The organism is Halomonas sp. PR-M31 (assembly GCF_001039575.1).
In the GTDB taxonomy this organism is placed as follows: domain Bacteria; phylum Pseudomonadota; class Gammaproteobacteria; order Pseudomonadales; family Halomonadaceae; genus Modicisalibacter.
In genome coordinates this window covers 1-43,330 of sequence record NZ_JIBT01000050.1, presented here as the reverse complement: position 1 = coordinate 43,330, position 43,330 = coordinate 1, and the positions used below count along the sequence as shown (strand labels likewise).

Here is a 43,330-nt window from a genome sequence, read left to right as displayed (position 1 = left end):
CCGGAAGAACTGCGTTCGACGCTGGAGGAGGCCGCAGGCATTTCCAAATACAAGGAGCGCCGCCGCGAAACCGAAAACCGCATGCGCCGCACCCAGGAAAATCTCGAACGCCTCGATGACATTCGCGAAGAGCTCGACAAGCAGCTCGAGCGATTGAAACGTCAGGCGGAGGCGGCACGCCGTTATCAAACCCTGAAAAACGAAGAGCACCGGCTCAAGGGCGAGCTTGCGGTGCTGCGTGGCCGTGCGTTGCGGGCCCAGCAAGGTGAGCAGGAAAGCCGTGTGCGGGAGCTTGAAACCCAGGTCGAGCGTGAAATCCTGGGTAGCCGGCAGTGCGAGCGCCAGCTCGAGGAATCGCGGCTAGAACATGATCGGCTAGCCGAGCAGCTTGACGCCCATCAGGCGCGCTTCTACGAGACCGGGGCCGCCATCGCACGTCTTGAGCAGCATCTGGAGCATGCCAGAAGCCAGGAGCAGCGCCTTGCTCGGGAATTAGAAACCGCGCGGCGCGAGCTAAGCGAACTCGATCATCTCGGAAGCGAAGACGATACCCGGCTTGCCAGCCTCGATGAGCGTCTTGAAACCCTTGAACCCGAGCAGGAAGAAACCGCGGATACCCTGGCGGAACTCGATGCGGCGCTGGAAGAAGCGGAGCAGGCGTTTGAGCAGGCCCGGGAACGCTGGGAAGCCTTCAGCGAACAGGATCGCGAGACGAGCCGCGAAGCCGAGCGCGCCCAGGATGGGGTGCGTCATCTGGAGCGTCAGCTGCAAACGCTGACGGAGGAGGCTAAGCGTCGTCGGCAACAGCGTAACGAGCTGCCGGAGCAAGGTGAGCTGCGCGAGCATCGAGAAGAGCTTGGCGAGCAGCTTGCGGAGATTGATCTGCAGCTCGAGGAACTGGAAACCCAGCGTGAGACGTTGCAGGTCGAACGCACCCGGACCCGCGACACGCTTGGCGGGATCGAAGTCGCCCGGGAAGAGACTCGGCAGCAGCGCAGCCAGTTGCAGGGCGAGCTGGCCTCTTTAGAGGCGCTGCTGGCGGCGGGTTTGAACGATGGCGGTCAGACCCTCGATGCGTTGCTGGAACGATATGGCCTGGCATCGGCGCCGCGGCTAGCGGAACGCATGCGCGTCGACCCTGAGTGGGAGCAAGTGGTGTCCTGGGTGCTGGCCCCCTGGCTCAATGCGCGCCTGGTGCCAGAGCTGCAGCGTCAACCACTCGCGGATTCACTCGGGACCGGCGAGCTGGCACTGCTCACGGAGTCATCTCAACCTGCCCCGGATCATAGCCTTGCCGCCCGGGTCGAGGGTGCCGGCGCGCCGGTCAACTGCTGGTCAGCATCTACTGTGCCAAGGATCATGCGGATGCCTGGCAGCGTCTCGAGACGCTGACATCAAACGAGAGTGTGATGACGGCGGATGGCCTCTGGCTGGGACACGGCTGGGCTCGCCGGCACGGTTCTGGCGACAACGCCGATAGCATCATGACCCAACAGCGGCGTCGTGACGAAGTCAGAACCGCTCTAGAGACCGTTGTGAGCAGGCTTGACGAGCAGGAGAAACGGCTGGCGGATGCCCAGGCCCGGGAGGCCGATATTGAAGCCTCTCTCGAACAGTGCCGGGGCGGCGAGCGGGAACAGCAGCAGCGTCGTCAGCAGTTGGCGCTACAGGAAGCCAACCTTGCCTCGCAACTGGCCCAGGTAGATGCTCGTCGCCGGGATCTCGACGGCGAGCTTCAGGATATCGACAAGCGCCACGAAGCCTGCGCTTTGGAGCTGGAACAGGCGCGGGAACGTTGGCAGCAGGCAATGACGGCCTTGGAGCAGAGTAGCCAAGGGCGTGAAGGACTCGAGCGGGCGCGCCGCGACACTCAGGAAAGCCTCACCAGCCTGCGCAGTCGCCAACGCCCCTTGCAGGAGCGGGCACAGCAACTGGCGCTGGAGTATCAGCGCCTGACCACGGAACGCAGCGGCCTTGATCAGCAGCGACTGCGCAGCAGCGAGACACGCGCTCGTCTCGAAGAGAAGTGTGCCGAACTCGAAGAGCAGCGAGAAGTGCTGCGCGAGCCCGAAGAGGAAAGCCGGGAGCAGCTGGACGAGCTCTTGCATCGGCGTTCGAAAGAAGAGCAGGCGCTTAGTGCCTGCCGTGACGAGGCACAGCAGCTGGCCGAGCGCCTGCGTGAAACGGAAATTGCCCGTCAGCAGCACGAACGTAACCTTGAGGGCATTCGCAACCGGCTCGAAGAGGCCCGCATGCAGGTTCAGGCGCTCAGACTCAAGGCTGACGGCCAGGACGAAGCGTTGGGTGAGCTAGGTCTCGACGGCCAGGAGCTCGAGGCGTCTCTTGATTTCAATGCCACCGAGTCTGCCTGGCAAACGCGTCTTGAAAATACCGCCGACAAGCTACGGCGCCTGGGCGCCATCAATCTTGCAGCAATTGAGGAATATGATCAGCAGGCGGAGCGGCGAAACTATCTGGAAAGTCAGCATGCGGAACTTAGTGAAGCTCTCGAGACGCTGGATCGGGCAATTCGCAAGATCGACCAGGAAACGCGGACACGTTTCAAGCAGACATTCGATCAAGTCAACCAAGGGTTCTCGCATCTTTTCCCCAAGGTCTTTGGAGGTGGTAGTGCATGGTTGACGCTGACCGGGGAGGATTTGCTAGAGACCGGTGTTGCCATAATGGCGCGTCCTCCCGGAAAGAAAAACAGCACCATTCATCTACTTTCCGGTGGTGAAAAGGCACTGACTGCCCTGGCGCTGGTTTTTGCAATATTTCAGCTCAATCCTGCCCCGTTCTGTATGCTCGACGAGGTGGATGCGCCACTGGACGATGCCAATGTCGGACGTTACGCGGCACTGGTGAAGGACATGTCAGACTCTGTACAATTCATTTATATCACCCACAACAAGATCGCCATGGAAGCGGCGGATCGATTGATGGGGGTAACCATGCAAGAGCCAGGTGTTTCGCGGCTTGTGTCCGTGGGAGTGGAGGCGGCGGTTGCACTCGCGGAAGCATAAGCTCAGGCATGGAAAACTTGCACAAAAAGTCTAAAAGAGTTAACAACGCTCTTATTGGTGGGGTTGGGGACAAATGAAGGGCGATTGCAGCGGGCTAAAGTAAAACTTGACATTTAAAAAAACTAGCCCATTTTTTCGGCAATCGCGTTATGCTATCGAACACACACGTCATAGGCATGGCGCCTTAGCAAACAGGCAAGACGATCCATGGAATTAAGAGAGTGGTTGATCATCCTGGGGTTGGTTTTAGTGACCATCATCGTTGTCGATGGTGTACGTCGCTTGCAACGTCAACGCAAAGTCCCCCGGCTCGATCACGCGCAGCGAGATGAACAACAAGGTGATAGCAGCGCCGACAGCGCAACTGTTGCCAATCCTGATCCCGAGGCTGCCGCACGGGAAGCCGAAGTCAACTGGGAATTGCCCAATGGGGGCGCCCGAGTGGTCAAGCCCGCGGCTCAGCCGACGGTCGCGCCCAAGCCCAAACTGCAGCGTCAGGAACACCCAGGGCCATCGAAGGTCTTTTCCCGCATGGCTCAAGAACAGGATTCACCCTCTGCTACTGAATCGCCAGCGTCTGTCAAAACCTCCTCGATAAAAAACGAATCTTATCCACAGTCGACGCCATCATCCAGGACAGGGCGCACGGACGTATCGGATTCTGCTCCTACTATTAGTAGTAGTGCTGGTAGAAACAGCGCCGGGTTTGAGCCCAGTGTCGAAAATGCAGCGCATCCGCTTTCGAAGGATCACGATGACGCTCAGCGGCAGCCGCAGACAACATCGAACTCTAGCGCGTACGAAACGTTTTCGCCTGTCAGAGAAGAAGCTGAACAGCATAGCGCCAGTCGTGGCGGCATGGCCGCTGCACTGCGTAGTGGCGGTCAGCGTGTTTCTCAGTCGATGCAGAGAATGTCGTCCGCATTCCAGCGTCAGGACGAATCCTCGTCGTCTCATCGCGAACCGTCCCTAGGCAACGCCGAGGATTTTTCGACGGAGGCTCCTGAGCATTTTGCCAAGGAGCGTCAGGACTCGGCTCCATCCACGCAAGATACTGACCACCATGGCACTACGAGCGAGCCCGCCGCCGATGAGCTTGCACCGACTCAGGCGGTTGAGGCACCCCCCGAGACAGCGGCCCCGTTTTCCTCCCAAGAAGAGGAACCCGCAGCTTCTCACCCGGTCGTAGAGAAGGCGCGTCGTCACCACGTTAGCGCCGAGCGGGCACGGGAGACCCTGGCTCACGCGGAGGAGATCATCGTCATCAGTGTGATGGCACGTACCGATGAAGGATTTGCAGGGCCGAATCTGCTCAAACTGATGCTCGCCTGTGGCCTGCGCTATAGCGAAATGGGCATCTTCCTGCGCTACGAAACGGAAGAAGCGGAAAGTGAATTGCAGTTCGCCATGGTGGATGTGGTCAAGCCAGGCATCTTCGATCTGGAAAACATGGATGACTTCGCCACACCCGGCGTGACCTTCCTGATGCCGCTGCCTGGGGCTACGGATACCAGCGCCGCCTTTGAAGCAATGGTGGAAACCGCCATGGTGCTGGTGCGCAATCTGGGCGGTGAGCTCAAAGACGAAAATCGTAGTGTCATGACCGCGCAAACTGTGGAATTCGCTCGTCAACGGGTGCAGGAGTTTGGACGGCGGCATCGATTGAGTCGTTATCAGGCCAACTGATTTTCTTGTCTGACTTTTTGAATGTCACTTCGACGGGGCCGAAAGGCCCCGTCTTGTTTTGCGAAGGTTATACATTTTGCGAGGCTATACGCCCCGCCGTACAATGCACTTTTATCGCTCTGAGACCGGCAAAACCTGCATGAGCCAGAAATCCCCTGTAGCGCCCGAGTTTTTTAAAGAAATTGCGCAGCTGCGTACCGAACTCGACGATGCCAACTATCGCTATTACGTACTCGACGATCCTGTATTAACCGATATCGATTATGACCAACGCCTGCGTCGTCTGCAGGAACTCGAATCCCAGCACCCCGACCTGGTTACGCCAGACTCACCCACTCAGCGAGTGGGTGCCGCCCTCGCGGAGGGATTTCCAGAGGTTCAGCATGCGGTACCGATGCTTTCTCTGGACAATGCCTTCGATGATGAAGAAATCATGGCTTTCGTCAAACGGGTCAACGAACGTCTTGAACGAGACAGCGACGATCTAATCTTCTGCTGTGAGCCCAAGCTCGATGGCTTGGCGGTGTCCTTGGTTTACGAAAACGGCGCGCTGATAAGCGGCGCGACCCGGGGTGATGGTCGTACCGGCGAAGGCATTACCTCGAATCTGCGAACCCTGCGTTCGATTCCGCTCAAGCTGCGCGGCGACTCGATTCCTCAGCTGCTCGAGGTGCGCGGCGAGGTTTATATGAGCCATTCCGGCTTCGAGGCACTCAACGAGCGTGCCAGAGACGAGGGCAGCAAGGTATTTGCCAACCCACGCAATGCCGCCGCCGGCAGTCTGCGTCAGCTCGATCCTCAGATCACCGCAAAACGCCCCCTGGAATTCTGTGCCTACCAAGTAGCCCGTATCGATGAAGATGAAGCGCCGACATCCCACTCGGCGCTCATGGCGCGTTTGCGCAAGCTCGGGTTTCGTACCAACCCGGAGCTTGATCGAGTCCAGGGCAGCGCGGCCCTGCTCGAGTATTGTCAGCATCTGGGCAAGAAGCGCGCAAAGCTTGATTACGACATCGATGGCGCCGTGATCAAGGTGGATGAGCTGCGTCTGCAGCGAGAGTTGGGCTTCGTTGCCCGAGCGCCCCGCTGGGCCATTGCCTACAAGTTCCCGGCGGAAGAGCAGACCACCTGGCTCAAGGCGGTGGAATTCCAGGTCGGACGTACCGGGGCGATCACCCCGGTGGCACGGCTCGATCCGGTTACCGTTGCCGGTGCCCTGGTCTCCAACGCTACGCTTCACAATCAGGATGAGATAGCGCGGTTAGAAGTAAGAATCGGCGATCGGGTGGTGATTCGTCGGGCCGGGGACGTGATCCCTCAGGTAATGCGCGTAATAGAGGATGAACGCCCAGAAAACGCCCAGGCAATCGAGTTTCCCAGCCAGTGTCCCGTGTGTGACTCGACCCTCGAGCGTATCGAAGGCGAGGCGGTAGTGCGATGTCCGGCGGGGCTTTTTTGCGCCGCTCAGCGCAAGGAGGCTCTCAAGCATTTCGCCAGTCGTCGCGCCTTGGATATTGACGGTCTAGGCACCAAGATCATCGATCAGCTCATCGAGCGGGAGTGGGTCAAGACCCCAGCGGATCTATTTCATCTAAAGGCGGATGATCTTTCTACACTGCCACGTCTGGCGGAGAAGTCCGCGCAGAATCTGATCGACGCGCTGGAAAAATCGAAGTCCACTACACTGCCGCGGTTTATCTATGCCCTGGGTATTCGTGAGGTAGGCGAGGCCACGGCGGGCAATCTGGCCCGGCATTTCGGCTCTCTGGAGGCGCTGATGCAGGCCGAACTCGCTGATCTCGAAGCCGTCGAGGACATCGGTCCCATAGTGGCCGCTCATGTACATGCCTTTTTTGAAGAACCTCATAATCGCGAAACCCTGGCGCAACTGATCGAGGCCGGCGTCAAGTGGGAAGAAGCAAAGGTGAGCGCGCGGCCTCAGCCCTTGGTAGGGCAAACCTGGGTGCTCACCGGTAGCCTGGAGAGCATGACCCGGGATGAGGGTAAGGCGCGACTTCAGGCCCTGGGGGCCAAGGTGTCCGGCAGTGTGTCGAAGAAGACCGCCGGGGTGGTCGCCGGTCCTGGGGCCGGCAGCAAGCTGACCAGGGCACAAGAGCTGAACGTTGAGGTGCTGGATGAAGCGGCTTTTCTGGCCCAGCTTGCGGGCTGGGAAAACGGAGAAAGCGGAAAAGACGAACAGCCCAGTGATGAGGAAACAGCATGAGCCGTTTTTTGGAAGTGCCCTATCGCATGCTGCCCGGGGAGACCCTTGACGCCCTGCTGGAGACCTTCGTCACTCGACAGGGCTATGACACCACCGATACCGGTGAGGGTATGTCCGGATGGGTGGCAGAACTCAAGCGCCAGCTTGAGCGCAGCGAACTGCTCGTCGTGCATGATTTGCAGACCGAGACCACCGAGATCATGACCCTGGCCCAATGGCGGGCGTTTGGGCGGGATTTGGCGGATGATGAGGAAGAGGGCTAGGAGCTGCTAGCTTCCGACCCTAATTGTCGCGGGTTTTTTCATACGCCGTCGTAGATGATCTCGATCCAGCGATCTGCGGTAAATGTGCCGTCACCCCATTGCTCTTCCAGATCTGCCAAGGGCTGCTCGGCGACGGCTTCGTCGGCACTCAGGCCTTGTGACTTGAGTTTTCCAAGTCGCTGCTGAGCCGTGGACAGCATATCCCGATAGGTTTGCACGTCCTGATTGCTCGCCAAGGGACCATGGCCTGGAATGATACGCGTATCCTCGTCCGCCAGTGCCAGCACGCGATCCGTCGCGGCAATCATGCCTTTTAGCGTTCCGCCATGGGCCGTATCGATGAACGGGAAAAAGCCGTTGAACATCGTATCGCCGGTGTGGATGACGTTGGTATCGCGAAAATACACGATGCTGTCGCTGTCCGTGTGGGCATCGGGCACGTGTTCGATGTCGATGTCCTCGCCGTTGAGATGAAAGCTGATGTCGCGGCTGAAGGTGATGACCGGCAGCGCGGCACCGCTCTGGGGCGCCATGGTCATGTCGAAGGCTTCAATTTCACTGCCTTGGGCAAGACGTTGGCGTACCTTCTCATGGGCGACAATGGTACTGCCGGCTTTTCCCAGGTTCTCGTTGCCCCCGGTGTGGTCGCCGTGAAAATGGGTATTGATCAGAAAGGTGGGGGCACTGCCGCCGAGCGAGTCGATCTCTGCCAGTATCGCATCGGTCAAGGGTGCGAACTTGTCATAGATCATGAAGGTGCCGTCCTCGCCGATCAGTACGCCGATATTGCCCCCTTCACCGGTCAGCATGTGGATGGGGCCACGGACCTCGACGCTCTCGATCTGCTGTGCCCCAACGGTTGAAGTGAACGCAAGGGTTATCCCTGCAGCGAGAAATGGAAGTAAGCGCATGATGATGTCCTTACCTTGTTGGGGAGAGCAGGGATTATTTCTAATTGGATAGTGTCCTGCTGGTTCAGCGTATCACTACACGCATGTCCCTTTCGTATGTTTTCTAACCTCCGCGCATGATATCGGCGATCAACCGCCGCCCCGGATGCAGATGATCGACGAGCTCTTGCTCCAATGGCATGGGCTCGTCGCAGATGCGCGATGCCAGTACCTCGGCGCATAGCGGCGCGCTGGCAAGCCCTCGGGAGCCGTGAGCGGCGCTGATCCACAGCCCAGGATGATGCTGGCCGGCAATGGCCGGGGCACGCCGGGCATTCTTCTGCAAGGGGGCATAATCCTTGCGCCAGGCCGGGGCATCCGGTACCGGGCCCGCATAGGGCGATTTGTCCGGGCTGGCAGCGCGCAGACTGGCGCGACCGGAGAGCCGGCCGGGATCAAACTCGACGCCTTCGGCGCGAAGCGCCTCGGTATAAGCAGGCAGCATGTGTTCGAACTCCCTCACATTGGCGCCGTGATCCGACTCCCGCAGCTCCCTGTCCTTGTCTCCCGGAGTGAAGGTGGCACCGAAAGACTGCACCCCCTTCAGCATTGGCAGGACATACCCGCCGGCACAGACAACTCGCTTGAGTGACGCGATAGAGGCATCAGGTGGTAAGTGCAGTTCGCTCACCTGGCCGCGTATCGGCTTGAGCGGCAGCCATTCAAGGGGCGAGAAATCCGGCGCCTGCCAAGCATTGGCCACGACGATTTGATCTGCGGCCAGGCTACTCCCATCCGCTAGTTCAAGGCTCCAGCCAGTGTCATGGCGTTCAAGCGTTGCGATACTGGCTTGACGAAAGACAATGCCCGGGCATTCGGCCAGACGCTGACACAGGCTTGCCAGACGTACCCAGCCGGCAGCAGGATAATCGAGCCCGCCCCAGGTCAGGCTTACACCGGCCCGCTGACTGGCTTGCTCCGCGCTGATGCCCTCGACGACACTTTGGGGTAGCGCATGATTACGCAGGAAGGTTGCCTGGCGCCGCGCTTCCTTGTCGCTCATGGCCAGTTGCAGCACGCCACAGTCGTCCCATAGCTGACGCTCGGGATCCAGACGCTTGAGCAGTCGCCGGGTATAAAGAAGCCCCGCCAGATAGAAGCGGCTCTGTAGATTGGTCTCCGCAGCCAGTTTGACGTAGAGCGCTCCTTGTCGATTGCCCGATGCCCCGGCGCCGGGCGCTTGTCGATCGATCAAGGTGACTTGCACACCGCGTCGTGCCAGCGCTTCGGCGGTGCTGGCGCCGGCAAGCCCTGCGCCGATGATCGCTACGTGCCGAGCTGGCTGATGAGATGGCGGGGTAAACCAGGGCGCCCGCTGACGGGAAATATCCGGTGGCGGGGTGGCGATATGGCCGCGCAGCATTTCGCGTTTGCGCCCAAAGCCCGGGGCTTTCGTCCACTCGAATCCAGCCGTCTTGAGCCCGCGCTTGACGATGCCCGCGCAGGTAAAAGTGGCTAGCGTCGCGCTCGGGTGGCTATGCGTAGCCATGGCCTCGAACAACGCCGGTTGCCACATGTCTGGATTCTTGGACGGTGCAAAGCCGTCGAGAAACCAGGCGTCGACGCGTCCATCCAGGTGGGTCAAGTACTCGGCGCTGTCGCCAAGATGCAAATCGAGAATAACTCGTTCAGAGAGTATCAAACGATGCACCCCTCGCACCGGCTCTGGCCATTGGTTGACCAAAGCACGCGCTCGCTCGACGAACTCCGGCCAGGCGGCCAGCGCACGCCTTAGATCCTCCTGGGCGAGCGGATGCTTTTCCGTGGAAACAAGATGCAGCCGTGCGCCTGGCGGTGCATACGTATCGAAACAGGCCCAGGCGCACAGCATGTTCAATCCGGTGCCGAAGCCGGTTTCGCCAATCACGAAGGGGCGGGTCTCCTGCCAGCTGGCAAAGCGCTCAGGAAGCTGATTGCCTAGGATGAACACATGCTCGGTTTCCGCCCGGCCGTCCTGGCGTGAGAAATAAACATCGCCGAAGGCAAGGGAATAGGGCGCATCAGGCATACCGCCGACGCCGGACCAGTCCAGGCGGGCGCTTTCAAGTCCGGTCAGCAAGGCCGCGGGTCCAGAAAGCGGGTCAGAGCGATCGTCCAGAACGGCATCTCCGATAACGAGTGTGGTCAATAATTGAGCAGAATCGCCGAGCTCCCATCCCTTATAGCGTTGCGCCAAAAGCCCGCTGGCTTTCAACAGACTTACTCACAGCAACTGTGAGTAAGCACTGCCGATTTATGCACAGGGGGGAACGTCCAGGTTACTCACAGGGGATTATAGTGCGGCCGCCTTGACGCGATATGTCAAGAGACGCGTATGTTCGGCGATGATGCCCTCTTCATCCGTGGGAATGGCAAAAACCGGCAGATCGCTATCATCGGTGCTGATGCGCACCGCACCGGCCTCGTTGGCCACTGGATCAAGACGCATGCCCAGCCAGGCAAGCTTCTTGACGACTTTCTCCCGGATCAGCGGTGAATGCTCTCCGATGCCCGCAGTGAAGACAAGCCCTTCCAGACCGCCCATCTGCGCGATGAGAGAGCCTGCATTGGAGACGATGCTATGCACGAACAGATCGATGGCCTCCTGGGCATGAGGATCGTCGCTTGCCACCAGATCGCGCATATCGTCACTGATTCCCGAGACCCCTAGCAAGCCGGACTCACGGCGCAGCATCAGTTCGACTTCCTGAGCGTTCATGCCTTGATGGCGCAGCAGGTGCAAGATGAGGCCAGGGTCGATACTGCCGCTACGCTTGCCCATCATCAGGCCGTCCAGCACGGTGAAGCCCATGGTAGTCGCGACGCTATGGCCCTTCTCGATGGCGCACAGGCTGGCTCCGTGCCCAAGATGGGCAACGATGAAGCGTCCGTTGGCCTTTGGCCCTGCATGGCGTGGCAAGACGCTGGCAATATATTCATAGGAGAGACCGTGAAAGCCATAGCGCACTATGCCTTGCTCCGCAAAACGCCGAGGCAGGGCGAAGGTCTGAGCAACCTTGGGCTGACTGCGATGGAAGGCGGTATCGAAGCAGGCGACCTGGGGGATTTGGGGCCAGGTGTCTCTGATCGCATGAATACCGCTCAGGTTATGGGGCTGATGCCCCGGCGCCAGCTCACTCAGGCTGTGCAGGGTTTCCAGCGCATTGTCATCGATAAGAATCGGCGCATCGAAGTAGCGCCCGCCGTGCACCACCCGGTGGCCTGCTGCGACGATGTTCAGCGACGGCATCTCGTGACGTAGACGCTTCAACATCCAGCGGATCAAGGGGCCATGGGTCTGGGGCATGTCCTCATCGTCCAGGGTGACGGTTTCGCCCGCGGCGCTACCCAGTCTAGCCTCATAGAGCGGCGCGCCACCGATACCGCCGATACTGCCTTTCCAGAGCAGGGTGGCGGGAGCGTCGAAGGAGTAAGCGGCAGCCTTGACAGAAGACGATCCGGCATTGAGAACGAGCATGACATCGGTCATTGAAAGATCCTTGAACAAAGGACACAAAATGGCGCGGCGAACAATGCTGAATGGAGAACGAAGGCCGGCACCGCAGTCGGTTAGCGAGTAGAAAGGCGCCGTTTGGAACGGCGCTTTCTTAGCAGGTTAAACGATGAGGAGTATTATACAAAAGTCGAATAGAGAACCCAAACCAAGCCATATCGAACGTTAGACCGAAAACAACATTAAAGGCACTCGATCAACCGCGCCGTATCCCGAGCGATGACCCCTTCTTCATCCGTGGCAATGACATGAACCGACAGCGCACTGTCCGGTGTGCTGATACAGGACGCGCTTTGGGCATTGGCCTGCTCATCGATCTTTACCCCCATCCAAGCAAGACCTTCCACGATCCGTGCACGAATCAGGGGTGAGTGCTGTCCGATTCCGGCAGTGAAAACCAGCCCATCCAACCCTTTTAGCTGTGCAATGAGCGCTCCCATCTGAGAAAGGGCCCGATAGACGAACAGCTCAACCGCTTCCTTTGCCCGTGCTTCGTCGTTGTCCACCAGGTCGCGCATGTCGTCACTGATACCGGAGATGCCAAGAAGCCCCGACTCCTGGCTGAGCAAGGTGGCAACCTGGGGCAGGCTCATGTCGCGATCCCGCAGCAGGTAAAGCACCACGCCGGGATCGATATCGCCGCAGCGCTTGCCCATCACCAGGCCGTCCAGCGCGGTAAAGCCCATGCTGGTCGCGATGCTCTTGCGGTTGCGCATGGCGCAAAGGCTCGCGCCGTGGCCCAGATGAGCCACGATGATGCGGCCTTCAGCGCGCTCATTAAGGTATTCCGGCAGCACACTGGCAATGTATTCGTAGGAAAGGCCGTGAAAGCCATAGCGCAGCACTCCTTCCTCCGCCAGTCGATGGGGCAGGGCGAAGAGCTGGGCAATACGCGGCTGAGTGCGGTGAAAGGCAGTATCGAAGCAGGCCACCTGGGGTATGTCGGGCCAGACGTCGGTGACGGCTTGAATGCCCGCCAGGTTGTGCGGCTGATGGCTGGGTGCCAGATTACTGAGGGCGTGTAGTTCTTCCAGCACTTTCGAGTTCACTCGCACCGGCGTATCAAAATTACGACCGCCGTGAACCACCCGGTGGCCTGCCGCGATCACATTAAGGGTCGGTGCTTCTTGCTGAAAACGTGTGAGCATCCACTTGATCAGCGGTCTGTGTTTGTGCACAACATCGGAGGGTACGGCTATTTCTTCGATGGTTTTCCCACCGGCGCGTGATCTATATCTCGGTGCCCGGCCGATACCGTCGATTTCTCCTCGCCAGAGTGGATCCTCATGATCGTTCAGCGCATAGACGGCCAGTTTGATTGACGATGAACCGGTATTGATGACAAGCAGAGCATCGCTCATGAAGTGGATCTCCTGATGTGATGAACCTGTAGCTGGGCAAACGACGTCAAGACCAACGCTGGAAAAGCGGCGCCGGCATGGCTAACTCCTGACGCAGTCAAGGCGGCAATTCGTCCATCACGCCATGACATTATGACCACCGTCGATGAAGACGACGTTACCGGTAATCGAGCGGGCCCGATTGGAAACCAGAAAGGCGGCCATATCGCCAACCTCTTCGATGGTTACCAGTCGTCTCAACGGGGCTTGTTCTCGCGCTTCATCGATCAGGGTGTCGAAATGGGCGATACCGGACGCAGCGCGGGTTTCTATCGGTCCGGGTGACAGGGCGTTGACTCGTATCCCGGAAGTGCCAAGCTCTGCCGCCATATACCGGGTAGTCGCTTCAAGCGCTGCCTTGACCGGACCCATGATGTTGTAGTGATCGATGACCTTGTCGGCGCCGTAGTAGCTCACAGTGAGCAGACAGCCACCTTGCTTCATGAGAGGTTCGGCGTGGCGAGCCATGCGCAAAAATGAGTGTACGGAGATATCCATGGCCTGGGCAAAACCCGCCCGGGAGCAATCCATGACGCGTCCATGCAAATCCTCGGCGGGACAATAGGCAATGGAGTGCAGCACGAAGTCGAGCTGTCCCCACTCCTGACGGATGCGTTCGAACAGCGCGTCGAATGCATGATCATCTTCCACGTCCAACGCTTCGAAGAGGGTGGCATTGACTGAATCCGCCACCGGTTGCACGAAGGGCTTGGCGCTGTCGTTCAGGTAGGTGATTGCCAGCTCTGCCCCTGCTTCGAAAAAGGCTCGGGCACAGCCGGCGGCAATGGACTTGTCGTTGGCAACGCCCAGAATCAAGCCCTTTTTTCCATTCAGCAGTTTCATTGAAACCTCATCACTTGCCTGTGCATGAGTTGATATGATGCACACATGTTCATATGAATGCCTTGCATCAACTCAAGGTATAGCGAGATTGTGACGTTTCAGGGCGTCGTTACTGGGCGGTGCTTCAGGGCAGTACCTTCTTGAAGGGTTTTACCGTCACCTTGGCATAGACGCCGGCGTCCACGTAAGGATCTGCCCCCGCCCAGGCCTGGCGGCGTCCAAATCATCGAATTCGGCAATTATCAGGCTACCGCTGAAGCCCGCACTCCCCGGATCCTCGCTGTCGACGGCGGGATGAGGGCCCGCGATCACCAGGCGACCCTCGTTGCGCAACGTTTCCAGGCGTGCCAGATGATCCGAACGAGCGCCTTGGCGTTTTTCCAGGCTGTCGTTTACATCTTCACTAATGATGGCGTAGAGCATGGCAAGCATCCTTGTATGGGTTGAGCGTCAAGACGAGTCGCCGCGATGGCGCTCGACAGGAAATGGATTCGACGTGGGGATCATGGCTTGGGCTGAGCCAACATGTGACGACTCAGGTAGATCCCTTGAGCCAGTACGAATAAAAGGGTCAGACCCAGCATGCCAAAGAGCTTGAAATTAACCCAGGTAGCTTCGCTGAACGTCTTGAAAACGTAGACGTTGAGCACTGCCATGGCCAGGAAAAAGCTTGCCCAGGCCAGATTCAAACGGGTCCAGATCCTGTCAGGTAGCTGGATAGCCTTACCCATCATGCGTTGGGCCAGGGTCTTGCCGCCAAACAGAGGCGAAATAAGAAAGGCCAGAGCGAACAAGGCGTTGACCACGGTAGGCTTCCACTGAATGAAGGCGGCGTCGCGGAAGGCAACCGTCGCGCCCCCCAGCAGAATCAAGAGCCCGAGGGTGATCAGGTGCATCTTCTCGAGCTTTTTATAACGCCACCAGATGAATGCCATCTGGGCGAGGGTCGCGGGAATCAGCACCAGGGTTGCCAGCACGATATCGCCGCTCAGATGATAAACCGCGAAGAAGATCGCGATGGGAAGAAAGTCCAGCAGTAGCTTCATTGCAAAATCCCGTGATAAAGAGGCGCCATTGACCCGAATTGCCGGGACGCGCACCATGACGAACCTATTCTGACAAAGACGCCGAATGGCGTCATGCCCATGATTTCCCTTCCCGATACCTTTGATGCGATTTCCGGTCTCGACCTTCACATGCACTCCACCGCGTCGGACGGTGCCCTCACTCCCGGTGCGCTGGTGGCCCTTTGCCATTCCCGGGGCGTCACTCACATGGCGCTGACGGATCATGACACCCTGGCGGGCATCGATGAGGCAAGCGCGGCGGCAGACCGGGTCGGCATACGACTATTGCCTGCCGCGGAGCTTTCTGCCCAATGGCGGGGGGTGACAATTCATGTAGTGGCATTGCTGCCGACAGGCCCCAGCGTGAAAATGAACGAGGCGCTAACATCCCAGGCTGAGGCCCGGGTCGCTCGCAGCAAGGAGATCGCTCGGCGTCTCGAGGCGCTAGGGCTTGAGAATGCACTGGCCCGTGCCCGGGAGCAGGCAGGCAGCGAGCGCCCCCTGGGGCGGCCGGATTTCGCCAGAGCGCTGGTGGAGGCGGGAGTGGTGCCGGACATGGCCACGGCCTTCAGAAAACACCTGGGCGCCGGCAAGCGGGGCGACGTCAAGGCGCATTGGCCTTATCTAAGCGATGTGATCGACTGGACTCGTCAAAGCAACGGGATTGCGGTGCTGGCTCATCCCTTGCGCTACGGCCTGACGCGCCGTAAACGCGGTCTGCTGCTCGATGCCTTTGCCGAGGCGGGGGGCGAGGCGGCAGAGCTGGTCAGCGGTTTTCAGAATGCAGACGTCACTCGGGACTTAGCACGCCAGCTTGGCGAACATGGTCTCTATGGCTCCCTGGGCAGCGATTTTCATTTTCCCGGGGGCCATCTGGCACCAGGTAGCATGAGCTCGGTGCCCCGCTGCGATGTATTACCGGTATGGCGCCATCCACTAATGCACGACTTTGCTGGCTGAATTTGTATAACCCGATAAGCTGGTCAATAAGTGCTAAGGAATCACCGTATAAATGCCTACTCGAACGAATCGCTGCGTTGCGCGGTACTGGGGCGCCAGCCCGGTCGAAGATCGCCTGACCCTAAGTTATGTCTCGCCTTTTGTGTTCCGTGCGCCTTGCGACGTAGCGACGTCCGCATCATTTCGCTCGGCTATTTATTCAGCGATTCCCTAAAGGAAACCCTCGTTTATCTTACAAGGAGCGGTCATGACCCAGTTTTTCCAGATTCATCCCGAGAACCCGCAAAAACGCCTGATCGATCAGGCCGTCTCTATCATTCGTCAGGGCGGGGTGATTGCCTACCCCACGGACTCCGGCTATGCCCTGGGCTGTCATTTGGGGGAGAAGAAGGCCATCGAGAAGATCAAATGGCTGCGCTCCCTGGACGACAAGCATAACTTCACCCTCGTGTGTTCCGATCTTTCCGAGATTGGCACCTATGCCAAGGTCGATAACGACGCCTTTCGACTGCTCAAGAACAACACGCCGGGCGCTTACACCTTCATCCTCGATGCCACCAGCGAAGTGCCGCGTTTGTTGCTGCATCCCAAGCGTCGCTCCATTGGCGTACGGGTACCGGATCACCGCATCACCCACGCCCTGCTCGAGGCCTTGGGTGGAGCGCTCATGAGCGTGACGCTGATTCCGGTAGGCGAAGAGCTGCCCATGACCGACGCGGAAGAGATCCGCGAGCGTTTTGGCGCCCATCTCGAATTGATCATCGATGGCGGCGCCTGCTCGTTTGAGCCTACCAGCGTGATCGATCTGCGCGAGATTCCGCCGGTCATCCTGCGAGAAGGCCGTGGCGATACCGCGCCTTTTCGTTGATCACCCTTTGAGTTTTTTACACGCCGCTTCGCCGGACGGCATCTTGGCATTCAATCCGTAGGTGTCGCCGGCGTCTGCTCGTTCTTCTTGCGCGGATCTTCACTCTCTTCATCGAGCCAGGCGCCACAACGCTTGCAATAGCGGGCGCCTCGTTCGTGTTCTTCAAGCCCGCAGCCCGGGCAGGCCTCGTCGGAATAGCGCTGCTCCCGGATCGAGCGCATCATCTCGGCAGAAAACACCCCGGTCGGTACAGCGAGGATGGCGTAGCCCATGATCATGACCACAGAGGATAAAAATTGTCCTAACGGCGTCAGCGGCGTGATGTCGCCGTAGCCCACGGTGGTCAGGGTCACGATGGCCCAGTAAATGGCGCGAGGAATACTGGTAAATCCCGCCTCCGGTGGCTCGATCAGATAGATCATCGAGCCGAAGATGATCACCAGCATCAATACCGTGGACAGAAACATCAGAATCTTGCGAAAACTTCGCCGTAGCGACTGCACCAATATCTTGCCTTCGCCCAGAAACTCCATGAGCCGCAAGACACGAAAGACGCGCAGCACCCGCAATATTCTGACCACCAGCAGCGACTGAGCGCCGGGGATGAGCAGGCTCAGCCAGGTAGGCAAAATCGAGAGCAGATCAATGACGCCATAAAAGCTTTTCAGATAGCGCAGCGGACGATCCAGGCAGTAGAGCCTTAGCACTAGCTCGAGAGTGAAGATAAGCGTGAACGCCCATTCCATCCCATAAAACAGCGTCCCATAGCGCGCATGCAGAGCAGACACGCTGTCCAGCATGACCACGATGACGCTGATCAAAATCAGGCTCATCAACGCAATATCGAAACATTTAGCGAGCCGCGTGTCCGACTCGAAAATCTGTTGGAACAGCCAGGTACGCAGATCCATGCCGTCAGGGCGTAACGGAGATGGCAAAATCGGGCTCCTTGATATTCAGATTGTCTGTTGCAGGCTCAGGCTATGCTGGCCAAAGGCAGTGGTCAGCCAGTCAGAATGTGTGAGCATGCCCCCCAGCGCCTGGGCATGGTGTCGGGTCGCGGCGCTCAGCGCATCGTCATTGGCCAGGCCCCAGTAAAGATCGACTGCCTGTTCCAAAAAGCGTCGCTCGCGAGTGTCGCGAAAGAGATCGAGTAGACGCGAAGCATGATCGAGCCGAGCGGAAAGGCTCGCGCCGGGGGGCTTGCATGTCCAATGACCCTGGTACAGCGCTGCGCCGCGTTCGGCCTTGCTTATGATGGACGGTCGCAATGGTACTTGTTCGGCGAATTTCTGAGCCAGTCGCCATAGTGAAGAGGGGTCTCCGCGTTTGAGTTCGAGCTCCAGCTCGTTGATTTCAACCCGTCGTTCGTCAGCACGAATACTCCCCTGATCGAATGCAACCTCGATGCTGGCGCTCTCTAACTCGAGCAGCCAGCGACAGCGTTCGAAATCCGTGACAAAGCGTGGCTCCAGCGTCTTGAGAACAGCATTACCCATGGCTTGTATGGGCGGCAGGTCGGCCAGGCCAACGAGATCCAGATCGTCGCCTTCGATTGCCCACTCCCATTCCCCGCGAACAAAAAGCCCCCCGGAACCGCTGCCAACGGTCTTTAGCGTTTGAAGATTGCCTTGAGGGGTGCGGCGAACGCGCAACGCGGCACGAGCGGATTCAAGTGCCCCTTCAGGCGTGTCGTAATAGGTGTTGGATAGCCACTCCCTGCAAGGGGGTGTCTCGAGCAGTTCATGGCGCAACAAAAAAGCCGCTGCGCTGTCGCTAAGTGCCAATTTGAGTTCGACTTCTTCTGCCATTGCACCATCTCGTTGTCACTGTTGAATGAAACTTCATGACGTTACTCGACGCAATCACTATACTATCGACGCCATTCCCAACCCACGACAGTCTTATATGATGACGTCCAATCCGTTTTCAGCGTTGTTCGGGCGCTCGCCCTTTCAGCCGCTATTGGCTCATATCGTCAAGACCAGTGAGTGCGCCGATCAGCTATTACCTTTCTTCGACGCCGCCCTGGCAGGTGATTGGGAAAAAGCTGCCGAGTATCGCGAGAAGGTGACCGAGCTCGAGAATGAAGCCGATGAGCTCAAGACTCAGCTGCGTCTCAATCTGCCCAACACCCTGTTTCTACCGGTATCGCGCTCGGATCTGCTTGAGCTGATCAGTGTGCAGGACAAGATCGCCAACCGGGCTCGAGATATTACCGGCATCATGATGGGACGCTCCATGGAAATTCCCGAGCCCCTGGCAACACCGATGCGCAACTATCTCGAGATCGCTATTGCAGCGGTGGATCAGGCGCGCAAGGCGCTGAAAGAGCTCGAGTCGTTGCTCGAGTCCGGTTTCGGTCGCAACGTAGCGCAACTCATGGAGAATCTAATCCGGGACTTGCACGATCTCGAGCATCAGGCGGACGCCCAGGAAATTGCCATTCGGCGACAGCTTTTCGATCTCGAGGATGATCTGCCACCAGTAGACGTCATGTTCCTCTACAAGATCATCGACTGGATTGGAGATCTCGCGGATCGTGCCGAACGTGTCGGCAGTCGACTGCAAATACTGACAGCCCGCTGAATCCTGCGCTCCGTTTCGGATCCTGGATTTGCTAACGAACGCCACCCCTAAAAAAACGGCTGCCCATGTTTATCATTGAGCATTACGGTGACGTATTCATCATTCTTGCCTGTATCTTCGGTTTCTTCATGGCCTGGGGCGTTGGTGCCAACGACGTCGCCAACGCAATGGGAACCTCCGTCGGTTCCAAGGCCATCACCATCAAGCAAGCCATCCTGATTGCGGTAATCTTCGAGTTTCTTGGCGCCTGGCTCGCGGGTGGTCAGGTCACCGAAACCATTCGAAAAGGCATCATCAACCCTGAACTTCTCGTGGATGATCCACATCTGCTGGTTTACGGCATGTTGGCCTCATTGTTGGCGGCGGGGTTATGGCTACTGATTGCTTCGGCCCGTGGTTGGCCGGTATCGACGACCCATTCCATTGTGGGCGCCATCGTTGGCTTTGCCGTGGCCGGACTGGGAGTCGATGCGGTCGGATGGAGCAAGGTTGGACAGATCGCCACCAGCTGGGTGATATCGCCGGTGCTTGCAGGCACCTTTGCGTTCGTGCTGTTCAAGTCGGTGCAGCTGTTGATCTTCGAAAGCAGAGATCCGTTCGCCGCCGCCAAGCGCTATGTGCCAGCTTATATTTTCCTGGTCGGATTCATCGTATCCATGGTGACTCTGGTCAAGGGGCTTTCTCACGTGGGGCTTGATTTGAGCTTTGCTGAAAGCCTGCTGATCGCCGTCGGTATCGGCCTGATCATCATGCTGCTGGGCATAGCCCTGGAGAATCGTATCAGTCGCAGCAAGAGCACCAAAAACGGTGATTTCCAGTTTTCCGGCGTCGAGCGGATCTTCGGTATCTTGATGATGTTCACCGCCTGTGCCATGGCCTTTGCTCATGGGTCCAACGATGTTGCCAATGCGGTCGGCCCCTTGGCGGCGGTGATCAGCGTGGTACGCACCCATGGCGAAATCGACGGGGCGGCGGTTCTACCTTGGTGGGTGCTGGTACTGGGGGGGCTGGCATTGTCGTCGGTCTTGTGACCTACGGGCACCGCGTGATTGCAACCGTGGGTACCGGCATCACTGAACTGACCCCCAGCCGTGGCTTCGCTGCGACGTTGGCCGCGGCGACCACGGTGGTACTGGCCTCGGGCACTGGCTTACCGGTTTCCACCACGCATACCCTGGTAGGAGCGGTGCTCGGGGTAGGCTTAGCGCGAGGCATGGCGGCACTCAATCTCAGGGTGTTGGGCACGATCGTCTTGTCCTGGTTGATTACGCTACCCGCCGGCGCGCTATTGTCCATCCTGTTCTTTTTCATGTTCAAGGGCATGTTCGGAGCCTAGATGCCAGGAAATCCATCGCTCCGGTCTTGCCAGGTTTTCCTCTACTGAGGTGCAGTTCTTGAACTCACGTTTTCCCTTTATCGAATGGTTTCGTAATTCGTCGCCTTACATCAACACGCATCGCGGACGCACCTTCGTCATATTGATCGAAGGCGACGCCATGATCGATGAACGTGGCGAACAGCTGATTCAGGACCTGGCCCTGCTGCATACCCTCGGGGTGCGTCTGGTCGTCGTCTACGGTATTCGCCCCCAGGTCAGCCGAGCCCTTGAGCAAGACGGGATCGTACCCGAGCGTCATGAGGGGCGTTGGGTAGCCCATCACCAGATCATGGCCTGCGTCGAACGGGTCGCAGCCCAGCAGCGCCTGTGGCTGGAAGCTCGGCTTTCCCTGGGCCTGCCTAACACGCCGCTTCACGGCGTCGAACTCATTGCGGTGTCCGGCAATCTCGTCATGGCCAAACCCCTAGGGGTGCGCCGCGGGATCGATTTCGATCATAGTGGCGAAGTACGCCGGGTGCGTAAAAGTGCGATCAGCGCGCTACTAGAACAGGATGCCCTGGTAGTGTTGCCGCCCTTGGGCTTTTCCAGCACCGGCGAAGTTTTCGATCTCGACGCCTCCGAGGTAGCCCAGCATGCGGCCATTGCCCTCAAGGCGGACAAGCTGATCCTGCTGGGGGATGCGGACGGCCTGCATGACGCCAATGGCTTGTTGCAGCGTCAGCTCTCTCCGGATGAAGCGGAACCGCTTCGCGCTGCTGCGACTCCCGGCTGCGAGCTTGCACGACACTTGAGCGCTGCCTGCGGGGCGGCGCGTCACGGGGTTGGTCGTACCCATCTGCTGCCCTGGCACAATCACGATGCCTTGTTGGGTGAGCTTTTCACTCGGGACGGCATGGGAACGATGATCACCCAGCATCGCTACGAACAGCTGCGTCCCGCCGGGTTGCGAGACATTGCCGGCCTGCTAGAACTGCTACGCCCGCTGCAGGAGCACGACGTCCTGATTGAACGCTCCCGAGAGCGGCTCGAGCAGGAGATTGGCGACTATGTGGTCATCGAGCGCGACGGCATGATCATTGGCTGCGCCGCGCTGCATCAGTTTTCCGACTCCGCCATGGGGGAGCTCGCCTGTGTTGCCGTCCATACGGATTATCGCGGCAGTGCCCGCGCCGCAATGCTTCTTGGTGAGGTGGAGCTGCGTGCTCGGAGTCATGGACTCAAGGCACTGTTTGCCTTGACCACCCATACCGCTCACTGGTTTATCGAGCATGGCTTTGGGCCCGCGGATATCGAGGCGCTGCCGGCGGCACGGCGCGATGCCTACAATCACACCCGCAAATCCAAGATTCTGCTCAAGCACATGATCTGAAACGTGATAGCGGCAGGTATGGCATGTTGTCGCCAGCCAGATACTCGCTAACTTGCTGTTCTGCATCGCAATAAACGCCACGCGGGATTGCTCGTTGCCGTTTAGAGACGTAACACCGATTTCTCGAGTACATTTTTTATCGCTGTAGCCAAGCGATCGTGCCCAGGCATAATGAAGCTATTTTTAAGTCACTGTTTTCGCTGGGCAATAGCTTTTTTTGGCATGCCTGTCGCACTATGTTCAATGAGCATCTAGAAAAGCTTCAAATAAGTTCGAATCGTTTCTTTCTGCTCTATGCGATGTGTGACTCAGGTTGCGATGAGATGGTACTGCCGTTATGGCATGGAAATGTACCAATTGGGCAAGGAGGCCCGGCACGGACGCCATTCCCCCGGAAGGGGGATCAATTTGGATACGACGCCCAGGCGACGTATCAAAGAACGAAGCACGGCGGTTCGCCGCTGAACATGAAATCGTCAGTTCCTGTCCGACATTGACGCGGTTTTATGGCTTCGGGTCCTTCGGGACCAACGAGTTCTCAAAGATGTCTGGACAGATAGACATTCAATGAGTGCTCACTTGACCCTTCAGTTCCCTGCGTACCTTGGGCCGACTTCTGTCGGCCCTCTTTTTTGCGGTTTTTTGTGCAGTTGAGATGTCTACGACTTTGCTTAGCGGCAACTCTGGTATGCTATGTGGACAAGACTCATGATTTCGATCCTTTTTCTGCATAGAACTGTTGCCATGACCTCACAGGTCTCACGCCGCTGGCGTCCTCGATCATTACTGCAGCTAGTACTATTGGCTTTCCTGGTAGTCATGCTGCCAATTGCCGTTCTGATGTTTCAGGCGGGCCAAGCGCTTTCGGAACTTTCTTATCTTGCGGATATCAGCGCGCGCCAGGCCGTGGAACAGACCCGGCGTGCTCGGGCGCTATCCAATCTGGCCCTGGAAATGGAGCGTAGCGCTCGGCAGTATGCCGTCATCGAGCAGCCGGGCCTGATGGAGATCTACGCTTCCAAGGTGGAAGAGTATGCGGCACTGCTCGAGGCTCAACAGCGTTTGTTACCCGATAACGATGAAATCGCTGCTCTAAGCGATCAAATCGAATCCCTGGCGATGCTGACCACCATGACCGCCGAGGAAGTCAGCGAGAATCTGGAGGGGTTTACCAGCTTCGGGGAAAACACCAGCGCCGTACGCGAAGCCACCAATCTACAGATCGATAACCGCATCGAAAGCATCAGCGCCCAAGCCGAAGAGGTGCAGCGACGCCTGTGGTTGCAAACCGCGGCACTGGTGTCGGCAAGTCTTGCCTTGATGCTGCTGTTCACCTGGTTGATCATTCGCCCGATTCGCCAGATCGAGCGACGCATCCTGACCTTGGGTAGCGGCATGGAACCTGCCTCGTCGCATCTGATCCAAGGGCCAGCGGAGCTGGTCAACCTGGGCGAGCGTCTGGACTGGCTATCGGTGCGCCTGAGCGAGCTTGAAGCACAGAAACAGCAGTTTTTGCGTCACATGTCCCATGAGCTCAAAACGCCGCTTGCCAGCGTGCGTGAAGGCACCAGTCTGCTTTCTGATGGCATTGTGGGAGAGCTGACGCCGCGTCAGCTCGAGATCATCGAATTAATCGATAGCAGTGGACTGGAACTGCAACGACTGATCGAGCAGTTACTCGACTATAATTTATTGCAGCACAATCAAACCGCCGACAGCGAATGCTTCAACGTGGCGAGTCTGATACAGGAAGTGCTGAGCAAGCATCAGTTAGCCTTGAGCAACAAAGGCATGCAGATCAGCGCGGCGAGTTCGCCCATTGAATGGATGGCGGATCGCGATCGTACGGCTCGCGTACTCGACAACCTGATTTCCAACGCCATTGCTTACGGTGAAGACGGCGGACAGTTGGAAATACGCACAAGTCAACATGGCCCGACGTTGACAATCGATGTTGCCAATAGCGGTGACCCGATCGATAGTGCCGACCGAGATAAGCTTTTCGAAGCGTTCTATCAAGGGCGTGCACGGCGAAAAGGGCCCATCAAGGGCTCGGGCATCGGACTTTCCGTGGCCGCAGATTGCGCTCGGGCGCAACAGGGCCAATTGGCACTGGTCGATAATGACACCCTGGCGGTATGTTTCCGCCTGACACTGCCCTGGAATGGGGGAGATGTCCTCGATAACGATAATTTGACGCAGCAGTCGATGCTGACGCTCGATACGAACGCAAGGAATTGAAGGTATGAAAAAGCTATCGTTGCTGGCCAGCATGCTGGCGGCCTCGCTTTTGGCGGGGTGTCATATGCTGCCTGAAATGGCTGGGGCTGATTCCGACCCGGCTGAATCGGCCCAGTGCTTGTCCGACGTGCCCAGCTTGACGGTAAGCGATTGCATGCTTGGGGCCTGGGTCGATTTTGGTCTGGCCGCCCAGCGCGCAGACAAGGAGTGGCGCGAGAACATACTCGAACAAGTCGAGGGCGATACGCATAATGATCGTTTGGCTCGCGCCGTGGTCTACTCCTGGTCAAGTCAAGGCAAGTGGGACGACGCGGCGAAATTATTCGAGGCCGATCTATCCGCGGCGCCCAGCGAGTTGCAGCCCCTGCTTCGGCAATGGCTCAACGGCCTGGAGGCCCGCAGGAAATTGCTAGGGGATCTTTACCGCAGCGAAGCATCGCGTCGCCAGGTAAGCCAGGAGCGCGATGATCTCGCCAAGAAACTCGATGCCCTGACGGCGATCGAGGAAAGTATCAATTCGCGCAACCAGACGCCTTAGCGCCTTTGGCGTCAGTCATTATCCAGGGGCCTGTGGTTGCGCTTTCAAGGAGTCGAAACGTGAAGCATGCCGCCCACATTCTACTGGTGGATGACGATGCCAGCCTGCTCAAACTGTTGGGAATGCGTCTGGAGAGCCGTGGCTATCGCGTGACCACGGCGGAAAGCGGACGTCAGGCGCTGGATAGTTTGAGCAAGACCCGCCCGGATCTGGTGCTATCGGATCTGCGCATGGACGAGATGGATGGCATGGCGCTTTTCCATCAGCTGCAAAAGCAAGCGCCGGGGCTACCGGTCATCATTCTTACTGCCCACGGCTCGATCCCGGACGCAGTCAGCGCTACTCGCCAGGGTGTATTCAGCTTTCTGACCAAACCGGTGGATCGGGACGAGCTGTTCGCTGCCATCGAAGACGCCCTGAGTCAGACCCAGGGTACTTCCGGCGAGGGGGACAACGAATGGCGCTCCGCCATCATTACCCGCAGCCCTCACATGGAGCGGGTGCTTGAGCAGGCGCGCATGGTGGCCGGGTCCGATGTCAGCGTGCTGGTCACCGGCCCCAGCGGTAGTGGTAAAGAGCTCTTCGCCAATGCCATTCACCAGGCCAGCTCCCGGGCCGACAAGCCGTTCGTGGCCATCAACTGCGGCGCCTTGCCGGAGCAACTGCTGGAAAGTGAGCTGTTCGGCCACGCCAAAGGCGCATTCACCGGGGCAATCACTCAGCACGAAGGACTTTTCCAGGCCGCAGACGGCGGTACGCTGTTTCTCGATGAGATCGGCGACATGCCCTTGCCGCTGCAGGTCAAGCTACTGCGGGTGCTGCAGGATCGGCAAGTGCGCCCCCTGGGATCGACCACCTCGATTCCCATGGATGTGCGAGTCATCTCCGCGACTCATCGGGATCTCGATCGGGCCATGGCGGAAGGCGACTTCCGCGAGGATCTTTATTACCGGCTGAATGTGGTCAATCTACGCCTGCCGCCGCTAAAGGATCGTGCCGAGGACGTGCCGCTCTTGGCCAAGCATCTGGTGACCCAGGCTGCGGAACGTCACAAGCCCTTCGTCAAGGGCTTCTCCTCCGAGGCGCTCAACCTGCTGGCTTCCAGCGCCTGGCCGGGCAACGTGCGCCAGCTGGTCAACGTGGTGGAGCAGTGCGTGGCCCTGACCAGTTCGCCGATCATTCCCGAGGCGCTGGTCGCCCAGGCCCTGGTGGCGGAAGAAAATGCACTGCCGTCCTTCAACGATGCTCGGGCCAGCTTCGAGCGCAGCTATCTGATCAAGGTGCTGAAGATCACCGAAGGCAACGTGACTCAGGCCGCGCGCATCGCCGGACGCAATCGCACGGACTTCTACAAGCTGTTGGGTCGTCACGATCTGGAGGCCGGTGGGTTCAAGCCCGGGGCGTTCGAGGAAGAAGCCAGCTAGGCACTTTACAAACGGCGCCTAGCGCTTGAAACGGCGCTTCACTTCGACTGACAGTTTGCCCTGTGCAAGTCGCGCGCTGAGGCGCTCACCCGGTCGGGTATCCTCGGCGCGTTTGACAACCTTACCCTCGCTGTTCTCGATAATCGCATAGCCTCGACCCAATACCGCAAGTGGGCTTACCGCATTCAATTCCCGCATCAGCGCATTAAGCCTATTGCGCTCTGCTTGCAGACGCCGGGGGAGGGCCAGGTTCAAGCGCTTGCTCGCCTGCTCAAGACGGCGCCGCGATTCGGCAATCTGCTGGGCAGGATCGAAGCGAGCAAGGCTGCGGGCTGCCATGTCAAGACGCTGTCCTGCCTGAGTCAGCCGCTGCCGCATGGCCCGCTGTAGACGCGCTTCAAGCTGATCAAGATGCTGGCGCTGGCGAACCAGGTGTTCGCCGGGATGGCGCAACCGCGCCCGCAGATAATCCAGACGCTGAAGTTCCCTGTCTAGTCGTAGGCGTTCGACACGAATCAAGCGTTGCCGGGCATCGCTTAATCGGCGCATCAGTTCGCGCCGGTCAGGCACCAGCTGTTCCGCGGCGGCGGACGGAGTGGGGGCGCGGACGTCCGCGGCAAAGTCCGCCAAGGTCACGTCTATCTCGTGACCCACCGCGGACATCACCGGCAATCGCGAATGGAAGATCGCCCGGGCCAGGTGTTCGTCGTTGAAGGCCCACAAGTCCTCGAGGCTGCCACCGCCCCGGGTGATAAGCAGGGCATCGAAGCGCTCCGCCCGGTTGGCAAGGGCGATGGCGCGAATGATCGCCGGCACCGCCTCGCGGCCCTGCACCGGTACCGGTAGCAGAGTGACATCGATCAGCGGCCAGCGGGCCGCCAATACCGCCAGCACGTCCCGCACTGCCGCGCCGGTGGCGGAAGTGATCAGCGCCAGATGCCTGGGCGGGTAGGGCAGGGGGCGGGAGTTGACGAACACGCCTTCTGCGGATAGTTGATGTTTCAAACGTTCGAAAGCCGCCAGCAAGGCACCTTGTCCGGCGGGCTGCACCGCCTCGACTATCAACTGATAGTCACCTCTGGGTTCGAAGATCGAGATCCGTCCGCGCACACGAATATGATCGCCATTGGCGAAGGGTGCAGCAAATCTGGCCCGAGTGCGAAACAGCGCGCAGCGCACCTGAGCGCGATCATCCTTCAAGGTGAAATAGCAGTGCCCGGAAGCGGGCTTGGCCAATCCCGATACCTCACCTTCCACCCAGCAGTCGCCGAAGCCGCGCTCCAGCATCAGGCGCGCCTGGCGATTGAGATCGCTGACGGAAAGCGTTGTGGTATCAGCCATAAAAAAGAGGGCTCCAGTCAGATTGACGGCAGCTTACCATGACGACCTTGGAGCGCACATTGAGACGTCGGGGATGGAGGTTTATAATACCCGGCTATCTATTCCACGCCCCTCCCTTCTCACTCTGCTCAATTGGGTGTTGCCGACATGTTACGTATGGCGCAAGAAGCTCTTACGTTCGATGACGTATTACTCGTTCCCGGCTATTCCGACGTTCTGCCCAAGGATGTCACGTTAAAGACCCGCCTGACCCGCAATCTCCGCCTCAACATTCCGCTCGCTTCTTCTGCCATGGATACCGTGACCGAGTCCCGTCTGGCCATCGCCATGGCCCAGGAAGGCGGTATCGGCATCATCCACAAGAGCATGAGCATTGCCGGTCAAGCCGCCGAGGTGCGCAAGGTCAAGAAGCACGAGAGCGTGATCGTAAAGGATCCGGTCACCGTAAGCCCCAAGGCCAAGCTGCAAGATCTGTTGGCCATGGCCAACGAATACGGCTTCTCAGGCTTTCCGGTGGTGGAAGGCGAGACGCTGGTCGGCATCGTAACCGGCCGGGACATGCGCTTCGAGCCGGATTACAGCGACAGCGTCGAGGCGATCATGACGCCTCAGGACAAGCTGATCACCGTGCTCGAAGGCACGCCGCTGGAGCTGATCAAGGCCAAGCTGCACGAGCATCGCATCGAGAAAATGCTAGTGGTGGATAACGACTTCCGCCTACGGGGGCTGGTGACCTTCCGTGATATCGAGAAGGCACGCAATTACCCCTATGCCGCCAAGGACAGCGATGGACGCCTGCTGGTCGGTGCAGCGGTCGGTACCGGCACCGAAACCGCGGATCGCATCAAGGCTTTAGCCGAAGCCGGGGTGGACGTAATCGTCGTTGATACCGCTCACGGCCATTCCAAGGGCGTCATTGAGCGGGTGGCCTGGGTCAAGGAGCACTTCCCGAGCATTCAGGTCATCGGTGGCAATATTGCCACGGCGGAGGCGGCCAAGGCCCTGGCGGAAGCCGGCGCGGATGCGGTCAAGGTCGGCATCGGTCCGGGCTCGATCTGCACCACCCGCATCGTGGCCGGCGTCGGCGTACCCCAGATTACGGCAGTCTCAAATGTCGCCGAGGCGCTCAAGCCCTTCGATATTCCCTTGATCGCCGATGGCGGCGTGCGTTTCTCCGGGGATGTGGCCAAGGCCATCGCTGCCGGGGCCAGCTGCGTGATGATCGGCGGCCTGCTTGCTGGCACGGAAGAAGCGCCAGGGGAAGTCGAACTCTATCAAGGCCGTACCTACAAGGCCTATCGTGGCATGGGCTCCATGGGCGCCATGTCTCAGAGCCAGGGCAGCGCGGATCGCTACTTTCAGGACAAATCCGAAGGCGCCGAAAAGCTGGTGCCGGAAGGCATCGAAGGTCGTGTACCTTATAAAGGCATGATGAGCGCCATCGTGCATCAGCTAATGGGCGGCCTGCGCGCCTCCATGGGCTATACCGGCTGTCGCAGCATCGACGAGATGCGCACCAAGCCGGAATTTGTCAAGATCACCGGCGCCGGCTTCAACGAATCCCATGTTCATGACGTGCAAATAACCAAGGAAGCGCCGAACTACAGGGTGAGCTAAAAGCGCCGCCGGACGACGCCATGCGTTGTTGTAAATGACCTTGCCATGCTCATTGACACCCACGTCAACTGCGCTGGCTCGGTCATTTACGCCTAGCCTGGCATTCACCCAGCGACGCTTTATAAGTCTTCGCGTATTTTCTTTTCCGACCTGGATGCCTTTCGCATGACCGATATTCACGCTCACAAGATCCTGATTCTCGATTTCGGCTCCCAGTACACCCAGCTGATCGCCCGCCGCGTGCGGGAGATCGGTGTCTATTCCGAAGTTCGCGCCTTCGATATCACCGAAGACGAGATTCGCGAGTACAGCCCCAACGGCATCATCCTTGCCGGTGGGCCGGAGTCCGTGACGCAGCTTGATTCCCCCCGGGCGCCGCAGTGCGTGTTCGAGCTGGGCTTGCCGGTATTTGGCATCTGCTACGGCCTGCAGACCATGGCGGAACAGCTGGGCGGGCGCGTGGAAGGCTCCAAGAAGCAGGAGTTCGGCTACGCCCAGATTCGCATCGACGGCGACGACGATCTGTTCAAGGGCATCAAGGATCACGTCGATCATGATGGCAAGGCGCTGCTCGACGTATGGATGAGTCACGGTGACAAGGTGGCCGAAGCCCCGGCGGAATTTACCGTGACCGCCTCCACGCCGAGTTGCCCGGTAGCCGCTATGACCTGGCCCGAAAAGCGTTTCTATGGGGTGCAGTTTCACCCGGAAGTGACTCACACCCTGCAAGGCCAGCGCATTCTCGAACACTTCGTGCTGGACATCTGTGGAGCGGAAAGACTCTGGACGCCGGCGCGCATCGTTGAGGATCTGAGTGCCCGAGTGCGGGATCAGGTCGGCGATCGCCATGTGTTGCTGGGGCTTTCCGGCGGCGTGGACTCTTCTGTGGTGGCGGCACTGCTGCACAAGGCCATCAGTGATCAGCTCACCTGCGTGTTCGTCGACAACGGCTTGTTGCGCAAGAACGAAGGCGACCAGGTAATGGAGACCTTCGCCAACCACATGGGCGTGAAGGTGATCCGCGTCGATGCCGAAGATTTATTTCTTGCCAAGCTCGAAGGAGTCAATGATCCAGAAGCCAAGCGCAAGGCCATCGGCAACACTTTCATCGACGTGTTTGACGACGAAGCGGCCAAGATCGAGGGCGTCGACTTCCTTGCCCAGGGCACCATCTACCCAGACGTGATCGAATCCGCCGCCGGCAAGACCGGCAAGGCCCACGTCATCAAGTCGCATCACAATGTCGGTGGCCTGCCCGAGACCATGAAGTTGAAGCTGGTCGAACCGCTGCGGGAGCTGTTCAAGGACGAAGTGAGAAAGCTCGGCCTGGAACTCGGCCTGCCCTACGACATGGTCTACCGTCACCCCTTCCCAGGACCCGGTCTTGGCGTGCGCATTCTCGGCGAAGTGAAGAAAGAATACGCCGACATTCTGCGCGACGCCGACGCCATCTTCATCGAAGAACTGCACAGCGCTGACTGGTACCACAAGACCAGCCAGGCCTTCGCCGTCTTCCTGCCGGTTAAGTCAGTCGGTGTGGTCGGCGACGGGCGCCGCTACGAGTGGGTGATCGCGCTTCGCGCTGTGGAAACCATCGACTTCATGACCGCCCGCTGGGCGCATTTGCCCTATGAACTGTTGGAGAAAGTCTCGAACCGCATCATCAACGAGATTGGTGGGGTTTCGCGGGTGACTTATGACGTGAGCAGCAAGCCCCCGGCGACGATTGAGTGGGAGTGATTTTAGCGGCTTCATCAAAATGGTTGTCAATTGACAACCATTTTTTTTGCAACCATACTTGGAGCGAAGCAATGGCACGAGCCTCCCATCCCAACAAAGAGATCGAAGCAGCATTGCGATATGCCCAGTCCAACGGTTGGCGGATCAAGGCTGCCAGTGGCCATGCGTGGGGCCGGATTTATTGCCCCTACAACGATAATGAGTGCCGCTGCGGTGAATTCTGTATCGCCAGCATTTGGAGTACCCCGAAGAATCCAATGGCACACGCTCGCGCCATTCGACGAGTCGTTGATAACTGCACGACGCACCAGAAGCGGGGCAGTGATCAAGAAGACGCTTAGCAGGAGTACGTCATGGAATACATCTTCACACTCAAATACCGGCTTACCAAGCAAGATACCGACACTGACGAGTTGATCGAGTGTCTCGGGGAAGCCGGATGCGACGATGCATTGATCGGCATTGGCCAGCCGGGGCGTCTAGCGCTTGAGTTTACTCGCGAGGCGGAGGACGCACGACATGCACTACACAGCGCGTTAGCCGACGTTAAAAAGGCTGTGCCTACAGCGCGACTGATCGAGGTTACACCGGATATTGTTGGGCTGACAGATGCAGCGGAAATGGTCGGCATGTCCCGACAGAACTTGCGTAAGTTAATGGTAGCGAATTCCGAAACATTTCCTGATCCCATACACGAAGGCAGCGCCTCGCTTTGGCATCTTTCGGAAATACTGGCATGGCTGGATACCAGAGGTAGTTATGCATTGGAGCGCAGCGTGATGGATATTGCGTCTGCTGCATTGCAGGTTAATCTGCTTAAACAGACACAGCGACAATTGCCTGAGTATGATCAGGAGTTGGAAGAATTGGTGAGCTGACGCGCCGTGGAAACCATCGACTTCATGACCGCCCGCTGGGCGCACCTGCCCTATAAGCTGCTGGAGAAGGTCTTCAACCGCATTATCAATGAGATTAGCGGGGCGTCGCGAGTAACCAACGACGTGAGCAGCATGCCCCAGGTGATGATCGAGTGGGAGTGAGCGGCCAGATAGCGTTTATAAGAGCTGTTTAGCCACCGGTTCATCTGCTTCATACAAAAGCTGCCTTTACCGGCAGGCTTTTGTATACCATTTAATCCTGCGCCGTGGCCTTAATGGCGCGAAGCTCTGCTGGCAAGACGAGCATCAGCGCGATAAGTCAAGCACCACAACTTCGACTTTCCCTGCCGTCACTGCCGAGTTTTGATCAAGCGCCGCCTGCAATTCGGTGGGCGAACCAGGTTTGGGTCCGCCTCCGGGCGGTTTAGCAACACGGTAGGAAGAGCCAAACCAGAAGACGAGGAATAAACCTTGTCCCTGGGCTTGCCAGTGGCCGGTGTAGAATGCCTCCAACTGGTCATCGATTGCGGTCCACAGTTTTTGATGCTGTTGTTTTTTGGCCTCGACTGGCAGTAGCAAACCGCCATGCTGGAAGACGATGTCAGCGCGTTTTCCCTGCGGCATGTCGGCCTCATCGACGGAATAGATTGACAGGGGATCAAGGTGGCCGCGCAGCAGTGCGACGGTTATATCGCGACACCTGTCTTCTTTGCGCGGACAGCCATCATCAGTCCAGAACAGGTTGACCTCATCTTCCGAACTGCCGCGCAGCCGCCTGCCCAGCTCTCGCATTTCGTCGACTACGATTGCGCGTAAGTCGGCGACGCTACCCGGCGGTCCACTGTCCAGTACCATCCTAATCTTGTCGAGCGTTGGCGGAACGTAGCCTTCGTCAGCCCGTTTCTGTCGCTGCTGGGCAGAAACCATTCTCAGTGTCCATGAATAACTGCCTTCAGGTGCATCCCTTAACGCTGTAAGTGCCGCTACGGCCTCAGCCGATATGTCGTTACCAAGGCGAGTGATGAGTGTTCGGATGTATTGCGACGCGTCCCAAGAGTTAGTATCCCCAATTGTCGTCGTCTCCGGTCGATCAACTTCAGGCCATTGCTCGCGAAAGGTTGCGATCATCCAGACGAGTTGGTCAACTGACAGGAATGCGCCGGTTCCTTCTTCATGCCTACCATGTCCAGAGCGGTCTCGGAGATGCCAAATCAACTCAGGCTCGATCTCTTCCTCTAGCCGTGCGCGTGCCAAATCGAAATCTACTATTAGTGCCACCGCCTGCCAATTTCGCCGCCGTTCGCCGCCAATCTCTCGTTCCTGTCGATCGACCACCAGACTTCGGAGCGTGTCGCGACGGTTGAAACGCAGCAATCGATCGGTCATCTCGGCCTCTGCCTCAACCAGCATGTCGGGGTAACGGAATAACCAGTTTTGGGCAAGGACAGCGCTCAAAGCGCTGTCCTCGCTGTTCATGAATTCCCAAAGATGATTCACATGCTGACGCTGCCACCTCAATTGTGGCTCGATATAGAGCCGTACAACCTGCCTCCATCGTCCTCGACGCTTCAATTCGGTTTCAATTTTCGGAGCGAGTTGCTCCAGCCCGGCGTGATCGCCGATCATCGTATGCCAACACTCAAAGAGTCCGGCTGCCAGTCGCTCGCTGCTCACCCCCTCGAATGGCTCTACCCGCGTGCGTGCTCGTTCGGCGAGCGCCGCGACAATGATGTCGCCCGCCGGCCAACGCCTACTTTGGGCATAGCTAAGCGCTATCGTCCTCGCGCTTGGTCGTGGCGGGCGGGTTTGAAGAAACGCCTCGAATCCGTCGAGCGCTGCCGCAGCGATCTCTTCGCCTAACCACTCCGCGACTCGCTCATTAGGGGGCACATTGTTGCCAATGTCCCAAAAACGTTTTAGATACGCCTGTGCAGGCTCGTGAATCAGACAATATTGGCCTGCTTTGACCCCTTTAATATTGGCGAGAAAGTGACGGCGATGCTCGGCAAACTTGGCAGCTAGTTTTGCCCTGCGCTTTCGTTCTCTTTCCTCCTGTTTGCGTTCCCATTCCGGAATCGGTCGCTCGGCTAGGCTTTCAGTCCAGGCGAGTAGATCAGGGCGATGTTGGGCGAAGGGCTTGGCCGCCTCACGCAGTGCCTTGCCCTCTTCTCCCCAAGTACGTCCTAACGCGATAATCTCGCGCCAGCGTTCGTCGGTACGATCGTCCGGATCCAGGGTTTTTAGCAGGCTGATAATCTCGGCCTGTGTGGGGAATAGATTGATGAGTCCACGATGAAGCGTAAAAGCTCGCTGCCAGATGCTTTTGTCACCAATTCTGTCAATTAGGATGTGTCGTTGGATCGCCTGGCGTACCGACGAATTCGCCTCCAGCCACTCTCCAATCTCCTTGCCATGATCACGATGATATGAGACTTGCTCGTTGAATGGTTCAAGCCATCGCCACAGTTGTAGTGGCTCGATCGTACCGCCTTCACTGATACGCCTGAGCACGAGAGCATATTGAAGATCGATCAAATCGTTCTCTTCGATTCCTGCTTGTTCGGGAAGAAGTGCATTGGCCTGAATGGCGAAAAGATCAAGTAAGCCGTCTAGCCGCGCCACGGGGACATTTCTGGCGAGGAGATAAAGTCCGAGTATAGTGTTGCGCTCAGATTCGGCGCCAACTGGGCATACTGTCAGCCCATCGTGGGCGAGGGCGATCGCGACAATCTGCTCGTCGCTGAAGGCATCTACGCCAATATCATCGAGCAACTCATACGCGAGTCGAAGCGCATCCTCCCGCACCTGCTGTCGCAACTCTTCAAGCAACTTGGGCCAGTTCTCACCGCCAAGCGAGACCAGTACCTGCGCGCTCTCATGACGGATGCCGTAAGGCTCGGCCTCGTCAAACATACGATCACGTAGCAGCGTGCGTTGCCCCTCGGCCGTTGGCGCGTTTTTGAGTTGCTGCAGCAAGAGTAGTCGCAGCCCAAACTCACTCTCACGATCGCCAACTACGCGTGCAACCTCATCCATCAATGGCGGCGTCACCAGCGCCGCCGCACGATACTCCTGCCAATTGACGAACTGTGGGTTGTCGGCGGCAAGCCGCTCTAGCGCCATGAACAGCCGCCGTGCCTGCTCGGGCATCAGCGCCTCCGCGTCGCCATATTCAACCACGCCCATCGGGTCCGTATTGATTACCGCGTCTGCCAACTGTGGGTCGCGCGCCAGCCAGCGTGCAGGCCACGCAGCGAAGCAGGTACCAGCCCGTGCGATCGGAACTGTTGGAGCAGGCGTTGCCGCTTCGTCCGCGTGTCGGCACGCGCAGCCAGCCAGCGTGCGCTAACAAACTCACCAATGCGGCGATGAGCGTAAGACAGGCCGTCCCGATCTGTTGCGAATAGCTTGGTGTTAGCTGCCTGCTTGACGTGGCCATGATCGAACGCCTCGACTTCTGACAGTGGCAATGCCTTGTCCGCAAGATCAATCGTGCCGCTCGGCTGATCGACGATGCGTGCGATGCCCGACAGTATTAGCGCCGAAAACGCCGCGCCCGCCGCATCTAGCACGACTTCGCGGGGCAGTTCCTGCTTGAATTGGTTCTGTTCTTTCCTGAGCGCCTCAATTGCCTGCTCGAACAGCGCGCCGCTTGTCGTTGGCAACGGCTGGTCGAATGGCAGGGCGGCGAACAGCTCCAGTGCCTGTGGATTTCCAAGAAAGTCGAGGCCAAATCGCCTAAAATGATCGAGCAGTACGCGAGCACGCTTCGCGTCGCCGGTTAGTTGGGTGAGTAATTCGTACTGTTCATCCTCATCGAGAGGCTCAAGGTGTACTTCCAGCGGTGGTACGTCTTCATATTGGTCGGCGATCGCCTGAGCTGAGATGGCCGCGCGCCATTCCCCCACCCGGCAACTGAGAATGAACGGCGGGTAGCCGAGCTCACCCAGCTTGCGCAGCACCAAATTGACCGCATCGCCATCGGATTGTGCTGAAACCTCGTCCAGCGCGTCGATCACCAACTTGGCATTTCCAAGCAGTGGCTCTGTTCGTACCTGGTTGATCAACTTCTGCGCGCGACAGAAGGCATTGCCGGCTTTCGCGCCCAGCTCCTTTAGTAGCTTGGTCTTGCCCATGCCGGGCTCGCCAAGCACGATAATCGGCTTGCGGCGCATCAGCAGGTCGTCCTGCTCCAGTTGGTGCCGGCCATCTCGGTCAGCGAACCACAGCTTTCGGCGAAAATAGCTCACGCATACTCTCTTTTGCACAATTAAATCTCATTACCAAACATCAGCCTATCATTTGTTTGCTCTGGATAGAGGTCGTCGCTATACGCCATTTTCGCATTGTCGTTGGAGTCGCTTAGCGTGGTTAGCCATCTCAAACAGGCGCCGGCGATGAGCCATCAGCGTGCTCTGTAAACCTATGAACCAGATGAGGTTTATAAGTATTGTATTTTACTCACCATGAGTGAGCGAAAAGACGAAAATTTAAACCGTCTGCTGTCTCATCTGAACGACACCGATCTAGTTTCCAGCCGGTGGCTGCGAACGCATGGCTATTCGAGCAGTCTCGTGGCGCGCTATGTGGCCAGCGGCTGACTGGAGTCGTTGGCGCGTAATGTCCATATGCGAAAAGGCAGGCGGCTGCAGTTGGAGGGCGTCGTTCATACCCTGCAAGTGGGAGAGGGTTTGTCGCTGCATGTTGGCTGTCATTCTGCGCTGGCTTTGCAGGGCCACGAGCACTATCTGCGTCAGGGCGAGGCCGCCACAATCACGCTGTATGGACCAGATCGGCTCCCAGCTGAGCTACTCGACTATCGCTTGCCGAACGCTTCGAGCTCCGTGGCAAAGGCCCTTTTGACTGGTCGATCTCAGGTTTTATATCCAATGTGTCGGTCCGCCGCTTGTTTCAGCGTTAGCGGCAAGTCAATATGTACTCTATACTGTACATGTCGGTCGTTTTCTCTATACTTGTACTGTCCGCTGTACAGGAGAGGGCTCCATGAAAATTATTTCATTCACTGAGGCTCGCAATGGTCTCAAGGCAGTGCTGGACGGGGTAGTCGACGATGCAGACACCGCTGTGATTACACGCCGTGATTCCGAAGATGCCGTGGTAATGTCACTTGATTACTACAACAGCCTTATGGAGACAGTGCACCTTTTGCGTTCTCCTGCTAATGCTGAGCATTTGAATAAATCTATTGCACAATACAGAGCAGGAAAGGCAGTTGAGCGTGAGCTGGTAGATAAAGATGAGTAGTCGGTTACTTTGTTGGACCGACGAGGCTTGGAACGACTATATCTATTGGCAAAGTCAGGATAAGAAGACTTTAAAGCGAATCAACAAGCTAATAGCAGATATGAGGCGGTCTCCGTTCGAAGGTATTGGCAAACCAGAACCTCTTAAAGAAAACCTGGCGGGTTTTTGGTCGCGCCGTATTGATGAGACCAACCGTTTGGTTTATGTCGTGGAAGATTCTTCCCTCACGATTATATCTTGTAGATACCACTATTGAACGAGTTGGCGATACTTGTGACAGCGGCAATGCCTTGTCCGCAAGACCAAGCATGCCGCTCGGTTGATCGACGGTGTCGGGTCCGATGTCGTAAACGATCCTGTCGGATTCTTCGATGGGGGCGTGCTATGGTCGTTTGATAGTGGATTCACTCGAAAAGACCGACATGAGCGAACAGCTGCAAATTCTTATTTATGAAGATGCTGAGAAGGCGGTCGACGTGCGTCTGGATGAAAGCCGCGAGACGGTATGGCTGACGCAGCGGCAGATGTCCGAGCTCTTCGATAAAGACGTACGCACGATTAATGAGCATGTGCTGAATGTTTACGATGAAGGCGAGCTGGAGAGAGCGCCAACTATCCGGAATATCCGGATAGTTCGTCAGGAGGGCTCGCGGCAGGTCACGCGAGCCCTCGAGCATTACAACCTGGATGTGATCATTTCGGTTGGCTATCGCGTCAAGTCTCAAGCAGGAACCCGTTTCCGCCAGTGGGCAACGCGCGTGCTTCGGGAGCATCTCACCCAGGGCTGGACGCTGCATCGTCAACGCTTTGAAGCCAATGCCCAGGAGTTGGAAGCGGCAATGGCGCTGGTGCGTAAGGCAGCACGTAGCCCTGCGTTGGATCTGTCGGGCGGTCGCGGTTTGGTGGATATCGTCGCGCGTTATGCACAGACTTTTCTACTGTTGCAGCGCTATGACGAAGGGTTGTTGAGCGATCCTGACGTGCAGGCGGGCGGCCAGCTTCCCTCGTTGGAGGTAGCGAGATCAGCGCTAGACGAGCTGAAGGTCGAATTGATGGAGCGAGGAGAGGCAACCGCACTGTTTGCGCGGGACCGAGGCGATGGCTTAGCTTCGTTACTTGGCAATCTCGACCAGTCCGCTTTCGGCGAGCCAGCTTACCCGAGTGTCGAATCGAAAGCGGCGCACCTCTCTATTTCGTGATCAAGAACCACCCATTCGCCGACGGCAACAAACGCAGTGCGGCTTTTCTGTTCGTCGATTTCCTGCACCGTAATGGGCGCCTATTGTCATCGACGAGAGAGCCTGTGATCAACGATGTAGGCTTGGCAGCGCTGACGCTCCTGGTGGCGGAGTCCGACCCCGCCAACAAAGAGACAATGATTCGTCTGATCATGAATATGCTGGCTGGTGATACAGCGCTCGCTTGAATCACCGATGCACCCAATTCAAATGTGCGAACGCGCCCCGTGCGTGGTCTTCGCAGAATAGCTCATGATCGGCTTGGGGTTCGAAATCTCTTCAATACAATCACTCATAGTGAGCAAAAACGCGCAAGCATAAACCACTTGTTGTCTAGCTTAGACGCCGCTGCCTTTTTCATGCCTGGTGCAATACTCGGCTATTGCTCATCCGGCCCGTAGATCAGGTCGATAAACTTGGCGCGGTCCACTTCGCCGAAGTAGGGATAGAGGTCAATGTCCTGCAGGGCGTCTTCGATCTCGCGCTTGTCGTAGCGCACGCCGACCAGTGCGTCTTCGATCTCGCTGACCGGACGTTGACCAAAGAAGTCACCGTAAATCTTGACGTTTTCAATGGCGCCGCCGCGCTTTACCTTGAGACGAAAATCGATAATCCCTGCGGCAAAATGTCGGGTGCGTTGGATGTCAAAGTCTGGCGAGCGGCCGTAGTTCCAATCCCATTGGCGGTATTTTTCCTCGACCAGCGTGTTGATGCTGTCCCAGTCCTCGGCGGTTAGGCGGTAGGTCTTGCGCTCAATACCATCAGGGAAAAGGCTTGCCAGTATTTTCTCCTTGAACGCTTCGGTAGAGAGCGGTGCGTCCAGAAACTCGGCAATGTTGGCAACCCGCGCCCGGGCGGACTTGTGACCCTTGGATGTGATTTTGGTCATCTTCACGTCAAGCGCTTTGGTGACTTGGCTCAAGTCGCAGTCCAGCAGCAGGGTGCCGTGGTTGAACATGCGCTTGGTGGAGGAGAACTGGGCATTGCCGGAGATCTTTTTATCGCCTACCACAATGTCGTTGCGGCCCTTCATCTCGGCTGGCACGCCCATGTCATTGAGCACCTTGGTGATGGGCGTGGCAAACTGTTTGAAGTTGTTCAGTTTGTCCTTGGAAAAGTCGGTCAGAAAGCTGAAATTGAGGTTGCCATGGTCGTGATACACCGCGCCGCCGCCGGAGATGCGTCGCACGACGTGAATGCCGTGCTCGTCGATATACGCCTGATGAATCTCTTCCAGGGTGTTCTGGTTGCGGCCGATGATGATCGACGGCGCGTTGATGTAGAACAGCAGGTAGTCCTCGCCCCCAGGCAGATGGCGGATGCAGTACTCCTCGATGGCGAGATTGACATGCGGGTCGGTAATGCCTTCGTTGTCGATATAGATCATAGCGAACCTGGCGGTGAAGCGAAGATAGCGATTGAGGATAATGGTCGAGAGTATAGCGCCGCCAGCAAGAGTCAACGACGGCACAGGTAGAGCGAGGTAGACATGACACTGAATTACCGCTGGCTCCATGACAGGGTTCGCAATCGTTTCGACTCTGACGACGCCATGGAAGCCTTCCTGCCCAGCCCGCTGACGCCTGACGAGCTGAAGCAGCTGGGAGACGATCGCTATCTTTCCGCCATGAGCCTGCGGGTATTTCGGGCTGGCATGACACACTCGGTGGTCGATGCCAGGTGGCCTGCCTTCGAGGAAGCCTTCTGGGGGTTTGACCCGGAGACGCTCGTGTTGCTCAGCCCGGAGCAGATCGACGGCCACATGAACAATGACCGCATTATCCGTCACCGCACCAAGCTGCAGACCATTCCCAGGAATGCCCAGTTCATCCTGGATATTCGCCAGGAGCAGGACACAAGCTTTGGCGAGTTCATTGCCAACTGGCCCGGTGCCAACATCATCGGCCTGTGGCGTCTATTGGCCAAGCGTGGCGCTCGGCTGGGCGGGCGCTCCGCTGCCGGCTTCCTGCGACTTGTCGGCAAGGATACCTTTCTGCTGACCAGCGATGTGGTGGCACGCCTGGTGGCCGCCGGGGTGATCGACCAGACGCCGACGAGTCAGCGCGACAGGCAGCGTGTACAGGATGCTTTCAATGCATTGCAACAGGTATCAGCAAGGCCGCTGTGCCAGCTCTCCGCCATGCTCTCGTTAAGTATCAACCCAAGGTTCTAGCCGACGTCAGATCTCGATGCGGCTTTTCTCGACTAAACTCCACGTCAGCGCCTCATTTCCGACGGTCATCGTTCACATCCTCTGCAAGCCAAGCCTTTAAGCAAGGGAGGACTTGCCGCTATTGCCGGGCACTTTGTCTTTGCTTTGGAAGAATACGTGGCAACAATGCGGATTTAACCGGAAGTGATTGGCGCTGTATAGTGTTTACCTTCGCTATAGCATTACAGAGTCATATTTCGAAGTAAGTATCGAGAAAAAGGAGTCAGGATAGGTTATGAATGGAATCAATTATGAGAATTATCTCAGGCAACTTGGTTTTACACAGTCAGAGATTGACCAGTCAATTACGCCTGATTTAGATACGCTTAGACGTTTACAGCTGTCTCACTTGATACATTATCCTTTTCAAAGCTTGACTACCGTTCTAGGTAGGCCGGTTGATTTAGAAGAAGAGGTCGTTTATGACAAGCTGGTCGAACGCCGCGAAGGAGGGTATTGCTATGAACTGAATGGCTTGTTTTTATCCCTGCTGCGCTATTTGGGCTATGAAGCAGGGATCGTTACTGGTTCTGTAATTATTGATGATAATCTCGAAGCACGCAATCCTCGCACCCACACAGCATTGATGGTAACTATTGATAAAACTACTTATCTAGTTGATGTAGGTTTTGGTGGCCTTGCGCCTACTGCACCTTTAATCTTTACTTTTGATCAAGAAGAAGTTCACATACAAACTACGCCCCATGGCCGCTACAAGATTATAAAAGATGAAAGTGTTCAAGATTGTATCAGCCCGGAATTTTCTCATGCTAAAGTGAATCGTGGGAGATATATTCTTTGCAGTGAGGCTGAGTCTAAATGGAAAATGCTTTATGCATTTTACTTTTTTCCATTAGCTAAAATAGACTTGATTGTAGGAAATTGGTATGTCTCCACTCATCCTGAATCACCTTTTAGAAACAAGCTAATGGCATCAAGAGTTGATGAGCATGGCGTAAGACATACTTTGTCAGGTAATAAGTATCAACGCCATCAGGTTGGCCAACCAAGTCAAAGCAAGATTCTAGACGGCGTAGATGAGCTGTTGTCACAGCTAAAGGACGTATTCTTGATGGATGGCGTTAGTCAGTTAACGCCTGATGAGCGTCGAGATCTAACGAATTTTTTGCAAGATACGGTATAGCTTACAGGTTGGCGAAAATCGGCGGTCTCGAGTTTCAGACTCTACCTAATGACTAGAATTTTGCCCGGTGGCACCATATCGCCTTCAACTCGAACAGACGCTGAAGGGATATGGTCAACGAGGGGGTAAGTCTTTAGAGTGCCTTTCGCTATGACGACTATCGTCAATGATTCCAGTGCAAAAAAGATGTTCGCATTAACACCAGGTTTTCTTTCAAAAGTCTCCAAAAACTGTAGAAAAACCATTCGCCAGCATGGCATGACGGCACGCTCGCTAGTGCCTCGTTCCCTGACTATGCTGAGTCAGCAACGAGATAAACAGGATATCGCTCGATAGGAAGACGAACTCATGGACGAGATCAACCGCTGGATCGATTGCAGCACCCATCGCCACTGGTTGGCCGGCAAGAGTCTTAATCTTCTCAAGTTCTATCGCAAGTCGCGACTACCTCAGGGCGGCTTCGGCCCTTTTGATGCCAATGGACGCCTAACGTCGCAAACTGCAGATACGCTGCTTCCACGCTTGCCCCTGACCCTGACCCTGACCCTGACCCTGACGCTTGCCTTGGCGGTCAGGCGCCTTTAGCAACCTGGCCGAACGCTTACGTTTTTCAGCCTTCCACACGTCCGGTTTGCCCTAGGCACCTAAGGCGACTAGCGTTAGACAATCGGCTTTTCACTCACGTCCAGCAAGGCGAAGGAACCGCCAAGGAGAACCTCATGGACGACAAGTTCGAAATTCGTGCTCAATCCCAGAACCCGCCGGGCAGCGAGGCCGAAATGGATCCGCCCGCGCAGATGATCCGCAACGGCTATCGCGGCGCGGGCAAGCTGGAAGGTAAGGTGGCGCTGGTGACCGGAGGGGATTCCGGCATTGGACGCTCGGTAGCGATCCACTTTGCCCGGGAGGGCGCCGACGTGGCCGTGGCCTATCTCAGCGAGACCGTTGACGCCGAGGAAACCAGACGTCTGGTGGAGGCGGAAGGGCGGCGCTGCCATCTGCTCGAAGGCGATCTTACCCAGGCGGATTTCTGCCGCCGGTGCGTGGCTGAAACCGTCGAGACACTTGGCGGGTTCAACTGTTTAGTCAACAACGCCGGTACCCAATGGGTCCAGGAGGACTTGACCGAACTTCCGGACGAGCAATGGCGCCACACCTTCGATACCAACATCCATAGCCAGTTCTATCTGGCCAAGGCCGCGCTACCCCATCTCAAAGCAGGCGATACGATCATCAACACCGCCTCGATCAATGCCTATATCGGCCCTAACTTCCTAGTCGATTACAGCGCGACCAAGGGCGCGATCGTCGCCTTTACTCGCAGCCTGTCCAATCAGGTTGTCGGTCGCGGCATTCGCGTCAACGCGGTGGCCCCGGGGCCTGTCTGGACGCCGCTGCAGCCCGCCACCTCGGCGCACGATCCGCAGTGGGTCGAAGGCCTCGGTTCAGGCACTCCCATGGGGCGGGCTGCCCAGCCCAGCGAGCTCGGTCCGGTCTACGTGTTTCTGGCGAGCCTGGACTCATCGTTCATCAGCGGTCAGACGATTCACCCGAACGGTGGCACGGTCGTCAACGGCTGATTTTCAAGAGTGTGCCGAGAATGTCCGCGGCTGTT

35 protein-coding genes and 4 pseudogenes are annotated in these 43,330 nt (G+C 57.6%); 26 read left to right on the top strand and 13 right to left on the bottom strand.

Features of this window, described 5'->3' with window-relative positions:
- The 5 genes and pseudogenes from CH74_RS19660 to CH74_RS13865 form a co-directional block, all read left to right on the top strand.
- Nucleotides 1-1,392: pseudogene (locus tag CH74_RS19660) on the top strand (chromosome segregation protein SMC); the annotation flags it as partial.
- Nucleotides 1,393-1,409: 17 nt separating this feature from the next.
- Nucleotides 1,410-3,026, top strand: coding sequence for a hypothetical protein (locus CH74_RS19655; RefSeq protein ID WP_053070778.1), 1,617 nt, complete (start codon nucleotides 1,410-1,412; stop codon nucleotides 3,024-3,026).
- A 207-nt stretch (nucleotides 3,027-3,233) separates the two neighbouring features.
- Nucleotides 3,234-4,712, top strand: coding sequence for a cell division protein ZipA (gene zipA / locus CH74_RS18365; RefSeq protein ID WP_048308132.1), 1,479 nt, complete (start codon nucleotides 3,234-3,236; stop codon nucleotides 4,710-4,712).
- 139 nt (nucleotides 4,713-4,851) lie between these two features.
- Complete coding sequence (gene ligA / locus CH74_RS13870) at nucleotides 4,852-6,936, top strand: NAD-dependent DNA ligase LigA (RefSeq protein WP_048308135.1); 2,085 nt, start codon at nucleotides 4,852-4,854, stop codon at nucleotides 6,934-6,936.
- Nucleotides 6,933-7,199 (top strand): YheU family protein, encoded by a 267-nt coding sequence (locus tag CH74_RS13865; RefSeq protein WP_048308131.1) that lies wholly within the window; start codon nucleotides 6,933-6,935, stop codon nucleotides 7,197-7,199. Before ligA ends, CH74_RS13865 begins: the two co-directional genes overlap by 4 nt.
- 38 nt (nucleotides 7,200-7,237) lie before the next feature.
- Here the strand turns inward: CH74_RS13865 and CH74_RS13860 are convergent, their stop codons facing one another.
- The 7 genes and pseudogenes from CH74_RS13860 to CH74_RS13830 form a co-directional block, all read right to left on the bottom strand.
- On the bottom strand, nucleotides 7,238-8,110 hold the full coding sequence (locus CH74_RS13860; protein ID WP_048308130.1) for an MBL fold metallo-hydrolase: 873 nt from the start codon (nucleotides 8,108-8,110) through the stop codon (nucleotides 7,238-7,240).
- 103 nt (nucleotides 8,111-8,213) lie between these two features.
- Nucleotides 8,214-10,208 (bottom strand): bifunctional tRNA (5-methylaminomethyl-2-thiouridine)(34)-methyltransferase MnmD/FAD-dependent 5-carboxymethylaminomethyl-2-thiouridine(34) oxidoreductase MnmC, encoded by a 1,995-nt coding sequence (mnmC, locus tag CH74_RS13855; RefSeq protein WP_048308134.1) that lies wholly within the window; start codon nucleotides 10,206-10,208, stop codon nucleotides 8,214-8,216.
- A gap of 213 nt (nucleotides 10,209-10,421) precedes the next feature.
- Entirely contained in the window at nucleotides 10,422-11,618 is a 1,197-nt protein-coding gene (locus CH74_RS13850) for an acetate/propionate family kinase (RefSeq protein ID WP_048308129.1), read from the bottom strand.
- Nucleotides 11,619-11,824: 206 nt separating this feature from the next.
- Nucleotides 11,825-13,003, bottom strand: a complete 1,179-nt coding sequence (locus CH74_RS13845) for an acetate/propionate family kinase (protein WP_048308128.1) — start codon at nucleotides 13,001-13,003, stop codon at nucleotides 11,825-11,827.
- Between the two features lie 117 nt (nucleotides 13,004-13,120).
- Nucleotides 13,121-13,885, bottom strand: coding sequence for an enoyl-ACP reductase FabI (fabI, locus tag CH74_RS13840; RefSeq protein WP_216594775.1), 765 nt, complete (start codon nucleotides 13,883-13,885; stop codon nucleotides 13,121-13,123).
- Between the two features lie 124 nt (nucleotides 13,886-14,009).
- A pseudogene (locus CH74_RS13835) lies at nucleotides 14,010-14,308 on the bottom strand (YciI family protein).
- A gap of 80 nt (nucleotides 14,309-14,388) precedes the next feature.
- Nucleotides 14,389-14,931 (bottom strand): septation protein A, encoded by a 543-nt coding sequence (locus CH74_RS13830; RefSeq protein WP_048308127.1) that lies wholly within the window; start codon nucleotides 14,929-14,931, stop codon nucleotides 14,389-14,391.
- Nucleotides 14,932-15,024: 93 nt separating this feature from the next.
- Here CH74_RS13830 and CH74_RS13825 point away from each other — a divergent pair, with 93 nt between their 5' ends.
- A complete protein-coding gene (locus CH74_RS13825) occupies nucleotides 15,025-15,912 on the top strand; it encodes a PHP domain-containing protein (RefSeq protein ID WP_048308126.1) in 888 nt (295 codons plus the stop codon).
- A gap of 247 nt (nucleotides 15,913-16,159) precedes the next feature.
- Nucleotides 16,160-16,780 carry an L-threonylcarbamoyladenylate synthase gene (locus tag CH74_RS13820; RefSeq protein WP_048308125.1) on the top strand — a complete coding sequence of 207 codons (621 nt, stop codon included), beginning with the start codon at nucleotides 16,160-16,162 and terminating at the stop codon, nucleotides 16,778-16,780.
- Between the two features lie 50 nt (nucleotides 16,781-16,830).
- Here CH74_RS13820 and CH74_RS13815 read toward each other — a convergent pair whose 3' ends face one another.
- Nucleotides 16,831-17,691 carry an ion transporter gene (locus CH74_RS13815; RefSeq protein ID WP_048308124.1) on the bottom strand — a complete coding sequence of 287 codons (861 nt, stop codon included), beginning with the start codon at nucleotides 17,689-17,691 and terminating at the stop codon, nucleotides 16,831-16,833.
- 45 nt (nucleotides 17,692-17,736) lie between these two features.
- Entirely contained in the window at nucleotides 17,737-18,591 is an 855-nt protein-coding gene (locus CH74_RS13810) for a CYTH domain-containing protein (protein WP_048308123.1), read from the bottom strand.
- A 97-nt stretch (nucleotides 18,592-18,688) separates the two neighbouring features.
- Here CH74_RS13810 and CH74_RS13805 point away from each other — a divergent pair, with 97 nt between their 5' ends.
- The 6 genes and pseudogenes from CH74_RS13805 to glrR all read left to right on the top strand — a co-directional run bounded on the left by CH74_RS13805 (nucleotide 18,689) and on the right by glrR (nucleotide 26,280).
- A complete protein-coding gene (locus CH74_RS13805; RefSeq protein WP_048308122.1) occupies nucleotides 18,689-19,369 on the top strand; it encodes a TIGR00153 family protein in 681 nt (226 codons plus the stop codon).
- Between the two features lie 65 nt (nucleotides 19,370-19,434).
- Nucleotides 19,435-20,705: pseudogene (locus tag CH74_RS13800) on the top strand (inorganic phosphate transporter).
- Between the two features lie 58 nt (nucleotides 20,706-20,763).
- Nucleotides 20,764-22,077 carry an amino-acid N-acetyltransferase gene (argA, locus tag CH74_RS13795; RefSeq protein ID WP_048308121.1) on the top strand — a complete coding sequence of 438 codons (1,314 nt, stop codon included), beginning with the start codon at nucleotides 20,764-20,766 and terminating at the stop codon, nucleotides 22,075-22,077.
- 744 nt (nucleotides 22,078-22,821) lie between these two features.
- Complete coding sequence (locus CH74_RS13790) at nucleotides 22,822-24,318, top strand: HAMP domain-containing sensor histidine kinase (protein ID WP_048308120.1); 1,497 nt, start codon at nucleotides 22,822-22,824, stop codon at nucleotides 24,316-24,318.
- Nucleotides 24,319-24,322: 4 nt separating this feature from the next.
- Nucleotides 24,323-24,856, top strand: coding sequence for a hypothetical protein (locus CH74_RS13785; RefSeq protein ID WP_048308119.1), 534 nt, complete (start codon nucleotides 24,323-24,325; stop codon nucleotides 24,854-24,856).
- Nucleotides 24,857-24,915: 59 nt separating this feature from the next.
- Complete coding sequence (glrR, locus tag CH74_RS13780) at nucleotides 24,916-26,280, top strand: two-component system response regulator GlrR (RefSeq protein WP_048308118.1); 1,365 nt, start codon at nucleotides 24,916-24,918, stop codon at nucleotides 26,278-26,280.
- 18 nt (nucleotides 26,281-26,298) lie between these two features.
- Here the strand turns inward: glrR and xseA are convergent, their stop codons facing one another.
- On the bottom strand, nucleotides 26,299-27,621 hold the full coding sequence (xseA, locus tag CH74_RS13775) for an exodeoxyribonuclease VII large subunit (RefSeq protein WP_048308117.1): 1,323 nt from the start codon (nucleotides 27,619-27,621) through the stop codon (nucleotides 26,299-26,301).
- 147 nt (nucleotides 27,622-27,768) lie between these two features.
- On the opposite strand from xseA, the gene guaB reads away from it, so the two are divergent.
- From guaB to CH74_RS19650, 4 genes and pseudogenes are all read left to right on the top strand, one after another.
- The gene (gene guaB, locus CH74_RS13770) at nucleotides 27,769-29,238 is read left to right on the top strand and encodes an IMP dehydrogenase (RefSeq protein WP_048308116.1); all 1,470 of its coding nucleotides are present in this window, start codon (nucleotides 27,769-27,771) and stop codon (nucleotides 29,236-29,238) included.
- Nucleotides 29,239-29,403: 165 nt separating this feature from the next.
- Nucleotides 29,404-30,978, top strand: coding sequence for a glutamine-hydrolyzing GMP synthase (gene guaA, locus CH74_RS13765; RefSeq protein WP_048308115.1), 1,575 nt, complete (start codon nucleotides 29,404-29,406; stop codon nucleotides 30,976-30,978).
- Nucleotides 30,979-31,331: 353 nt separating this feature from the next.
- Nucleotides 31,332-31,856 carry an AlpA family transcriptional regulator gene (locus CH74_RS13760; RefSeq protein WP_048308114.1) on the top strand — a complete coding sequence of 175 codons (525 nt, stop codon included), beginning with the start codon at nucleotides 31,332-31,334 and terminating at the stop codon, nucleotides 31,854-31,856.
- Nucleotides 31,839-32,018, top strand: a pseudogene (locus CH74_RS19650) (GMP synthase (glutamine-hydrolyzing)); the annotation flags it as partial. The gene CH74_RS13760 and the pseudogene CH74_RS19650, both read left to right, overlap by 18 nt.
- 144 nt (nucleotides 32,019-32,162) lie before the next feature.
- Here the strand turns inward: CH74_RS19650 and CH74_RS13755 are convergent.
- Nucleotides 32,163-35,072: a hypothetical protein gene (locus tag CH74_RS13755; RefSeq protein WP_048308113.1), complete on the bottom strand. Its 2,910-nt coding sequence runs from the start codon at nucleotides 35,070-35,072 to the stop codon at nucleotides 32,163-32,165.
- Complete coding sequence (locus tag CH74_RS13750) at nucleotides 35,057-36,106, bottom strand: hypothetical protein (protein WP_048308112.1); 1,050 nt, start codon at nucleotides 36,104-36,106, stop codon at nucleotides 35,057-35,059. The genes CH74_RS13755 and CH74_RS13750 overlap by 16 nt, the downstream gene beginning before the upstream one ends.
- A 378-nt stretch (nucleotides 36,107-36,484) precedes the next feature.
- On the opposite strand from CH74_RS13750, the gene CH74_RS19645 reads away from it, so the two are divergent.
- The 5 genes from CH74_RS19645 to CH74_RS19025 all read left to right on the top strand — a co-directional run bounded on the left by CH74_RS19645 (nucleotide 36,485) and on the right by CH74_RS19025 (nucleotide 38,547).
- Nucleotides 36,485-36,883 carry an AbiEi antitoxin N-terminal domain-containing protein gene (locus CH74_RS19645; protein WP_253273075.1) on the top strand — a complete coding sequence of 133 codons (399 nt, stop codon included), beginning with the start codon at nucleotides 36,485-36,487 and terminating at the stop codon, nucleotides 36,881-36,883.
- Nucleotides 36,861-37,121, top strand: a complete 261-nt coding sequence (locus CH74_RS13740) for a type II toxin-antitoxin system Phd/YefM family antitoxin (RefSeq protein ID WP_048308111.1) — start codon at nucleotides 36,861-36,863, stop codon at nucleotides 37,119-37,121. The genes CH74_RS19645 and CH74_RS13740 overlap by 23 nt, the downstream gene beginning before the upstream one ends.
- Nucleotides 37,114-37,377 carry a Txe/YoeB family addiction module toxin gene (locus CH74_RS13735; RefSeq protein WP_048308110.1) on the top strand — a complete coding sequence of 88 codons (264 nt, stop codon included), beginning with the start codon at nucleotides 37,114-37,116 and terminating at the stop codon, nucleotides 37,375-37,377. Before CH74_RS13740 ends, CH74_RS13735 begins: the two co-directional genes overlap by 8 nt.
- Nucleotides 37,378-37,543: 166 nt before the next feature.
- Nucleotides 37,544-38,320 carry a RhuM family protein gene (gene rhuM / locus CH74_RS13730; RefSeq protein WP_216594774.1) on the top strand — a complete coding sequence of 259 codons (777 nt, stop codon included), beginning with the start codon at nucleotides 37,544-37,546 and terminating at the stop codon, nucleotides 38,318-38,320.
- Nucleotides 38,317-38,547 carry a Fic family protein gene (locus CH74_RS19025; RefSeq protein WP_216594773.1) on the top strand — a complete coding sequence of 77 codons (231 nt, stop codon included), beginning with the start codon at nucleotides 38,317-38,319 and terminating at the stop codon, nucleotides 38,545-38,547. The genes rhuM and CH74_RS19025 overlap by 4 nt, the downstream gene beginning before the upstream one ends.
- Nucleotides 38,548-38,738: 191 nt before the next feature.
- Here CH74_RS19025 and CH74_RS13725 read toward each other — a convergent pair whose 3' ends face one another.
- Nucleotides 38,739-39,830 (bottom strand): lipoate--protein ligase, encoded by a 1,092-nt coding sequence (locus tag CH74_RS13725; protein ID WP_253273074.1) that lies wholly within the window; start codon nucleotides 39,828-39,830, stop codon nucleotides 38,739-38,741.
- 18 nt (nucleotides 39,831-39,848) lie between these two features.
- Between CH74_RS13725 and CH74_RS13720 the strand changes: the two genes are divergently transcribed.
- From CH74_RS13720 to CH74_RS13705, 4 genes are all read left to right on the top strand, one after another.
- Nucleotides 39,849-40,532 carry a DNA-3-methyladenine glycosylase I gene (locus CH74_RS13720; protein WP_048308108.1) on the top strand — a complete coding sequence of 228 codons (684 nt, stop codon included), beginning with the start codon at nucleotides 39,849-39,851 and terminating at the stop codon, nucleotides 40,530-40,532.
- A gap of 274 nt (nucleotides 40,533-40,806) precedes the next feature.
- Nucleotides 40,807-41,715 (top strand): arylamine N-acetyltransferase, encoded by a 909-nt coding sequence (locus tag CH74_RS13715; RefSeq protein WP_048308107.1) that lies wholly within the window; start codon nucleotides 40,807-40,809, stop codon nucleotides 41,713-41,715.
- A gap of 348 nt (nucleotides 41,716-42,063) precedes the next feature.
- Nucleotides 42,064-42,300, top strand: a complete 237-nt coding sequence (locus CH74_RS13710) for a hypothetical protein (protein ID WP_048308106.1) — start codon at nucleotides 42,064-42,066, stop codon at nucleotides 42,298-42,300.
- 134 nt (nucleotides 42,301-42,434) lie between these two features.
- Nucleotides 42,435-43,295, top strand: a complete 861-nt coding sequence (locus tag CH74_RS13705) for an SDR family oxidoreductase (protein WP_048308105.1) — start codon at nucleotides 42,435-42,437, stop codon at nucleotides 43,293-43,295.
- The last annotated feature ends 35 nt before the right edge of the window (nucleotides 43,296-43,330 follow it).

Excerpts from the sequence above, each read along its gene's own strand:
- CH74_RS19655 (WP_053070778.1), top strand. The coding sequence starts at position 1,410 with ATGACGGCGGATGGCCTCTGGCTGGGACACGGCTGGGCTCGCCGGCAC.
- CH74_RS13740 (WP_048308111.1), top strand. The coding sequence starts at position 36,861 with ATGAAAATTATTTCATTCACTGAGGCTCGCAATGGTCTCAAGGCAGTG.
- CH74_RS13865 (WP_048308131.1), top strand. The coding sequence starts at position 6,933 with ATGAGCCGTTTTTTGGAAGTGCCCTATCGCATGCTGCCCGGGGAGACC.
- CH74_RS13830 (WP_048308127.1), bottom strand. The coding sequence starts at position 14,931 with ATGAAGCTACTGCTGGACTTTCTTCCCATCGCGATCTTCTTCGCGGTT.
- CH74_RS13720 (WP_048308108.1), top strand. The coding sequence starts at position 39,849 with ATGACACTGAATTACCGCTGGCTCCATGACAGGGTTCGCAATCGTTTC.
- fabI (WP_216594775.1), bottom strand. The coding sequence starts at position 13,885 with ATGAAACTGCTGAATGGAAAAAAGGGCTTGATTCTGGGCGTTGCCAAC.
- guaA (WP_048308115.1), top strand. The coding sequence starts at position 29,404 with ATGACCGATATTCACGCTCACAAGATCCTGATTCTCGATTTCGGCTCC.
- CH74_RS13810 (WP_048308123.1), bottom strand. The coding sequence starts at position 18,591 with ATGGCAGAAGAAGTCGAACTCAAATTGGCACTTAGCGACAGCGCAGCG.
- CH74_RS13785 (WP_048308119.1), top strand. The coding sequence starts at position 24,323 with ATGAAAAAGCTATCGTTGCTGGCCAGCATGCTGGCGGCCTCGCTTTTG.
- CH74_RS13860 (WP_048308130.1), bottom strand. The coding sequence starts at position 8,110 with ATGCGCTTACTTCCATTTCTCGCTGCAGGGATAACCCTTGCGTTCACT.
- CH74_RS13790 (WP_048308120.1), top strand. The coding sequence starts at position 22,822 with ATGACCTCACAGGTCTCACGCCGCTGGCGTCCTCGATCATTACTGCAG.
- xseA (WP_048308117.1), bottom strand. The coding sequence starts at position 27,621 with ATGGCTGATACCACAACGCTTTCCGTCAGCGATCTCAATCGCCAGGCG.
- CH74_RS13715 (WP_048308107.1), top strand. The coding sequence starts at position 40,807 with ATGAATGGAATCAATTATGAGAATTATCTCAGGCAACTTGGTTTTACA.
- CH74_RS13850 (WP_048308129.1), bottom strand. The coding sequence starts at position 11,618 with ATGACCGATGTCATGCTCGTTCTCAATGCCGGATCGTCTTCTGTCAAG.
- CH74_RS19645 (WP_253273075.1), top strand. The coding sequence starts at position 36,485 with ATGCGAAAAGGCAGGCGGCTGCAGTTGGAGGGCGTCGTTCATACCCTG.
- CH74_RS13705 (WP_048308105.1), top strand. The coding sequence starts at position 42,435 with ATGGACGACAAGTTCGAAATTCGTGCTCAATCCCAGAACCCGCCGGGC.
- CH74_RS13820 (WP_048308125.1), top strand. The coding sequence starts at position 16,160 with ATGACCCAGTTTTTCCAGATTCATCCCGAGAACCCGCAAAAACGCCTG.
- guaB (WP_048308116.1), top strand. The coding sequence starts at position 27,769 with ATGTTACGTATGGCGCAAGAAGCTCTTACGTTCGATGACGTATTACTC.
- rhuM (WP_216594774.1), top strand. The coding sequence starts at position 37,544 with ATGAGCGAACAGCTGCAAATTCTTATTTATGAAGATGCTGAGAAGGCG.
- CH74_RS13805 (WP_048308122.1), top strand. The coding sequence starts at position 18,689 with ATGATGACGTCCAATCCGTTTTCAGCGTTGTTCGGGCGCTCGCCCTTT.
- CH74_RS13760 (WP_048308114.1), top strand. The coding sequence starts at position 31,332 with ATGGAATACATCTTCACACTCAAATACCGGCTTACCAAGCAAGATACC.
- CH74_RS13845 (WP_048308128.1), bottom strand. The coding sequence starts at position 13,003 with ATGAGCGATGCTCTGCTTGTCATCAATACCGGTTCATCGTCAATCAAA.
- CH74_RS13735 (WP_048308110.1), top strand. The coding sequence starts at position 37,114 with ATGAGTAGTCGGTTACTTTGTTGGACCGACGAGGCTTGGAACGACTAT.
- ligA (WP_048308135.1), top strand. The coding sequence starts at position 4,852 with ATGAGCCAGAAATCCCCTGTAGCGCCCGAGTTTTTTAAAGAAATTGCG.
- CH74_RS13710 (WP_048308106.1), top strand. The coding sequence starts at position 42,064 with ATGGACGAGATCAACCGCTGGATCGATTGCAGCACCCATCGCCACTGG.
- CH74_RS13825 (WP_048308126.1), top strand. The coding sequence starts at position 15,025 with ATGCCCATGATTTCCCTTCCCGATACCTTTGATGCGATTTCCGGTCTC.
- CH74_RS13815 (WP_048308124.1), bottom strand. The coding sequence starts at position 17,691 with ATGGATCTGCGTACCTGGCTGTTCCAACAGATTTTCGAGTCGGACACG.
- zipA (WP_048308132.1), top strand. The coding sequence starts at position 3,234 with ATGGAATTAAGAGAGTGGTTGATCATCCTGGGGTTGGTTTTAGTGACC.